The organism is Cyanobium sp. ATX 6E8 (assembly GCF_024346335.1).
In the GTDB taxonomy this organism is placed as follows: Bacteria; Cyanobacteriota; Cyanobacteriia; order PCC-6307; family Cyanobiaceae; genus Cyanobium_A.
The window spans coordinates 1-56,430 of the sequence record NZ_JAGQCT010000003.1; the positions used below are offsets into that span (position 1 = coordinate 1).

Here is a 56,430-nt window from a genome sequence, read left to right on the forward strand (position 1 = left end):
GCGTCGCGACAGCCCTGGTCACGATCACGATCCCAACAGGGTTCTCACCCATCAGGAGGCATTGAAAGAACCGCGTCAACCGGTCAACCAGATTGACGCCACCTTTCAACCTGATTGACATCTGACAGCCCTGCTCGGCGGCGAGCTGAAAAACGCTGGCGAGGTGTGCAAGGCATCTGCCTGGATCAGAACGCCGTCGAGCTCCAGGGTGCTGAGCAAGGTTTTGAGGGCCGCGCGCTCGTGGGATTCGCCGGTGTCAAACGAGGTCTGGGCAATCGCCACGCCCAGCTCGCGGGCGTACAGCGTGACCTGGGCGACAAACCGCGTTGCGCCATCGGCGCCATCGGGCTGCGCAGCGGACCCGCGCAGGGTTTTGCCGTCACAGATCAGCTGATCAAAATCCTTGTCCTGATCTGCGATCTGAGCGATCATCCACTCCCTGAGCAACCCGAAGAGCTGCTCGAGTTCCACCCGCTCAAACAGGTAGAGGAAGGTGGAGTCGCAGGGCGCCTTGGGCAGCTCTAGATCCAGGGCAGCGCCGAACGCCTGGTGATGGCGTCTGGCAAAACGTTCCAGATCCCTGGCGCTGCGGCAGCCACTCAGGATGCCGAGAATTGCCATCAACAGCAGCAACCACTGGGGATAACGCACTCCTCTGCGCTTGCGTCCTTCCGGCAGGGCCTGCAGGAAGGCGATCAGATCAGCACTGGCAACAGAATGGGCCAACGGACGGGAGCAGTCCCGACAAAACCGGCACCAGCATGGCCGCGCCAGCTGCCTTGTGCCTGACTTTCAGTCGGCCCTGGCCGTGCAGGTACGTCGCATCGAGGTAGACGTAGGGGAAATGGGCATGGTCCAGCGGCCGACCCAGAAAGGCTTTCACCTGCTCGTCGAGGCCCTGGCAGATGCGGCTTACCTCCGATTTGGAGACGCCGCTGGCGCCGCCCAGCGCCTCCACCAAGGCGTCGACCTTCCTGGTGGAGATACCACCGGTGTAGGCCTCCATCACCACGGCGTAGAGGGCCTTGTCGACCCGGCGGCGGGGTTCGAGCCAGTCGGGAAAGAAGCTGCCCTGCCTCAGCTTTGGGATGGCCAGGCTGATGTCGCCGACCTGGGTGGTGAGCAGCCGCTGGCGGTAGCCGTTGCGGTGGGTGGAGCGCTGATCCGGGCAGCGCTCATGGAGCTGGGCGCCAGTGAGGGCAGAAACCTCTGCTTCCAGCAGGTCCTGAAAGCCGCGGCGCACGATCTCAGGGATGAGGGCGCCAGCGGTGGTGCCCTCGATGAGCTGAGCCAGCTCGGAGGCGCCACTATGGGTATGGGTCATGGTCTGTGTTCGGTTTGGTGGTAGTGCTCCGAACAGGGTCACAGACCGGCCCACCCATTGCCACAGCTAAAGACTGAGGGAGTTGAGCCGTCAGCCCCGGCTACGCCGGGGCTGATCCCCCCGAGTTACACCACTCCATGGGACGCCGCTCTGCAGGGCCGCGTCCCTTTGCGTGGTGTAAAAGCTGAGGCCTGATTGCCCTGATCTGAGGGTGAACAGGTTGAATGACGGGCTGTCATTCCCGAGGTGCAGTTGCACCTCGTTTCTCCACCATGAATCCAGGCGATTGACTTGTCAAGTCTTTCGCCTGGATTGCTGATCAGTTTTTGGCTGTTCTTGCAATCTTGGGTGCTTCAGCACCGATCAGCTGGGGGCTTGGTTCAGGCTGCTTCCTCCTGTAGGGAAGGCTGAGCCGGCAGCTCAGCAAGCGATGGGATGGCGGTCATGCTCTCGGCGGAGAACATGCGCCGGCCCTCGAGCTGCCAGTGCTCATCCTGCTCCAGCAGCACCGCGCCCACCAAGCGGGTGATCGAGGCGTCGTTGGGGAAGATGCCGACCACACGGGTGCGGCGTTTGATCTCCTCGTTGACCCGCTCCAGCAGGTTGGTGCTCCAGATCTTTTTCCAGTGCTGGGGCGGGAAGTGGCGGAACGCCAGCACGTCTTCTCGGGCTTCTGCCATGAGTTCAGCGGCCTTGGGGAAGCGCTCCACCAGGGAGCTGGCCAGATCGTCCCAGCGAGCCTCGATCTCAGAGGCCTTCTCCTGGGCGAACACCGAGCGAAGTGCCGCTGTAACCATGCCCTGGTGGGCTCTCGGAACCCGCTGCAGGAGGTTGCGAGCGAAATGGACACGGCAACGTTGCCAGCAACTGCCCTGCAGCATCCGCCGGATTGCGTTGGTGAGGCCTACGTGGGCATCGCTGACCACCAGCTTGACGCCAGTGAGGCCGCGCTCTTTGAGCGAGCCAATGAATTCGCCCCAGAAGCTTGCTGTTTCGCTGTCGCCAACCTGGATCCCGAGCAGCTCACGCCGCCCGTCGGCATTGACGCCCATGGCGACGACAACCGCCCGCGAGCAGACTTGCATCGCCTTGCCGAGCCGGCCGTGCAGGTAGGTGGCATCGAGATACAGGTAGGCGTAACCGCTGGTCTCCAGGGGCCTATTGAGGAAGGCCTGCACCTGCACGTCGATGCCTGCGCAGATGCGGCTCACCTCGGACTTGGAGATGCCGCTCGCTGCGCCCAGGGCCGCTACCAGGGCGTCGACCTTGCGGGTGGAGATCCCGCCGACGTAGGCCTCCATCACCACGCCGTAGAGCGCCTGATCCACACGCCGACGTGGCTCGAGGATCGACGGGAGAAAGCTCCCAGACCGCAGTTTGGGGATGCGGAGGTCGATGTCGCCCGCCTGGGTGGTGAGCAGTCGGGGCCGGTAGCCATTGCGGTAGCCAAGGCGGTCGTCGCTGCGTTCATGGCGCTCAGCGCCGAGCACGGCGGCCACCTCCAGCTCGATCAGCTGCTGCAGGCCGTGGCGCACCAGCTCAGGGATCAGCTCCCCAGCACTGCTGCCATCCAGTAGCGGCGCCAGGGCAGAGGCGCCAGAATTCGTCGTGGGCATGGTTCGTCTGGTTGAGGTGGTTCTCAAACCAGGGAAGCGGGCCTGCCCACCCCCTGCAACGACTGGCGTCTGAGGAGCGGTCTGCCAGCCCCGGCTACGCCGGGGCTGGGCTCTCAGCTTTTACACCAATAGAGGGGACGCGGCTTTCTGCGTTCATCGCCCAGGTGACGCTTTACTCGGCAGCCTTGAGTGTGGCGATCGCTCAGGCCTGCTACACCACTGGAGAGGATCACGAGCGCGCCGTGCTCCAGAAGCTGCTCGGGGAGCTCGACCTTGAGGGCGTGCTGATCCAGGCGGATGCGCTCCACACGCAGCAAGCGTTTTTCGACAACTCAAGGAGCAGGGTGCCGACTTCCTGCTGACGGTCAAGGCCAACCAAAAGAAGCTCTACCGCCAGATCGCCGATCAACTGCTGGGAAAACGCCACATCCCTTTCATGGCAGCCGATCACGAGATCGGCCATGGCCGTGACATCCGCTGGACGTTGAGGGCGAAAGAAGCTCCGGAGCACATCAAGGCGAACTGGCATGGCACCAGCTGGATTGCGGAAGTGATCGCCTCGGGCACCCGCGATGGCAAGCAGTTCAAGGCCACGAACCGGTTCATCACCAGCCTGCGCACCACCCCAGATGCCCTGCTGCGACTGGTGAGAAAGCGTTGGAGTATCGAGAGCTGGCACTGGATCCGCGAGACCCAACTGCGGGAAGACGACCACCGCTACCGCGGCAACGGTGCCAGCGTGATGGCAGCGCTGCGCACCGCTGGACACAACCTGCTGCGCCTGGCCGGTTTAGACTCGATCCGAGAGGGCCTGCAGACAGTGATGCATGACATCAGGGCACTGCTGGCGATGGCGAGGCGCCAACCAGGCCCTAACCCGTGATCAGACTTTGAATCAGCCCTGCATTAAGCACCAGCAGAGGGGGGGCGATAATAAAGTGAGTATTCTCGTGCTCTTGTTTCGAAAGCAAGAGGCTCCCTATGATAAATCTGAATAAAGCCGGTACTACAAAGTAGATCAGAATGAACAGGCTCAACATAAACAATGAAGACATGTGATGAGCAACTAATTCTTTCAATAACACTTTCAAAGACCCTCCGTCCAAATGGATTGTACGCATACAGAATGAAATCGTTCGAAAGAGTATATTCACAAAATCTGGAAGCATCTGAATTAGCGAGAGTAAAATTTGAATCAGGTGTAAGCGAACGAATATTGGTATTAGCTTGATCAAGAAGGTCAGAAGATATATCAATACCCAAAGTAGGGTACTTTACATGCTTTTCAGCAAAGCACTTGGCAAGTAGCATAAGAGACTTACCCTTGCCAACCCCAAGATCTACGAACTGAAAATCTAAGGCTTGTAAGCCCAATAATCCAATGAAATCGTAACACCTCTCAACCGCATCAACAAATACATCAGTATTTACGGCAACATAGTAAACATCATCACGATTTAATGCCTCATATATTGAGTCAAACCTTTTCCGCAAACAGGTATTAGATCCATGAATGAGGTCAAACAAAAGTGATTGAGAAACATAAAAGTAAGTCTTGGCTGCAAATCTAAGAAATGAAGAATGCGAAAACAACAAAGCCAAAAGTTTTGCAACTTTACTTAAAAATACACGAAAGACTTTTTTATACAGACCTCGAACAAGGTAGAAAGTTGACAATACAATGGCTTCGCAGTAGTTAATTCCCGAAATAATTGAAGCATGAAAGTATGCCCATAAGAGTGTTAGGACAGAAGCCTTAGAAGTTCGGCCGTTCTTCCTTGAATACACCGCCAAAGGTATATTAAGAGATGAATATACGCATAGAGGATTTTTCAGAACAGTTGTCCATAGAGCAAGATCTTGACAGAACCACAAATCGGTAAAAGCGGGCGATGGCAGAAGTGTTCTAGAAACAATTACAGTAGAAGTACCGATAGGGCGTCTAGAATAAAAAATTGATTTACCTCCCAAAAGCCGTGGGGGGGGAGATACTATAATGGAATCTTCCAAGTAAGTATATGCTGATGCGATGAAATTTGCTCCACTTTTTAGTAAACGATACTGAAGAAGAGTTTTTGAACGTTCCCATTTATCATCTGCATCAAGAAATGCATAATAAGATCCAGATGATACATCAATTGCTGAATTACGATTGCCGCCAGGCCCACGCTTATATTTGTTCTTGACGACAATGACTGGAATGGTATCTGATTCACAGCATGCAAGCGCACTTTTTAATTCGGCTGAAGTAAGGTTGCTGTCATTTCCAATGATAATTTCAAAAGATATTGGGGTATCCGTAAGATCTTGATCAAGCACACTATAGACAGAGTCTTTAAGCTTTGAAATATCTTTGTGGAAAGGGATGATTACAGAGATCAACATTAGAAGATTAAAATAATTGAATTAACGGCAAGATAAAAGAAATTCCATGAAATAGACACTCAGATAGGTTTATTGGGTGCAACAGAATAAGGCAACCTGCATTAGAAAAGGGCTTACAACTCAAGAAGTATGGAGCAGCTATGCCTTTTAAGAATTGCGAGATAAATTAAACGAAATGTTTGAAGAAGAATTTAGAGTATAAGGAGTTAATCAGATGAAGTCAGAGAAATTTGAAACAATGATTCATCTACGGCGTGTAGAATTAAAGCATCTTATGCTCATAAGATGCCATGAAAACTCAAATACTTTCTTACATTATATTAAAGAGAAAAATAGAAGATACTATCTATGTGTTTTACAGGACAAACCTATACAAGTAAAAGGATGCAGCCTTGCCAGAAGGTATAGAAATATTTGACTATTAGTTAATAATGTAATAGTCAATATTGAAATAAGTCGGAGGAATGGATGAACTTTTTGAATATCAATGACGTCTCTCTATGATCATAATGATTTGCGTCAGAATAAGCAAAGGCACCACAAATATTTTCATTGCAATTAGATTGAAGTTTGCTCGCATGCCATAAAATTTTTGAGTTATTATCAGCCCAATAACTTAACCACGGAAAATCAGAATTGACTCTACTTATGTGTAAATGCTTACTTTGATAACAATAAATAGTGTCAGGGTGTGGGCGAAACCATTCCATCGCACATAAATGTCCTTGAATAATTCCTGGAAACCTCAAGCCATCAGTATAGAAAACAACTCTGGCACCTTTTTGTAAAATCTTATTTGAAAAATCAATAAACACAGCTGCGTATCTGCGCAAAGCCAAATCGCGGGTTATTAATTGTTTGTTGGGTAGATGGTAACCAGTAGGTTTAAGGAAATGGCCTGAAAGAGCGTTGGCAACTATTACAATGTCCCCACGTTTGACAGTAGAAAGTAGCCATTGTTCAACATTTTTTTGATTTTCGTAGCATACTAATCCTCCAAGATTTAGTATCGCAGCAGGGAATAAACAGGAATTTCCCCAAACTACAGAATACCCAAAACCAGATTTGGTTGTTTCGTAGGCAATTGGATCCTTATATTGGTAAGCATGACTATCTCCAACAACGAATAGAGTAGGTGCATCAGGTAATCCTTCAGTAACACAGTTTGACAAGTTACTGTAGGATGTAATAGTTGAAAAGATATTGCAACTTTGCCCATAGCCAAATATTGAAGAGGCAAACGCACTCCGATTACCAGAATATAAACGACCCGATAATGGAAAAATAAGAAGCAGCATGAGACCTGACAAAAATGCCAAGAAACTTCCACCCGACAGCAATGTTGCCCATCTCTTACCAAACCAATCGCCTTTACGAAGTGGGGTCTCAATCCAACTATGTGAAGCAAGCGCCAGGACTATCATTAATCCGACTTGGAAAGGCACGGTCCACCAATGAATACCAATAGTCCAACGGCTGATTGAGAGAACACCCCAGTGCCACAAATACAACGAGTAAGAGATCAATCCTATATAGACGATCTTTGGGTGGGTGAAAATCTTGAAAGCAGCTGTCTGGTTCTTCAATGAAGCGACTAGAATTGATGACAATACAACCACAGAGATAGTTGCTGAAGATGCCATCGACATCGGTAAATACATCACTACGATTATCAGTGCTAGAATAAGTAAGGGTGGCACTCGTTCTAGGAATTTTTCAATAGATGCCCGTTTCTGAAATCCAATAAAAATCAAGCAACCTGCTGCCATCTCCCAAAACCTTGATGGCATCAGGAAATATGCTGCTGGTTGATTTGTTGAGTAGAGATATTGAAACCCAATAAGCGAAGCAATTGACAGTATCCCGACAATTAGGAATAAATTGCGCGAACCATTTATAGTTTGACGTCCAAATCCTGAAAACCAAATTAGAAAAGGAAAGATAATATAGAACTGCTCTTCAACTCCCAAGGACCATGTATGGGTAAAGGCGTTAAAATCAGTAGATTGAGAAAAATAATCCGTTGACTGCTTCAGAAGATACATGTTTGACAAGCCAAACAAAGCAGTTAACCCAGTTTTCAGGGATTCCTCTGGTAGAGGATTAAAAAGTGATATCAATAGGCTCATTACAAGGACAAATACTACAAGCGCTGGTATCAAACGCTTTACTCGTCGTTCATAAAAACCAGTGATGAAGTCCTTGAAATCTAAGCTGTTCCGACCATTCAGAGATGAGGTGATTACATAGCCAGATATTACAAAGAAAATATCTACTCCGAGATAGCCGCCGGGTAAGACATTCTTATTAAAATGATTAATAATTACTGCAATCACTGCAAAAGCTCTTATGCCATCAATCTCTGGTCGGTAGTTTGATCTCATGATTAAGGTGGTTTGGGTAGACTCTAAATGGATAATGAGTATCAAGTAACTTTCAAAAGTAGAGGTCTTAAGGCAGCATTGCAACCAATGAGCTGAAGTTGCATGGCATATAGACTAATCTAAATTCAATAAATCAAGCTATAGAAGCCAGGAACTTCTGACTCTTGATTAAGTAATTAAATGTTTTTAAATCCAACAAAAGCAAGTGAAAGCATGCAAAAAGCAGTATAGATAAAAGGAACGATGATAAAATCTGCCTTAATCTTGAAAGAAATCAAGCAAGGTGTCGTTAAAATCATAGTTAATGCTAAGATCCAAGCAACTCTTTCTTGAAGAATTGAAGAACTGATCATAAGGGGGGACAGAGAAACTCCCAAAGAAAACCATGCAATCTCAAAAATAATAAAGATGACAGGTCTAGAAAATAAGAGATTTCGATATGAAGGATATGAAAAGATCAAAGCATTGAAGAGAAGAAAGAATATTATTAAAGCATAGGAAACGTTGAATGAATTCTCAAATCCAACATATCTATCATAGTTGGACGCATTGATGCTATTTCCAGCAAATAAACCTAGGATGGATAGCGCTAGTAGCCTGAGATATTGATTAATGAACTGCAATTTTCGCGAAACAAAGTTAACAACCAGTGCAATGCAATAAGCTCCAGCCAGCATTCGTCCAAATTGATGAGTAAAATACAAAATAAAAAGTAGCAGAGATGAGATGGAGATATGTTTATAGATTAGTTGTTTAGACTTAAGATTCAGGTCCATTAAAGATGACCTATAATTCAATAAAAGAACAAATACTGCCAAAGCCATGCCTTGCCTAAGAGTATTAGTTGCGCCGAGAAAGCAAGGCCAAGAAAGCAAGGCTAATGCCGAAAATAAAATGGGATATTTAGTAGCGTTTGAAAAATAGAATTGGGATATTGAAAACAAAAGCAAGAACGAAACAACATAAACTCCAACATAAATTCCGGAAATGGTCAACGTACTTGCCAAACCACCAATAAAATCTGCAGGTGTCCATATTGAGTTTGGAGCTTTTATATAAGACTGAGTGACATCAATTCCCTTTCCAATAATACCAGCTGAAAGTATATAGGGCAAGCCGAAACGAAGGAGATTTAATCTCAGTTTGAGCGAGCTGTATATCATCGAAATTTTTGCAGCAAATGTTGTAATACTACTTTTATGTATGGCACTAAGAACCATATCGGCCATAGAATACCGCCATGAGCAAAAGAATATCTCAATCGAGGGTACAAGGGCAAGTGCTTAATGGAAGCTGCCATCTTTAGCTTGGTGAAAAGCTTTTGTTGATACTCTATTCTCATGCTGGGTGGGTGTCGATCACAGATGCCAAAAGAGCCTGCGGGTTGGATTATAGATATTCTTTTTTTATAGCACTGCAGACCAAATTCCCAATCAGCGCCTCCATGCCGAAAATAAGGCTGCAAAAAAACAGTTTCATCAATTACACTTTTATGAATCAATGCTATGTTCATATTTAGAGACTTGACATATTGAGGGGAATTAGATATTGGCGCTTGCCTGAATCCAATTGGATAGAGTTTATAGGGGTAAGGCAATAATCCACCATATGTCACTAGCCCGCACTTGGAAGATCTTGTTGCACCTACTATCAAAGGTGGTTGCTGCAAACTCGAGGAATGAAAATAAAAACTTTCTAACAATCGATCAATTGAATTATCATCAAAGACAACATCATCATTATATACGAGTAAGAAATCGTAAAGTGGCATCTCAGTTTTAATAAATTTAAGCCCTAAAGTCATAGATTGTGCCCAATACAAATCACCATCCGTGGGTAAAATGGTTACACCAGGAAAGTTTTCAAGGATGTAAGACTTCGTTCCATCAGTGGAATTATCATCAACGACGAGAAACCTTAGATCAACATTTCTGGAGATAGATTGCAGAAATAAAGAAGAAATGGCACGGGCCGTAATGTTTTTTCTATTGTAAGAGGCGCACAAGGCTATTACTTTAATCATTGCCTTAGTTATCTATAGATTCCTGTAATTAGTCTGGCATAATTAGACTGATCATAGAGAGTTGAAGTCAGATTATTGCTTAAAGATGGGGTATTTTTAGAAAAGGCCTCATTCATCATGGTCGACAGGCTTTGCATATCTCTAGGCTCATAGATACAAAGTAATGGGGCGAATCTAGATAGATTTTGATCTTTCTTTACTTCTTCTTTTGATCCTGGCATAAGCACATAAATGTTATTGGCTAATGCTTCATAAACTGACCTGCCCGGGTTAAAAGATGACTCACCGCGTACTATTGCATTTACATAGCTGTAAGCACCAGAAAGTGATAGATTTTCAATTTCATCAATCCAAATCACCGAATTGGATAATTGAGGGTTATAAGTGAGCTTCTTGAAATTAGTTTTTCCAATCTTACCTATTAACACTAATGCTGCATTTTTTTTCCATAGGCCAGAATTTATGAAGGCGTTTACAACAAAAGAAGTGCCTTTATCATGATCACTCAACATTCCAGCCATGCAAAATAGAAATCTACCCTTCAAAGATTCAAAATACTCTTCAACTCTTCTTATAGATTTGACTGGAGGTGGATCCACCAAGTTTCCAACCACATGACTATTTGTTTGATTAGAATGTGGATAGAAAAAAACGAAAGGCTTTCTTACTGAACTGTCAATATATATAATCTCATCCACAAAAGTCAAGGCAAAGTTGCAACCTGGGATCGACCTAATAACTTTTTCGCGTACATGTAAAACCACCTTGACTGTTCTACCGAATGTCAACTTTAATAAGGGTGGTAAATAAAGAAGTACACTGCTATTTAAATGAATTATATCATATTTTTTATGCTTTAGCAGTGAGTTAATAAGGAAAAGGAAAAAGCTAATCCAACCCACGCTGTTAGAAAGTGCAGCCTTAAGCTTTTTGTAATGAGTATACTCATGAGAGTAGGTCCACGGCAAGAATACCTGGAAGTACTCGTCAATATTATAAGCTCTGAGAAGATTGGCAATATGTGTTTTTTTGGAAGTAGATATTAGAGAAAATTTATAATTACAGTCGTAATTGTTTAAAGCTTGCAAATGCAATTTTAAACTAGATGTAGCGCCATATGAGGAGCCGAAAGACGTGTGGTTGACAAGAAGTATATTCATGATTCTCTCATGCAATCCTGTATAATAGATTGAATGCCTAATCTGAGACATGTATGAAACCAATTGGTGCCCCATAGAGAAAATGCTCTAGCTACTGGGAAATAAGTTTCTAATACATACAGCCGAAGAAAATGAGTATTCACTGAAAACATCTGACTCATACTCGAAAGATTATTTTGACTGATTGAAATGAATGCTGAAAGCTTTTAAAGACAACATAGCATTGCGCACAACTAAGTCTGGCTATCCGACTCAGAAGTGGGGGCATATAAATTAGAATTTAGCTCGCAGAATTAGTCGCTTTAAGGTCAGTCGAAATTGAAAAGGTTTGTAATAGTTACCACGCTTTATCGCGAAAATTTGCGGAGACTGATGGTGGGGGAATATGCCTATTAAAAATCTTGGGTATCACAGAGCAGACTGAGGTTAGTTTCGCCATGCAATGATATAAATGGTTAAGGATTGTCCGTTAAGATTTTTTGGTAAAAATCTCTATCTTTCTGACCTGTTATGTTGCTGTTATGCCAAAGTAGTGTGAATTTTCCGCCCACAGTGCGGCAGCGTTGCTGGAGTTTCTGGATCAGAGCCAGCCCGGCGTGGCTGTAACCGAGGCCGAGGTAGCGCTCGGCGATAACACTGCACTCCATCACGACCAACGGCCGCTGGATCAGCTTCAACTGGCGCTGGGCCACGGGGTCGAACATCGGGTAGGCGTGGCAGCTCCCACAGCGGAAACCCGGACGATCGGCGTAGCTGAGGGTGCTGTCGTAGTGGAAGCCGGCCTGCTCCCAGCCGTGGGCGCTGGTGGGCCACTGCCAACGCAGGAAGTGCATGCGGCCGCCCCATTCCGGCTGCTGGATACCTTCTTCTGTGGCGATGCGCTGCAGGCGAGCAGCTTCTGAGGCGATGGCGCTGGGGTTGTGGCAGGTGTTGTAGCTGGGGTGCAGGCCGATCTCATGGCCGCGCTGGTGGATGCGACGCATCAGGGCGCGGATGGCGGGATGCTCAGGTTCGTACTGCGCATCAAGCTGCGAGTTGGTGCGGCCACAGATGAAATAAAAGGCGCTCTGGATGCCGGCGGCATCGCTCTGATCCATCAGCCAATCGAAGGTGTTGAAGGGATCGGCGGGATGGAGCTGGCGGCGGCTGGCTAGGCGGATACGCGGAGCTTGCAGAGCCACGGCCAGATCGCGGTGTTTGAGCAGCCGGGCCGCCATGCTGCGCACCAGCGCGCGCTTGCGCCCGAAGCCGTAGGCACTGGGTGCGTCCACGTCGTGACTCACCACGATGCGGAACTGGTGCTCCTGCAGCGGCAGGCGCGGCCAGATACGTTGCACCAGCTGACGCAAGACCCCCAGCCATTCATCCACGATCGGCCGCTCGAGGTAGCCGTGGCGCAGGGCGTGACTGCTGGTTGCCGGGAAGCGGCCGTGACTGTCGAGCAGCTCCGCCGGTGGGTTCACCTCCTCACAGCGGGCCAGCATCCAGTAGGTGAGGCCGAGGATGTCGTAGCCGAGCTGGTAGCCATTAGGGGTGGCCTGCACCAGAGGCTGGGGGATCTCCGCAACACCTGGCGCCGGCAGTTGGGACTCCAAGGCGCTGAACCCTTCAGACGCTGGAGCCCACTGGGCGCAGGGGAGGTCAGGCTGGGGGCCGAGGCGGTAAAGGGCGGGGATCAGGGGGAGCGCAATCAATGCGCTGTTGGCTGGGCAGGTCAGCTCCCAGAGCCCTTCGCTGGCATTGAGACGAAGACGCAGATCTCGCTGCAACCGTTCTTGAAGCAGAAGCTGCAGCCAACCAAAAGCAGTAAAAGAAGAACGCAAACCACCAAGGGATTTATCCATTAACTTCGAAGAGCTATAGCAATTGCAAGATTATTAGGGCAACATTGGCCGACAAAGGCATCAACCAAGATCACTCGAGAAGCCACTCATCTCAATCAATTTACTTGACAAAGAATTAAAGCAATAGCGCTCTAGTTCCTTAGAATCAAGAAGAGATTGCTGAACAGGCGTCAACGGCCTTGCAGAACGGCTGGCATTTACCCTCTTGCCAAACCACTTACAGGCATCCAGGTTGGAATGACTCAGATCAAGCCAGTTGAGAAGCCGGCGTAATTCAGTAGACTCGGAAAACATAGCACGAGTATTCAGCACATAAACCCTGTCCGGATATTCAGTCAGCATTGAGTCGGAAAGCAGAGCAATAGATCGCCAAAATGCGGCGATCTTATAAATCTGCCATTCCTCTTTTGGAAGAGATGCATTTACCTCACAAGATTCAAGATGCCCCCAAACGCACGGACTTTTTTCGGCAAAATAGCCGCGAACTATCCCGCTTCTGACAAAGGATACTGGATTTCTCAGTGCGATCAAGAACTTACATTTATCATAAGCCTTGGCAATCACTCTTGCCAGAGGCGAGACTTTGCAATCTAGATCAACATAAGAACAACGGGCTTTCTCAGCCAAGAGAAGGAAGTCAGCTCTTGAATTTCGATATGCACCAAGAGCTTCATCCTCAGATATTAGACATTGATCAAGGAGATATCCAGGCTCGGCAAGTGTTTTAGGCGTGGCATGGCAGACCAAAGAGTTTGTCGCTTCTAGCAAAACATTTGCGAGCCATCGTGTGCCAGATCTTCCAGGGCTGATCACTTGGCAATGCTGGCTAGGAGAAGCAACCCAAGACGAAGAATCAAGAAGGGACCGCGATAACGTAAAACCTTGATATTCCAAGCCAGTTTTCAGAAAGTAACGGGCTTGGCGAATAGCCGAAATCATGGACGGAATGCGTTGCATCATCAGGTTGCTACTGAATTGAGATTAAGATTCCAGGCAAGTCACTTGGCAGAACCTTGGTGAAATCAATTTCAAAAAACAGTTTATTCTTTCGTATTTTTTCTGGTGACCAATCCCACCATCGTGTTTCCAGAAGAAATTGAATACAGTGACTTGGGAACCTATACCTAATCACGCGCGCAGGACATCCGACTGCAACTGCAAAATCAGGCACTGGCTTTGTGACTACAGACCCCGCTCCGACGACAGCACCAAATCCAATCGATCCACCTGGTAGAATGATAACCGAGTCTCCTATCCAACTTGCACTTTTTATGTGCACACGCCCCTTGGACTTGCCGGCCACTTTAAGATCTGATCTGATTAATTTATTTTGAGTCCAGTCTTGCATATTTGCATAACAAGTGTAGTGATCTGAGGTTCTTACGATTAGCCTGCCGCCACATGCCACAAAGTTGCCAATTGTACAGCTGCCCAAGTGAGAAGCGTGATTTATTCGAGTAAACTTGTCGATAGTAGTATCAATAGCAACCCAGGAGCCAGGGGCGATATAAACACAATTTTTCTTCCAAGCAAATGCTCTACAAGTCTTTTTTATAGCAATGTATATGGGATATAGAACTGCCTTGACAAGGGCCAGCAAAGCACCTAGTCCCCGAAAGTCACTACCAGACTGCCGCCAAGAAAATAATAGCACAAGAATACTCTAAATGCAGAATGAAAATAGCCAAAGATACGAAATGATGTTCAGCAACAAATCATGAAACGTGGCCGAAATAAAATCGACAGCACTGCTTTTTAACTGGCTTAAATGACTTGATATTAAATCTCACTACTTTTCAACTCTCACCTGAAGCCATGGGTAAGAATCAGCAACTAGAGCGTCGGGGAATTCAGCGCGAAAACGAGGTAGCCATTTTGGCAGATGCTCATAGGTATACAATGTTGGAATACAACAGGTGATGCTAATAGGAGATCGCCTGAATAATTCCTCGAGGAGCAGGAACTCGCTTCCATTCGTAGTTATAGATGCCACGATCCTACGTCCTTCCAATTTGGACTTCGGGATCTGGGATAAAATATCGCTGATAGATATACATGCAACTTCCCGAGCTTTTGTTTTAACGCTTAGATGATGAGATACAATCGAATTGTTCGTAGATCCATCCCCTGCATCGAAGAACGAGACCGTCTTGTCATTGCAACACTCGGAGACACAGGCACGAGTCAAAGGGAGAATGTTATCCAAGCAATTAAGAGAAATTTGCTTTTCAAGAATAGCTATAGAGTCTTCAATAGGGTCGACAGAGACTACTAATCCGTTTGGGCCTACAATTTTTGATGCTTTAAGCGAAAGATAACCCCTGAAGCAGCCGATATCAATAAAAATATCGTTCACGCTTAGATCGCATGTACGCATTGAGATATTACCGAACGGCATAAACTCTCGGTAAGAGCGCAGGATGATATTATGAATTAGCGCATTGGCAGAAGGGATATCAGCATAGCTGACGCCATTCTTATTTGCTATTGAGCTCAGTCTGCGAATAGCAGAAACAGGGGCATTTAAAGCTATCTTAGACGAACTACTCGGGCCAACATATTGAAGGCAAGTGTCTTTAGCATAGACATATTTATCATCTTCACCAATAATCCTAAGATTTCTTTCTTGCAAAAGCTCTCCATAGCTTGTCGATGACAATAGATTCCAATGATCTAGCCAAGGAATTTTGCTAGCGATATATCGCAAAGGCCGAGATCTCTTGGTCTGCAATGCCATGCCTCGAAAAAAAGAAGACATTTGTTTTTCAGTAGTGACTTAAAAAGATTCGAGCTTTGACAGAAGACCAGCATCTAATTGTGACACTGTGAAGAATTAGCATCATAGTGTCAAAGAGTTGACTTTTGTGAGCCCATCAAGCATAGCAGCCAAAACAGTATATATCCAAATGCATTGAAAATACTCCAAGCCAATACTGCCATCCAGAAAGGAAGGGAATATGAGCCGAAGAAGGTAAATGGCAGCAGAGAAACGGTTATGAGTACGATTTGCGCAAAAAGTTGCAATCGTGTTTTCCCTAGCGCAAATAATATTTGCCCTACAGGGCTTACAACGGTTTTAGCGACAAGGAGTGGCGTCAAACTAAGCGAAATAATTCCAATTTCGGCCCAATTTCGCCCAAAAATGAAGCTGGAAAAGAAATAAACTAGTAATACGAGGAAAACAATACTTGGAGCTAGAAGCGATGCTAGTTTTTGGGTTGCCTTTTTGAAAGCTTTTTGCGCTACATATTGCCTATGAGCTTCGGAAACTTTTTGGAGAAAAACTTGTCCAACAGAAGTAGAGATAAGACTTGCTGGCGCAAGCAGGATTCTCTGGGCGACCAAAAGTTGACCGACATAAAAAGACCCAAATAACGAAGAAAATAATAGATAAGGAGCGGTATTTGCAAGAACATTAATAAGTCCAGCCTGTGAACTATAGGCGCCAAAGTGGCTATACTTGCGCAGTGTTTTCAACAGATAAATCGCTGAGCCCGGCGCACTGCGCAGAAGTTCTGCAGCCGAATGTCTAAAGATCGCAGCAGCCCCCGCACTCTGGCTCACGATTTGGCCCATCAACAGGCCAATTGTGCCCAGTGAAGCTGATGCAAGGTTAGTCGCTACTCCGAAAATGCTCTGGCGAAACTTGGTCTGTGCCAGCAGGCCGAACTGCTTGCGCCGGATCGCCCAGTAGCTCAGGGGCTGATACACCCCGCTCAGCAACACCCCCACCGGGAGCAGCCAAAGCAATGGCTTGAGCGCTGGCTCATTCAGCCAGATCACCAGCTGATCGCCGAGCAGCAACACCCCTAGGGCTGTAAGTCCGGTGCTGATCGCCACCAGCACAAAGCACAGCCACACCAGCGCCACCGCCTCGTCGTCGTCTTCCGGCACGGCGATCGCCAGCTCATAGCGCAAGCTGCTCACCACATTCAGCAGCGCCAGGATCGACGCAAACGTGGCCAGCACCCCAAAACTCTCCGGTCCATACAGCCGCGTGAGAATCGGTGCCGCCGCCACGGAAATCACCTGGCTGCCGGCCGTGCCTCCAGCCAGCTTCAGCACATTGCGGCTGGAGGCCGACTGGGGCTTCAGCCGCTGGACTAGCGCCCGGCCTCGCGCGGTGAAGCGTTGCAGGGTGGGGATCGTGTTCACAACCATTCAGTCCACCAGACCCCAGCCCTGATCCTCGAGAATCTGGAACACAGCAGGATCACCACTGCTATCGGGATACGAGAACAGGTTGTCCTGAGGCTCCTCCTGCCAAGCAGCGCTGCTCCGATCAAACACAGCGGCATTGAGGCAGCGTGGAAACAGTCTGGAGGGGTAGAGCAGGCCGTCGGGTTGCTCCGGCGCATCATGCAACCAGGCTGACCAGCGTTGACATACCTCCAGCTCCTCACAGGTGTGCAACAGCCGTGCATCCAGATTCAGCGCCTGAAGCGCAGGCCCGCCGAAGTCCACCATCTGCAAATCACGCTCTGCCCAGAGCCGCGCCACACAGCGCTCCCGTAGCTCCTGCCGGCTGAGAAATTTCACCGCAGCAGGTGCCTTGGTAGCCATTAACTCCCGGCCGAACGTTTCAGCAAACGCAGCCTCCACACTTTCGGAGGCATAGAGCACGCCAAATCGGCCCTCAGGATCGTTCCATCGGCCAGCTTCCCGCTCGCCCCAGAACAAAGCTATGGCGTGGTCACAACGCTGAATCCGCAGCCAGCTGGTGCCTGCCGGCACGCGCGTGAGTTTCAGCGGGCAGGGATAGCCCTCAGGCGGCAGGGGCAGGCCCACCCTCAGCGCGCCATGTGGCGGCCAAATTGTTGGGCTTTGTGGGTGATCACCTCCACGGATGTGGGCTCCTGCCGGCAAAGCAGCTCAGCCGGATAGTTGCCGCCTAGTTCTGCATCTGGGCTGAGCAGAAAGCGCAACTGTGCCGCGCCGCTGTCAGTATCGAGCAACGGCAGCAACGTCTCCAACGCAGGCCAAACACGACGATTCTCTAAATCAAACTGAAACACGGGATAGAGCGTGTGCTTTCCACGAGGCACCGCCAGCAGACGCTTCCGCTCACGCCGCCGGCGGATAGAATCGTCTTTCGACGACAACAGGTTTGCCACATCCAGCGGCCGCAAACACCCGCCATGTTGCTCCAACAGCTGCGCAAGGGCCTGCTCACCACGCAGGCGCAGCAGGTGTTCCCGCTGGAGCGGCTGCTTCTCACGCTGTAGCGCCTGAATCACCAGCTCGCTCAACAGGCTCAGATCATCGAGCGCCAGGGTGGCGGGATCATGGCTGGCCTGCTGCAAGGGGCCACCCGGCAATGCCAACTTCTGGGCCACCAGCTGACTCACCCGCTGCAACAGCGCCATAGCGGCAGGATCACCTCCCAAGGCTTGCTCGGCACGGGCCAGGGCTCGCCTGGTTGCCGGAACAGCCTCGGCCAGGGGCTCTGCGGCAAGCAAAGGTTTGTTCATGAAGCAACCCTAGCCCAACAAACCTTGGTTCGGTGCTCCGGCCTCAGGTGTCAGAGACGGGATGCCAAAGGGCACCACGCCCCTTGCCCCGCAACTCCATTCGCCCGTCCTGGGCCAGCTGGTGCAGCACCTGGCGGATCAGCTCACGGCTGATGCCAGGGCATTCATGCTCAATCTGGCTCACGGCAAAGGGCAGCAGTTGCCGCAGGCACACCTGGCGCACCAGCTCACGCTTCTCAGCCCTTGGAATGCTCTGCCCGTCAGGCTGTCGCAGAGCTGCCAGCGCATCGATGTGCTGCTCGAATTCGCGATACCCCCGCAGCAACACACCCCAGAAATAACGGCACCACGGCAAGGGATCATGCTGCTGGATGTGCCATCCCTGAGATGCAGCCTCGAGACTGTCGTAATAGCCCTCTCGGGCTTCTTCCACCAACCGCTCCAGGCTGATGTAGCGCCCAAGCACCCAGTCCGTGCGGTAGAGCAGCAACAGCGTGACCAGGCGTCCCACCCGCCCGTTGCCATCTCGAAACGGATGGATGCACAGGAAATCCAACAGAGCCAGGGGAATCCACAGCAATTCATCGCTGCCCTGTCGATCCAGGGCAGACCGGATGTCCGCCATCAGCACGCCCATCGCTTCTGGCACCGCGACCGCATCCAGGCAGCGAAAGCGCACGCGCAACACTCGGCCGCTCGCGTCGCGTTCCTGAATTTCATTGTTGGCGCTCTTCCAGACGCCGCCGCGACCCGTCGAGAAACTGAAGACGCGCTGATGCAGCTGCAACAGCAGGCGCGGCTCCATCGGCATGGCCGCCGCACTCTCATGGATCAGAGCCAGCGCATCGCGGTAGCCAGCCACCTCCTGCTCGGAGCGATTGTGCATCGCCGCCCCCTTGAGCACCAGCCCCTCCACCCGAGCACGGGGTACATCGATACCCTCCAGGCGATTTGAACTTTCACTGCTCTCCACCAGGGCTGCCGTGCGCAGCGCGTCCAGAGCTTCTGGACGGCGGCGCAGAAACAGATCCTGCCGCCCCTTGTGATTTGCAAGGGCTGCCAGCATCGCCCCATCGGCGGCGGTAAGCCGCAGACGATCCAATGTGGCCTCAAATCCTGGGTAGATCCCCGGGTGATCCTGCGCTTGCTCATCCTCAGGGATCGCCAATGCCAAGCCAATCGCCAACGAAGCCAAGAATGCCAACGAAACAGCTCGTTGGCAATTAAGCGGTAGGCCCCGATCAGCAGCTCCAGGCTGCGCAAGCTAATTACGACGCGGCAAACAGCCGCTTCAGCCGCTGTTGATGAGCCATCGAAGGCATCACGCGCCCCCGGCGCCAGCGCCTGACAGAGGCGGGGCTCACCTCCAGGCGAGCGGCCAGAGCCGTCAGGCTTCCCGCTTCCAGCTCGAGAGCGTCCTCCACCAGATCAGCGATCTCTTGGCGCTCGATCTCGGCATCGGTGGTGCGGTCGATTCGCTCCCAATCGGCCTGCGGCGTTACGGCTTGCCAATTTCCATCAGTCATCAGACGCATCAGCTCGCCGCTGTCTGTGCGCCTGTATCTCGCGAGAGTTTGCTCGTCGTGCCGAAATGATCCTGATGCGCCCTTGCCGCTCGGTGTAGACGACAACAAAGAGCGTCTTCTGGATCTGCCCGTAGAGACGAACGCGATCTTCACCGTAGGGGAACCGGTGATCTGGCTCCCTGAAGGCCTCGGGGTCAGCGAAGGCCTCCGACGCGAACCCGAAGTCGAAACCGCGCTCTTGGAGGGTTCGTTGGCTTTTGTTGTCATCCCACTCAAACTCCAAGGGTGGTCAAGGGAGCGGCCCGCGAGGGCGGCTCAGTATTCCAGCGGCAAATGCACCGTACGACCATCCCGCGCTGAGCGGTAGGCACCGATCAGCAGCTCCAGGCTGCGCAGGCCTTCGCGGCCATCGCACAGGGCCTCGGCCTTGCCCTGCAGGGCGTCGAGCACGTTGGCGTAATACGGCGGATGGCCAAAGCCATACACGCTGGTGGTCTCATAGCTGGCCTGCTCCACCAGGGCATCGTCGGGGATCTGGTCGGCGAAGGCCCAGTGCTCGATCTGGTTCACCGCCGGCCCGCCGATCTTCACGGTGCCGGTTTCGCCCAGCAGGGTGATCGAACCTTCCAGGTTCTTCGGGTAGGTGAGCATCGTCACCGCCATCGTGCCCAGAGCGCCATTGCGCCAGCGCAGCTGCAGGGCCGCCGTGTCTTCCACCTCAATGGCGCGGCCCATCGTGGCAATCGAAGCACTCACGCTCTCCACAGGTCCCACTAGCCAATCCAGCAGGTCCACATAGTGGCTGGCCTGGTTCATCAGCGCCCCACCATCAAACTCCCAGGTTCCGCGCCAGCTGTCCTGGTCGTAGTAGCTCTGCGGCCGCTGCCAGAACACATTCACCGCCACCATCGCCAGTTGCCCGAAGCGCCCGGACTGCAGCTGACGCTTCACCAGCTGCAACGTGCTGTTGAAGCGGTTCTGCTTCACCACAAACAGCCGCACCCCCGCTTCATCACAGGCCTTCACCATCGCCACGCCATCGGCCCAGCGGGTGGCCATCGGCTTTTCGGTGCACACGTGCAGGCCCGCCTCAGCTGCCGCAATCACCTGGCCCGGATGGAGGCCGCTGGGGGTAGCCAGCACCACCAGATCCACGGGGGTGGTGCCTGCCTGAGCCGCTGCCAGAAGTTCGCTGTAGGAGGAGTACTGGGCCGGACTGGTGGAAGCGCCAGGGTGCTCCTGGGCGGCGTCAGCCACGAGCTGTTGTGCGTGCTCCAGCCGCTCGGGTTGGGTGTCGCAGAGGGCGGTGAGCTCTGCCCGCTCGCGATGGCGAGCGACCGCGTTGATGTGATTGCGGCTGATCCGTCCGCAGCCAACAAGGGCGATACGGATGCGGCGGTCGGTAATTGGGGGGATGGGGTGGAGCATCAATGAGACTCAGTTCAGGGAAAGATGGGCAGCGAATGAGCCCACAGTCTTGGCCAAGGCATTAGCGATCAACTCCTGTTCCGCCTCATTCAGGTAAGGGTGCATCGGCAGGCTCAGCACCCGCTCGCTCGCCGCCTGGCCCACCGGGCAGCTGCAGCACTGCTCGCAGCGCTTGGCGCAGCTGCCGCAGCCGGCTAGGGCCGGCTGTTGGCAGAGAAGGGTGGGGTAGTGCACCGCGGTGGGGATGCCCTGCTCTTTGAGGGCGGCCTGCACAGCCGGCCGGTTGTCCACTTGAATCGTGAACTGGGCGTAAACGCTGGTGTTGCCAGGGGAGAGCTGGGGTGTGCTCCCGATGCCGGCCACCTGAAGCCTCTGGCTCAGGGCGGCGCCAATGCGGCTTCGGGCTTCCACCTCGGCCTCAAAAAGCTCCAGCTTGGCCAGCATGATCGCCGCGTGCAGCGTGTCGATCCGGCCATTGATCCCAACCTCGGTATGGAAGTAGCGCCGGCTCTGGCCATGGCGTGAGATCCGCCGCATCCGCTCCGCCAGCTCCCCATCACCCGTGAAGCAGGCGCCGCCATCGCCATAGCCGCCCAGCGGCTTGGAGGGGAAAAAGCTGGTGGTGCCGATCGTGCTGAGGCCGCCGCTTCGCTGCCCATGCTGGCTGGCGCCGAAGCTCTGGGCGCCGTCTTCAATCACAGGCAGGTTGTGGCGGCCGGCGATGGCATTAATCGCATCGAAATCTGCCGGCTGGCCGTAGAGGCTCACCGGCAGAATTGCCCGGGTGAGCGGCGTGATGGCCGCCTCGAGCAGGTTGGGATCCAGGTTGTAAGTGGCTGGATCGATGTCCACATACACCGGCACCGCCCCCAGCAAAACGATGGTTTCAGCTGTGGCGATGAACGAAAATGGCGTTGTGATCACCTCGTCGCCCGCTTGCACTCCCAGGGCCATCAGGGCGATCAGCAGCGCATCAGTGCCGCTCGCCACCGCCACACAGTGCTCCACACCCACGTAGGCCGCCAGGCGTTGCTCCAGCTCAACCACCTCTGGGCCAAGGATGTACTGGCCGTGGTCAAGCACTGCTGCGATTCGCGCGTCGATCGCCTGGCGCAACGTGCGGCCATCGGCGAGCCGCTGCTGCTGCTGGGCGGCGAGATCAATGAACTGCATCAGGCTGGCTGCGCCGGGGTGTAAACGACTTGATCTCCAGCAAGGGCGTAGTGATCGCCGCTATGGGGGCAAGTCCACTGGCCAGACCCCTCCAGGGGCAGCTCAACCCGGTCGCCATGAGCACTCATCCAGCCCACCTGCCGGGCCGGTACGCCCACCATCAGGGCAAACGGCTTCACGTTGCGATTCACCACCGCACCCGCACCGATGAAGGCAAAGCGGCCAACGCGAGTGCCGCACACAATCGTGCAGTTGGCCCCCAGCGTGGCGCCCTGCTCCACCAACGTGTCGCGGTATTCATCCTTGCGGCTCACGGCCGAGCGCGGGTTGTACACATTGGTAAACACCATGCTCGGTCCGCAGAACACGTCGTCTTCCAGGGTCACGTTGTCGTACACCGACACGTTGTTCTGGATCTTCACGTTGTTGCCGATTCGCACCCGGTTGCCCAAAAACACGTTCTGCCCAAAGGAGCAGCGCTCACCGATCACAGCGCCGGAGCAGATGTGCACCCAGTGCCACACGCGGCTGCCGGCACCAATCGTGCCGCCTTCATCCACGATTGCCGTGGGGTGAATGGTGGCGGAGGGGTGAATCATGATTGGGCAACGGATGGAGCAGATCGTTCCGTGAGCTGATGCTGGAGGTGGGATTGTGACCTCACAGCCGCAAAGCCCCCAGCTCCCGAGGCACGATGCCTTTGAGGTCGAGCAGCACGCCGCTGGGCTCCAGCAGCTGCCGCCATTGCGCCGCACTTTGGGCGGCAAACTCCCGGTGGGCCACCGCCGCCACCACGGCGCTCCAGCGGCGGCCCGTGGGGATCTCGCCCAGCACCGTGAGGCCATACTCCCGTTCGGCCTCAGCCGGATCCACCCACGGATCCACCAGCACCGGCTCCATGCCGTAGCGCCGCAGCGCCTCGAGCACATCCACCACCCGCGTGTTGCGCAGGTCCGGGCAGTTCTCCTTGAAGCTCAGCCCGAGCACCAGCACCTTCGCGCCGGCGATCACCTGGCCGCGCCGCGCCATCTCCAGCACTAGCTGCTCCACCAGCCAGCGGCCCATGCCGTCGTTGATGCGCCGCCCGGCCAGCACCACCTGCGGGTGATAGCCCAGCTGCTCAGCCTTGTGGGTGAGGTAATAGGGGTCCACGCCGATGCAGTGGCCGCCCACCAACCCAGGCCGGAAGGGCAGGAAGTTCCACTTCGTGCCCGCCGCCTCCAGCACATCGAGCGTGTCGATGCCCATCTCGCGGAAGATGATCGCCAGTTCATTCACCAGGGCGATGTTCAGATCGCGCTGGGTGTTTTCGATCACCTTGGCCGCCTCCGCCACCCGGATGCTCGCCGCTTGGTGGGTGCCGGCGCTGATGATCGAGCCGTAGAAGCCATCCACCCAGACCGCCGCCTCTGGCGTGCTGCCGCTGGTCACCTTGGTGATCGTGGTGAGCTTGTGCTCCGTGTCGCCCGGATTGATGCGCTCGGGGCTGTAGCCGCACACAAAGCCCTCGCCCGGCTTCGCTGCGTTGAAGCGCAGGCCTGATGTGCGCTCCAGGATCGGCACGCATACCTCTTCTGTAGCGCCCGGATACACCGTGCTCTCGTAAATCACCAGGGGTGTGCTGGGAGGCTGGCCGTTGCCCCGCTGGCGCTCGGCGCGCAGCTTCAGGGCCTGGCCCACGCTGGCGCTGGCCTTCTCCAGCGGCGTGAGATCCGGCCGCTTGGCGCTGTCGATCGGCGTGGGCACCGTCACCACAAACACATCCGCCGCCGCCAGCGCAGCCGGATCCGCCGTGAACTCCAGCAGCGCCGCCGCCTGCAGCTCCGGCGGGCTGGTTTCTTGGGTGCGGTCGTGGCCGCCGCGCAGCTCCACCAGCCGCTGGCCGTTGATGTCGAAGCCGATCACCCGCCGCTTCAAGGGGGTGCCCGTGCGTGCGCACGGCGCCGGCGTGGCGAAGGCCACCGCCAGCGGCAGGCCCACGTAGCCCAGGCCGATCACCGCCACCGTGCAGGTGGCTAGGGATGGCAGGGGAGCGCTGGCCTGGGCTGGGCTGGGCTGGGTGGTATTGGTCATAAAAAAAGCCCCCGGCGCGGGCCGGGGGCTGGGGGTGGGTGCGGGAGGAGCGTGTGTCAGAGGGCTGATGAGCCTCCATCGGCGTCCGTCAGCCGGGTCACTGCTCCAGAGGAGCGGTTGAGGGCCAGTTCCAGCACAGTCTCCAGGCGAATCACGCGGCCATTGAGGTCATCGAGGCGGCGTTGCTGCTCCTTCATCAACCCAGCAATCTCCTCCACCTTGTCGTTCATGCGGATCACGGTGGTGAGCGCCGTGAGAATCCGATCGGTGACACTCATGATCCGGCGTTCAAGGCAGCGCGAACCTCGGCAATGGCTTGATCGAGCGTCTGTTCGGCGCGACGCGTACTCCACTCCAATTGCTTCAGGGCCACCTCCAGAGCCTCCTCCTCATCACGCTGGGTGCTCCGCTTCACATAGGACGCGCCGGCTTCGCGGAAAAACTGCCCGAGAGACAGGCCAAGGCTGCTGGCACGGTCGGCGTAAGCAGCTTTCTCCGTGGGCGTCATCAACACGGCGACCCGTTCTGTCGCTCGTTCAACGTCCTGTCGTGTCATCACCATGTCCTGTGCATGATCAGCACATACTAAGACCGTTACCACGGGGCCAAGCGAGGCTGCTCACACCCCATAAAACTGCCGGTACCAGGCCACAAACCGCGCGACACCCTCCTGCACGGGGGTGTTGGGCTTGAAGCCGGTCCAAGCCTCAAGGGCTGAGGTGTCGGCCGCCGTGGCGGGCACATCGCCGGGCTGCATCGGCAGCAGCTGCTTGGTGGCGGTGACGCCCAGCGCCTGCTCCACCGCCTCGATGTAGGCCATCAGCGGCGTGGGGTTGGAATTGCCGATGTTGAACACCCGATGCGGCGCCCAGCTGGTGGCCGGATCCGGGGCGGCGGGATCAAAGCCTGTATCGGGCGCGGCGGGTTTATCGAGCAGCCGCACCAAGCTCTCGATGATGTCGTCGATGTAAGTGAAATCGCGCACCATCTGGCCGTTGTTAAACACCTGGATCGGCTTCCCGGCCAGCAGCGCCTTGGTGAACAGAAACAGCGCCATATCAGGCCGCCCCCACGGCCCGTACACCGTGAAAAAGCGCAGGCCGGTAGACGGCAGGCCGTAGAGGTGGCTGTAGGTGTGGGCCATCAACTCGTTGGCCTTCTTGCTGGCCGCATAGAGGCTCACCGGGTGATCCACTCCCTGGTGCTCTGAGAAGGGCAGGTTGGTGTTGCCGCCATACACCGAGCTGCTGCTGGCATACACCAAATGCTCCACACCGTGGTGGCGGCAGCCCTCCAGGATGTGGCCAAAGCCCACCAGGTTGCTCTGGATGTAAGCCGCTGGATTCTCGATCGAATAGCGCACACCCGCCTGGGCGGCCAGGTTCACCACCTTCTGGGGCTTGTGCTGCTGGAAGGCGGCCTCCACGGCATCACGATCTTCCAGATCGGCTTCGATCAACTGGAAAGGGGTGCCGGCTGCTGAGGCTGCGGCCTCCAACTGGGCGATGCGCGCTCGCTTCAGGGAGGGGTCGTAGTAGGGGTTGACATTGTCAAAGCCCACTACATGCGTTCCCTGCTCCAGTAGCCGGCAGCTTAAGTGAAACCCGATGAAGCCGGCGGCGCCAGTTACGAGAACGGTCATGTGCAGCAGGGGGAGAAAAACGTCAAATCAAGACTGATCAAAGGCGCACCAGATGCTGCGCCAGCTCCCAGCGAAACAGCGCCACCGTGCTCGCCAAGCCTTCTGCTAGCGGAATGCGGGCGCGCCATCCGAGGCTTGCCAGGCGGCTCACGTCCAACTGCTTCTTGGGGGTGCCGTCGGGTTTGCTTGGATCCCAGAGGATCGTGCCTTGGTAGCCCGTAGCGGTAGCCACCGCTTCCGCCAACTCGCGGATGCTCAGATGTACGCCGGTGCCCACATTCAGATAGGTGAGCTCGCCGGCCGTGGGGCTCCACTGCTCCAGGGCAAACACGCAGGCCTCGCCCAGATCATCCAAATGCAGAAACTCCCGCAGGGGGGTGCCGCTGCCCCAGCAGGTCACGCTGGCGTCGCCACGCTCAGCCGCTTCGTGGAAACGGCGGATCAGGGCCGGCAGCACGTGGCTGTTGGTGGGGTGGTAGTTGTCTCCCGGCCCATAGAGATTGGTGGGCAACTGCTGCGCAGAAGGCTTCGCCTACAGGCTGATCGCATCAAAGCCGTGCTGCCGGTGATCTTGGCGATCGCGTACCACTCATTCGTGTGCTCCAGGGGCCCGGTGAGCAGCGCTTCCTCGCGGATCGGCTGCTCGGCAAACTTGGGGTAAATGCAGCTGCTGCCCAGAAACAGCAGGCGCCGCACGCCTGAGCGCCAGGCCGTTTCGATCACGTTGGTCTGGATCTTGAGGTTACAGAGCAGGAAATCAGCGGGGTAGGTGGTGTTGGCCTGGATGCCGCCCACCTTGGCCGCCGCCAGCACCACCACCGTGGGCTGGTGCTCGGCAAACCAGCGCTGCACTGCCGGGCCGTCTTCCAGATCCAGCTCGGCGCGGCTGGCCGTGAGCAGGTTGCTGTAACCCGAGCGCTGCAGCGCAAGGCAAATAGCGCTGCCCGCCATGCCGCGGTGGCCCGCCACGAAGATGCGGTCGGCGGGGGTGATCAGGCAATCCATCAGCCGATGCCTCCTGCTTGGTCCACAAGTGGACTAAGTTGGTTGCCGATGGATCCGCACCCCATGGCTGAACGTGTTGTGAATGTGCATGAGGCCAAAACCCACTTTTCACGCCTAATCGATGCCGCCCACGCCGGCGAAACGATCCTTGTGGCCAAAGGAGGCAAGCCCTGGGCGCGCTTGGTGCCTCTCGAGCAGCCTCGCCCGCGCCGCCAGGCCGGAGACCTGGCTGGCAGCATCACGCTGCCAGCACCGGAGCTGCTGCTGGAATCTCTCCCGGAGGAGGAGCTTGCTGCCTTGGAGCAGCCTCTGTTCTGACCATGCCCGTGATGACGCAGCTGTTGCTCGACACCCATGCTCTCCTGTGGTGGCTGGCTGAGCCGGATCGTCTCTCGCCTGCCGCATACGCCGCCATCAGCGATCCCGCCAATGCGGTCGATGTGAGCGCCGTCTCCGGTTGGGAGATCGCCACCAAGGTGCGCCTGGGCAAGCTGCCAGCGGCCAGGGAATTGCTCGATGAACTGCCCGGGTTGCTTGCAGCCCAAGGGGTTCAGCTGTTGCCGATCACCCCGCAACAGGGCCTCCATTCTGACAGCTACCCGATGCCCCACCGCGACCTTTTTGATCGTCTGCTGGCCGCCCAAGCTGAGCTGGCCAGGCTCACCCTGATGACCGTGAATCCAGCGCTTCAGGCGTTCCCCTGCAGGCTTCTCTGGTAGCGGCATCAGCCCTTGTCTCCAGCGGCGGCCACGGCCGATGGATTGGTGGTGGCATTGGCGTCGCTAGAGCGCTCAAAAACAGCCTTAGAGGTTCTGCTTCAGCCGTTGGCGGCCAGCCAGGCGGATAGGTCGGTCGGGCCCTGGAAGTCGAGCAGGGCGTCAGCCAGGGCCTCGAGTTGCTCCAGGGGCAGGGCCTGGATCTGGGCGGTGGTGGTTTCGCTCAAGGGTCCGCAGCGGCGGTTTAGTTGACGAAGGGTCATCTTGGCGGCTTCCTGGGCTTTACCCTCCTGAAGGCCTTCCTGCAGGCCTTCCTGGCGGCCCTCGGCAAGCCAGTCCTGCGCCGCCCTGGTGTGGCGGATTTCTTCGCGGGGAATGCCGGCAATCACCATGATTTCTGCCCTCTGGATGAGACAGCCGTGGTGAGCTGGGGGAACCTTTGCACCAGCATAGGCAGCACAACCGTGTCTAGATCAGGCCGACTGGCCAGGATCTGCTGACTGGTGGCTGCCAGCTCGCTTTCAGGCCGCACCGGCAGGGTGAGCAGATTCAGAAGCGGATCGAGCTGGGGCCGGCAGCTGAGCTCCTCCAGGTTGAGCCACATCACCTGTTGCTCCAGGAACAATCGCAGCGCCTGGCTTGGGCCGAGGTTAAGGCGGCTATGGGGCGTGATCACCAGCACGGCCCAGTGCTCCACTTGGGGCTGCTGCTGCAGAAAGCGGTAGGTCTGCGCCGCCAGGCGGTGGTGGAAGCCCGGATCGGGGTGCATCTGCACCTCCAAGAGCACTACCGGGAACTCCGGACTGCCAGTTTCGGCGCAGCCCGTGCTTGGGCGCGGCCACAAAACCCCATCGAGGCGGTGGCTCAGCTCTTTGATTTCAAGAGCTTCAAAACGGTAGAGCCGATCGCCAGGAGCACCTGGGTCGAGGCCCAGCGCGGTGACCGTGGCATCCGAACCAGGCAGGAGGGCACGGATCAGGTCGGGGGCGCTCTGGAAGACCCGGTAGTACCAGCGGTCGGTATTCACTGTCTGCGGGCGCTTGTTGGCGAAAGGTAGCCGCAGGTTGGAGGAGGGGCTGCAGCCCGTGAGAGGGCTGGTGGGTTTGGGGCCTCGTTAGCGGCAGGCGGCTGAGTGGTTTGTTCGGGCTGGGGTGCCTAGTGGCTCAGGGGGAAGCCTCGTCTGATCAGCCAGCCGCCCGTTCAGCAAAAGGTTCTGCAGCCGGATCGGCGCCGCCAGCGCCGCCGCCCCGCAGGTTGCAAAAACCGTGGCGTGAGCGATTCGGTACAGGCTGTACAGAATCCTGAACAGCTGATCAAGGCACCCTTCAGCGGTTGGCGGCCAGCCAGGCCGATAGGTCGGCTGGCCCCTGGAAGTCGAGCAGGGCGTCGGCCAATGATTCCAGCTGCTCCAGCGGCAGCGCCTGGATCTGGGCGGTGGTGGCTTCCGAGAGGGGGCCGCAGCGGCGCTTGAGGAGGCGGAGGGTCATTTTGGCGGCTTCACTGGCCTTTCCCTCCTGCAGGCCCTCCTGCAGGCCCTCCTGGCGGCCCTCGGCCAGCCAGTCCTGCGCCGCCCTGGTGTGGCGCAGCTCTTCCATGGGAATGCCCGCGATCACCATGATCTCCTCGTTACTGAGTTGGGGAAGCCGTTGCATCAGCATAGCCAGCACAACCTTGTCAAGATCAGGCCGGCTGGCAAGGATCTCCCTGCTGCTGCTCGGAAGCTCGCTTTCTGGGCGGATTGGCAGCGTGAGCAGGTTCAGGAAAACCTGAAGGGCCTGGGTGGGGCCGAGCTTGAGACGGTTGTGCGGCGTGATCACCAGCACGGCCCAGTGCTCCACCCGGGGGGGGTGCTGCAGAAAGCGGTAGGTCTGCGCCGCCAGGCGGTGGTTAAAGCCTGGATCGGGGTGCATTTGCACCTCCAGCAGCACTACTGGGCCAAAGCACGCCGTCGAGGCGGTGGCTCAGCTCCTTGAGCTCAAGGGCCTTAAATCGGTAGAGGCTGTCGCCGGGAGCTGAGGGATCGAGGCTCAGCGTGTTGGCGGCGCCGGCCGAGCCCGGCAGCAGCGCGCGGATCAGGTCGGGGGCGCTCTGGAAGACGCGGTAATACCAGCGGTCGGTATTCAAGGTTGCGAGCGCTGGCTGGCGAAAAGTTAGCCGCGGCTTGGGGGTGGGGCTGCAGCCCGTGAGGGGGCTTGTTGCGTGTGGAGCCTCGTTGGCGGGTGGCGACTGAGCAGTTCGTTCGGGCGAGGGATCCTGGCGGCTCAAGGGGAAGCCCCTCCAAGAGGCTTACGGATTGAGGAGCTGGGGCCTCAGGCGTTGGCGGCTAGCCAGGTGGCCAGGTCGGCTCTGCCCTGGACGGTCAGTGGCCAAGGCCCACAGGAAGTTGCTGCTTGATCGGTTCTGCCAGCAGGCGGCCCAGGGCTCCTGGATCGATGATGTCGAGGCAGAGCAAGGTAGGACCGATGAATTCCATAGTGTATCCGTCTCCCTCCACCACCAGATCGGGGATGCCCTGGAGGGTTGGATGGCGAAACAGGATCGCGCCGGTGTCTGCATCCACCGACTGGCGCATGCTCCGCAGCTGATCCGGCAGGGTCAACGGTTCAGAAACAGCCATCGGCCTCCGGCCCGGCGGGCCTCCACGGTGCGTTGGTCGGTTGGATACACCGTAATCACCCTGGCGTCATCCGGAGTGAGCACGGCCACCCAGGGACGATCCAGAAATTCGAACACCCGTGCCCGGCTGCCGCCCCGGTTGAGATCGAGAAAGGTCTCACCGCTTGCAAGGGCGTCTTGCACAAGCTCGGGGTTGACGCCATACAGCGCGCATTTATCGAGGGCGTGTTGGCTGAACTGCATGGGAGATCAGCCAGTCGGCATCCTTCCAAGAATTTGGTTGCAGGCTGTCTTCCCTGTTGCCTCCAGGGTTAACTCGATCGCCTCACGCACACGCTCCATCAGCTCGTCGAGGGATCGTGCCTGGGTGTGGCAGCCCGGCAGGCTCGGCAGCGTGGCCACGAAAAAACCTTCCGCGTCGCGCTCCACCACCACATCGAACTGACCCGTCATGACCAGTGCTGGCGATGCATTCAGGTTAGGGCTGCAGCTCATGCGGAGCTTGTTCGGGCTGGGGCGCCGGGTGCTCCGGGGGAAGCCTCCTTTGATCCGCTTACGGATTTCAGGGATGGAGCCACCCGATAGGGCGTGATGGGTGCGGCGTGAGGCCGTGGGCTGGGCCAGTAAGTACGCAAGCAGCACGTTGGTATCGAGCACAGCCCGAACTGGAAACAGGCTCATGGGCGGCGCGCCCAGGCCACAGCTTCGGCCCTTGGGCTGGAAATTGAACTGGATTCTGTACAGCCTGTACGGAATCGAAGAGGGGCTTCAGATGCGTAGCGCCCCCAGCTCCCGCGGCACAATGCCCTTGAGGTCGAGCAGCACGCCACCGGGGGCCAGCAGCTGGCGCCACTGCTCACTGGAGATGGTGGCGAACTGCTGATGCGCCACCGCCAGCACCACGGCGTTGAAGGTTGCGTTGGCGGGGATTGCGGCGCTCACGGTCAGGCCATGGTCCCGCTGGGCCTCTTCGGGGTCCACGCAGGGATCCACCACCTCAGGCTCCATGGCGTAGCGCTGCAGGGCCTGCAGCACATCCACCACCCGGGTGTTGCGCAGATCCGGGCAGTTTTCTTTGAAGCTCAGCCCCAGCACCAACACCCGGGCGCCGGCAATCACCGCCCCGCGGCGGGCCAGCTCCAGCACCAGTTGCTCCACCACCCAGCGGCCCATGCCGTCGTTGATGCGCCGGCCCGCCAGCACCACCTGGGGGTGGTAGCCCAGCTGCTCGGCCTTGTGGGTGAGGTAGTAAGGATCCACACCAATGCAATGCCCGCCCACCAGCCCCGGCCGGAAGGGCAGGAAGTTCCACTTGGTGCCGGCCGCCTCCAGCACATCCAGCGTGTCGATCTCCATCTGGCGGAAGATGATCGCCAGCTCGTTCACCAGGGCGATGTTCAGATCGCGCTGGGTGTTTTCGATCACCTTGGCCGCTTCCGCCACCTGGATGCTGGCTGCCAGGTGGGTGCCGGCAGCAATGATCGAGCCATACAAGCCATCCACCCACGCCGCAGCCGCCGGGGTGCTGCCGCTGGTCACCTTGGTAATCGTGGTGAGCTTGTGCTCCGTGTCGCCTGGGTTGATGCGCTCCGGGCTGTAGCCGCAAGCAAAGTGCTGGTTGAACACCAGGCCCGATTCGCGCTCCAGAATCGGGACGCACACTTCCTCAGTGACGCCGGGATACACCGTGCTCTCGTAGATCACCACCGGCGTGCTGGCCGAGCGGCGCTGCTTCAGGGCACGGCCCACGGTGGCGCTGGCCTTCTCCAAGAGCGTGAGATCGGGGCGCTTGGCCGAATCAATCGGCGTCGGCACCGTTACCACAAACACATCGGCAGCAGCGAGGTGAGTTGGATCGCTTGTGAATTCCAACAGCTGCGCCGCCCCCAACTCCTCAGGGCTGGCTTCGTTGGTGCGGTCGTGGCCTAAGCGCAGCTCCTCGAGACGCTGGCCATTGATGTCGAAACCGATCACCCGCCGCTTCAAAGGGGCGCCCGTGCGTGCGCAGCTCCCAGGGGTGGCGAAAGCGGCCGCCAGCGGCAAGCCCACATAGCCAAGACCGATTAAAGCTACGGTGCAGGTATGAAGGGGAGGTAATTGATTACTCATTTTATCTGTCTCAAACTCCATAAAACTCCCGATACCAGGTCACAAATTGGGCTACACCCTGGCGCACAGGGGTATTGGGCTTGAAGCCCACCCAGGCTTCCAGGGCAGAGGTGTCGGCCGCGGTGGCGGGCACATCGCCGGGTTGCATCGGCAAAAACTCCTTCTCAGCCGTCACCCCTAGGGCCTGCTCCACCGCTTCGATGTAATCCATCAATGGAGTGGGATTGGAATTGCCGATATTGAACACCCGATGGGGCGCCCAGCTGGTGACTGGATCGGGCTGGGCCGAGTTGAAAGCCGGATCAGGCGCCGCCGGCTTATCGAGCAGGCGCACCAGGCTCTCGATGATGTCGTCTACGTAGGTGAAATCGCGCACCATCTGGCCGTTGTTGAAAACCTGGATCGGCTCGCCAGCCAGCATCGCTCGCGTGAACAGGAACAGCGCCATATCAGGCCGGCCCCAAGGGCCATACACCGTGAAGAAGCGCAAGCCCGTGGCCGGCAGCCCGTAGAGGTGGCTGTAGGTGTGGGCCATCAGCTCGTTGGCCTTCTTGCTGGCCGCATATAGGCTCACTGGGTGATCTACGCCCTGATGCTCTGAAAACGGCAGGTTGGTGTTGCCGCCATAAACGCTGCTGCTGGAGGCATACACCAGGTGCTCGATGCCGTGGTGGCGGCAGCCCTCGAGGATGTGGCCAAAGCCCACCAGGTTGCTCTGGATGTAAGCCGCCGGATTTTCGATCGAATAGCGCACCCCCGCCTGGGCCGCCAGGTTCACCACCTTGCTGGGCTTGTGGGTTTGGAAGGCCGCCTCCACCGCGGCGCGATCTTCCAGGTCGGCCTCAATCAACTGGAAGCTGGTGCCAGTGCGGGCGGCGGTGGCCTGCAACTGGGCTATTCGCGCCCGCTTAAGGGAGGGGTCGTAGTAAGGATTGACGTTGTCGAACCCCAGCACCGGCGTGCCCCGCTCCAGCAGCCGGCTGCTGAGGTGAAAGCCGATGAAGCCGGCGGCGCCGGTCACTAAAACGGTCATAAGCGAAGCCGCGACGGGCGGAACCAAGCGATGGGGAGCTAACTAACTGGAGGCTGTACAGCTGTACAGATTTCTGCACAGTTGCAAATTAGAGGTGGGGAATTAGGCGCAGGTTGGCCATCAGGGCGCACGGCAAGCAGCGGCCAGCCTTTAGGAATCTGATGTCAGAACCTGTACAGAACCTGGGCGCTGGGTTGAAGCGATCCGCCGCGGCTGAGGGAGGTGTTCGGGCTTAGATCCCCGCGGCTCAGGGGGAAGCTCCCCCTGGAGACACTGATGAATTTTGGGGGTGGAGACACCCGATGTGGAGTGGCTTAAGCCGTGATTTCACGGATGCCAGAGGTGTGGCTGCCGTGGTGGTCTGAAGCCATGGGGATCGCAAACCCCAGGCAGGGTTTCGGTGGCTGGAAAGCCAAGCGACGAACTGGCGCCAGGCACCCTGGAACAGCATCGAGAAGCAGTCGGGAGTGGAGCTGCCATGAACATCACTTACGCCGTTGTGATCAAACAGGCTGGGGCCCCTGGGGTGCGGCGTTGGCGGCCAGCCAAGAGGCCAGGTTGGCCTGGCCCTGGAAGTCGAGCGGGGCCTCTAGCTGCTCCAGCGGCAGGGCCTGAATCTGGGCGGTGGTGGCTTCTGAGAGGGGGCCGCAGCGGCGGTTGAGGAGGCGGAGGGTCATGGCAGCAGCCTCATCGCGCCGGCGTGAGCATGGGATCCAAAGAGGGCTGCTGGCTCAGCTCCTGCAGATTGATCCAGTCCACTTGCTGGTTCAGGAAAACCTGAAGGGCCTGGGTGGGGCTGAGGTTGAGGCGGTTATGCGGCGTGATCACCAGCACGGCCCAGTGCTCCACCTGCGGGTGCTGTGCAGAAAGCGGTAGGTCTGCGCAGCCAGCCGGTGGTGGAAGCCGGGATCGGGGTGCATCTGCACCTCAAGCAGCACCACCGGGCCAAAGCACGCCGTCGAGCCGGGCTCAGCTCTTTTATTTCAAGAGCTCAGAGCCGCAAGGCTTCTGCGTAGGCGAAGCCTTCTCGAAGAGATGCAGTAGCGGTAGAGACGATCGCCGAGTGCTGTCGGGTCAAGTCCCAGTGCGGTGGCGGTGGCGGTGGCGGATGAGCCGGGCAGCAGTGAGCGGATCAGGTCGGGGGAGCTCTGGAAGACCCGGTAGTACCAGCGGTCGGTGTTCACGCGGGGTAGGGCTGCAGTCCGTGCGGGAGCTGGTGGCTCACGGGGAAGCCATGACAACTTGGGCACCTCCCTGAATCTGTACATCTTGAATTTGTACAGCTGTACAGACTCCTGCACAGTTGCAAATCAGGTATGGCGGGCCGGGTGTAGCGAATAGATAGTCGGGAGATGGAATGGTCGTTGCCCTCAAATTTTTTCCAGTACCCGCATGCGGCCCTTGGGGGTGGGGGTCAGGAAAGAAACGTTCAGGGGAGCACCCGTGCAGCCAGCTGCTGCAGGCGCTGATCGGCGGTGACCAGCACGGCTGCTTCGCGGCGGGCCAGGGCCAGATAGAGGCAGTCGTAGAAGGGGTGATCCAGATGGAAGGCCAACGCCTGCGCCACTCCAGGCGCCTCCTCTAAGCCGAGGCATCGAGCACAACGCTGGCCATCTCAGCGGGATCGGTCCTGACGGATCAGCTCATCAGGCGCCGGATCGAAGCCCTGCCGGCGTCGCTCGCGGGGATCGCCATCGGATCATTGCCCCGACTGGCTACATTTCACATGCATTCCGCAACCAGGATCGCAGGAGGCTCAGCGATAGACCTCACGGCGATGGCCGACACGCACCACCAGGATCACCAGTGCACTGCGCTGCCATTCGTACACCACGCGGTAGTGACCCACTCGCAGACGCCGCAATCCCTCGAATTCACCCTTGAGGGCTGAGCCAGCGGCTGGGGTGTCGCAGAGGAGGTCGATCGCCTCAACCACCCGCACCCGATCGACCTTTAGGAGCGCGGCGAGTGCCTTGGCGGCTGAGGGGCTGTTACTCAGCGACAAGCATCCGCAGCGAGCAGCGCATCGCGCACCTCAGCCCAGTTGAGCACAGGGTCGGCAGGATCCTTCAGGGCTGCGACCCCGCAGCGCAGATCCTCAATGTCGTCGAGGTAATACTCGATCGCTTGGCGAATGATGTCGGCACGGCAGCGGTTGAGCTGCTGGGCGGCAGCATCGAGCTCAACGCCAAGAGTGTCGGGGAGGCGTGCCGTGACTTAGATCATGGGAAACCCCGCAAAATCACGGTGATGTCAGTGACATTATTTTAGGGCTGCGGCAGAACCGCTTGCTCACGTTGTCGACTTTGACCAGTACGTCGCTCATCTCAGGCACTCATCCGTTCGATCAGGATCGGCATCGCTAGCTGGCCGGCGAGCCAGGCGGGGGTGCCCGTCCGGGAGGAGCTTGGCGGCTCAAGGGGAAGCCAACCGCCATGAGAATTTGGGGACCTCCTCGAATTTGTACATCTAGAATCTGTACAGACTCCTGCACAATTGCGAATTAGGCCTTCAGGAAAGCGGCGAGCGCTAGCTGGCGAAAAGGTAGCCGGAGGGCCGCAAAGCGCTCAGGGGATTGAGATTGACGATACCGAGCTTCTGCTACACCAGCTCAGCATCCGCGAGACAACCAAGGGAAGCAGCTGCCTTGGCCAATTGTTTATCTGCGGTGATTAAAAGTGCGTCATGTTTAAGCGCCAGGGCAAGGAAACTAGCGTCATACACACTTAGCGAGAGGGCCATAGCCTGCTCAAGCGCTGCTACAGCCAGTTCGCTGGCGCTGGTGGGCCGAAGCGGCAGCAGCAGCAGATCCGCAAGGAGAGCACGGCATTCATCCAAGCTGAGCAGTTGTCGCTGCACCTGTTTCAACAGCACAGAAGCGCACTCAAGCAGGCAGAGATCGGGAATCAACAGCAAGGCATCGCCACTGCACCCCCGTTGCATGGCGAGCTCCAATGAGGGGGGCAATGGACCATCGGCCAGATAAAACCTCAGCAGGGCAGAGGTATCCAGCACAAAAGCGTCGGGTTGGATCTGTGCTGAGGCTGTCCGTGCTGATGCGGTCCGTGCTGATGCCGTCATCGCTTCAGCGGCTGCGGTCGGCCTGAATGTCGGCAGCTAGATCTGGGAAATGGCGCCCGGCCAGCAGCGAACGCCATCGCCGGGCCCGCTCCACCCCACCCACCTGGGCGTAGCGCACCTCCCGTTCAATGAGGAGCCGCACCTGCTCCTGCATGCTGCGGTGGTTGCTGGTGGCGAGCTGCCGCAGGCCCTCATAGGTCTGATCCGACAACCCTCGCAAGCTGAGTGATGGCATTTTACTTCGCTCCAGCTGATCTCATTATGCCATCGCCCACGGTCCACGCCTGCAGCCCACCGCCCAGTCGGTCTGGGCAAACGCCTGCCATTCGGTGAGCAGCAGCAGTGGTTCGGCAGCAGGGGATCGGGCGTTTGCCGGCGGTTGGCGGCTCAGGGGGAAGCGCCTACGACGTGCTTAGGAATTTTGGGGTTGGAGACAGCTGATGTGGTGTGAGGGCTGGTCAGCGATAGACCTCGCGGCGATGGCCGATGCGCACCACCAGGATCACCAGGTCGTTGCGCTGCCATTCGTAGACCACGCGGTAGTGACCCACACGCAAGCGCCGCAATCCTTCGAATTCACCCTTGAGGGCAGAGCCTGCGGCTGGGGTGTCGCAGAGCAGGTCGATGGCTGCGACGAGTCGCGTTCGATCAGCCTTTGGTAGAGCGGCCAGCGCCTTGGCCGCGGAGCGCTTAATCCGCAGCGAGCAGCGCATCTCGCACCTCAGCCCAGTCGAGTACAGGGTCGGCAGGGTCCTTCAGGGCTGCCACCCCGCAGCGCAGATCCTCAATGTCGTCGAGGTAATACTCAATCGCCTGGCGAATGATGTCGGCCCGGCAGCGCTTGAGCTGTTGGGCCGCTGCATCGAGCTCGGCGCCGAGGGCATCGGGGAGCCTGGCCGTGACTTGGACCATGGAAGTCACCGCGAGATCGCGCAAATGTCAATGACATTATCGTAGGGCTGAAGCCCATGAGGAACTGGTTGGCTTCGAGGCGTCGCCTGCGCCAGGCGGCTGCGTGGCTCGTTCGGGCTGGGGCGCCTGGCGGCTTAGGGGGCTGTTGAAAAGGTCACCCTTCGCCCAGATCGGCCATGCTTGGTCTCTATCCCCATCCCGGCGTAGCGTCAGCGGCTCTCTTGACTGAAATCGGCCTTGGGTGGGACCGTCGAAATCGAGATCGAGCCCGGAGCGCTCAACCGAACCAGGCTGAAGACAGCGGCTGAGTTGCTGCGGCGCAGCCTGGAAGGCTGCCCTGAGGGTGTCATCAATGTTTAGCTGCGTCTTGATCCTGTACAGCCTGTACGGAATCGAAGAGGGCCAACCGATGGGAATCGGTTCAGCGAATCAGCCGCAGCTGCAAAGCGCTGATCTTTTCAAAGTCGGCGTCTCCAGTGAGCATCACGGTGCCGGTTCCAAGCTGCATGCAGCAGGCCGCCTGCAAGGCATCCGGTGTGCGCAGCCGATGGCTTGCTCTCAGTTGGGTCGCCAGCTTCACCACCGGGGCCGTGAGCTCAACCCACACCAGATCGGGCTGCGCGAAAAAGGCATCGAAGCGATCCAGGCTGGCCTGATCGCCTCTCCGTAAGGGGCCCACGCGACACTCCAAAACGCTGAGCCGACTGATGGAGATTTCCAGTGCTGGGACCAGTTCCGCAAGCCGCTGGAGCTCTTGCCGGGCCGCCTGGGCCCAGGCGGCGTCGCCATCCACCAGATAGATGAGCGCGCTGGCATCAAGAAAGGCGATCACCAGTCGCGCTCAGCAGCCAGCTCGGCATCGATGGCGGCTTTGCCGCGTGGGCTCTCGCTCGGCGGCACGCTAAGCAGCCATTGCAAGGCCGACGGATCGGGTGCTGGTGCCCGCGAGGCCCGCAGTTGCAACTGCCGGTAGTGCTGCTCGCTGAGCACCACAGCCGCGGCTTGGTTGCGCTTGATCAGATGCACGGGCCCGTGTTGCAGGGCTTGCTCGATCGCCACAATGCCTCGCCGCTTGAGTTCAGCAGAGGTGAGCACATTGCGTTCTTCCATCTCACCCATCCAATGGGACGCTCATCTTAGTACTAAAAACAGTACGGCGAGGGGGCGGTGTGCGCTTGGTGGCTCAGGTGGACAAGATGCTCAACCTCGTCTTGATTCTGTACAGCCTGTACGGAATCGAAGAGGGGCATTCAGGCCGAAGTCGCGGGAGTCATTGGAGACCAAGGTTTGCGGGCTCAGGCTTGGTGAAGTGACACGTCGTAACTACGCCACTGCAAATCAGACGACACCGCCATCAACCCCTCCACGCGGGCCTGGGCCATTAAAAGACGATCAAAGGGATCGGCATGGACCAGCGGCAACCGGGCGGTTTCGATCACGTGCTCATCCAGCACGGGAAGGATCGAAGCACCCGCGGCGCAGCTCTGATCGCGAAAAATCAGCTGACGCCACCGGCAGCTTGCCGAGCCGATGCTTAATGGCCACCTCCCAGATGCTGGCGACCGATACCAAGCAAGCGGTGGAAGCCATCAATTTACGGGTTTCGGGACCCAGGCGAGGATCATCAACGAGCCACCAGATCATGATCTGGGTATCGAGAAGCAGTCGCATCAATCGGCAACGGTGCTGCCGAAGAGCCGCGCTGCTTCCTGATCCACAGCATCGCTGAACGCTGCGTCCAGCAAGTGTGGAGTGAGGGCCGGCGAGGCAGCTGCCATGGCACCAGGCTGCTTCAGCCCAGGAGCAGCAACGCAGGCAACCAACTTCACCTGGGCTTTGCCATGGCTGGCAATGATCACCTCTTCACCAGCCAGGGCTGCCTTTACCAATCGCGAGAGCTGGCTCTTGGCCTCCAGCATGTTGACCTGCATGGCCGCCGTTGCGGTGATCCTTAGCCAACTTAGCCAGGATTGCAGGTGCTTGGTGGAGCGGCGGCGCTGAGCATCGTTCGGAAGGTCCCGGGTCAGAGCCGCACCAGCTGCTGCGTCAGCTACTGGCGGAACAGGGCCACCGTGCTGGCGAGGCCATCGGCCAGGGGGATCCGGGCCCGCCAGCCGAGGGCAGCCAGGCGGCTCACGTTGAGCTGTTTTTTGGGGGTGCCGTCGGGCTTGCTGCTGTCCCAGAGGATCTCGCCCTGAAAGCCCGTGGCGGCGGCCACCGCCTCCGCCAGCTCGCGGATGCTCAGGTCTAGGCCGGTGCCCACATTGAGAAACTGCAGCTCCTCCGGTGCCGGTTGCCAACGCTCCAGGGCAAACACGCAGGCCTCGCCCAGATCATCCACGTGCAGGAATTCCCGCAGCGGCGTGCCCGTGCCCCAGCAGGTGACGCTGGGGGCCTGAGCTTCGGCGGCCTCATGGAAGCGGCGGATCAACGCCGGCAGCACGTGGCTGTTGGTGGGGTGGTAGTTGTCGCCTGGGCCATACAGGTTGGTGGGCATCAGGCTGATCGCATCAAAGCCGTGCTGACGGCGCAGCGCCTCGCACAGCTTGATGCCGGTGATTTTGGCGATCGCATACCACGCATTGGTGGACTCCATCTCGCCCGTGAGCAGGGCCTCCTCCCGGATCGGCTGCTCCGCAAACTTCGGGTAGACGCAGCTGCTACCCAGAAACAGCAGCCGCCGCACCCCGGCGCGCCAGACCGTTTCGATCACGTGGGTCTGGATCTTGAGGTTGTCCAGCAGAAAGTCGGCCGGGTAGGTGGAATTCGCCTGGATGCCACCCACCTTCGCCGCCGCCAGCACCACCACCGTGGGGTTGTTGGCCGCAAACCAGCGCTCCACCGCCGCGCCATCCAGCAGATCAAGCTCGGTGCGGCTGGCGGTGAGGATCTGATCGGCAGGGGTGATCAGCGGGGGGGCATCAGCGGTCATGGGCGGCTCCAGATGCACTGGCCCACCCGTTGCACATGGTGTTGAACATCTGCATCCAGCTGATGCTGCAGAACCAGATCCACCCGCCAGGGCGGCGAGCAGCTGCACACGGTGCGCGTGGGTGAGCCCGGGAGCCTCCAGGCAGAGATCGATATCCGAGCCCGGCTGATACCTCCCCATGGCGCGCGAGCCAAACAGCCAAACGGCTTGCACCTCAGGCTGGGCTGTAAACAGACCGACAAGTTGCTCAACCCGCTGGCCTGGAATCCCGGGATTGGCTGTTGCTCCGCAATCTGCTGTTCCTCCACGATCCGCTGCTCTAAGCGTTGGCGCAGTTGGAGGAAGCAAGGCAGGTAGCTGTGGCTGGTGAGATTGCGATGCCAGCAGTGAGGTATCGCCCTGGCTGCGCAGCAAATCGCGAAGTGTGTTCCAGGCCAGCTCAAAGGTGTACTCAAAGGCCTTGATCAAGCCCTGCTGCTCCCGTTCGTTCAGGGCCGGGGGTTCGACAAAGGTTTCCAGCTGCGCCAGCGCCTTGGTGTAGTTGCTGAAGCGCTGCTGCCAGCGAATATCTTCCGCCATCAGCCCACGCCAGCTGAGTTGGTGGGTGGGTTTTCCATGGAGCCCACCACGGTGAAGCCCTTGCGGCGCAAAAGGGCCTCCTTGGCAGCCTCTTCTTTATCGGTGGCAACCATCTCGGCCACCAGTTCCTCCAGGGTGGTGGTGGGCGTCCAGCCCAGTTTTTCGTGGGCCTTCGTGGGATCACCCAGCACCGCGGGTGATCTTGCGGGTCACAAACGTTTCGCCGCGCCGCGGTGATTCGTGGCTGAACAAGATGCCGTTGCAGGCATACATGCCGTAGGCCTCGCGGTAGTTCACTGTGATCCAGTAGGCGTAGAGCTTTGCCACGCCGTAGGGGCTGCGCGGGTAGAAGGGCGTGGTTTCCTTCTGGGGGATCTCCTGCACCAGGCCGTAGAGCTCGGAGGTGCTGGCCTGATAAATCCGGGTTTTGGCGCTAAGGCCGAGCATCCTCACTGCCTCGAGGATGCGCAGGGTGCCAAGCGCATCGCTATTGGCGGTGTATTCGGGCGCCTCATAGCCGCAGGCACGCGTAGCGGTAGCTCACCGCCACGTGGCTCTGGGCGCCCAGGTTGTAGATCTCATCTGCTTCGCAGAAGCCTTGCGGCTACGGGCTGCACCTGCTGGATGATCCGGATCAGATTGGTGCTGTCGGTCAGATCCCCGTAGTGCAGCACCAGGCGCGGGTCGCTCTCGTGGGGGTCATGGTAGAGGTGATCGATGCGGGCTGTGTTGTTCGCGAAGCGGGCCGGAGGCCGTAGCTGCTGGCCCGCCGCTTGATGCCGTGCACCTTGTAGCCCTTCTCCAGGAGGAGCTCCGCCAGGTAGCTGCCGTCTTGCCCGGTGATGCCGGTGATCAGGGCCACGCGGCCCGTGCAGTTCTCAAGCGTGGGACTGGGGGTCATCGGCTGGGGATTAGGAGAGCGGGGGTTCCCTACGGATAGTGCGGAAGGGTGAACACTGTCAGGTGCCGGATGGAGTGCCATCCGTTTCCAGGCGGATCACGGTGGTGAGAGCCGAGAGAATCCGGTCCGCAACGCTCATGGCTTGATGATCTGCACATGCTAAATCGATCAGCTCTGACGCAGCTGCTGTCGGTACTGAGTTGGGGCAAGGGGCCCTCCAGCACGAGAACTCCATTGCTCCGTGCTCCTGCTGTGATGGGTGTTGCGATGTTTCGGGGCTGCAGCGAAGGCAGCGATACAGCCAAGCGTTATAACCAATAGGCCTACTCAGCCCGCCAATTCTTCCCTAAAAACCCTCAAATTAAATGACTGCGTACTTTATCGAATCAACTCAGACATAACAATTCAATAAAACATCAAAACGGGAGGGAGCACCATGCTCAACCGCCTCAATTTTAATGCCACCGCATTCTTGCACGTTGGGGGGGGGGGGGGGGGTTCATTGTGCAGAAATTGCAATTTCTGCACGCGCAGAAAGATCTAGGGAGATTCTGGAAAACCCAGCCCGCATGCGCGAAAATGAACCTGTAATCACAGTCCAGTACTGGGTTGATGGGCGGCAAGCAGCTTGGTTTCACGGACTATGAGCTGACCACGGCCAAAAAACGCACCAAACGCGAGAAGTTCTTGGCGGAGATGGAGGCAGTAGTGCCCTGGCAGGCACTCATCGATCTGATCGAGCCCTACTACCCCAAGGCGAGCAAGAAAGGCGGCCGCCCTCCCTATCCGCTGGGCACCATGCTCCGGATCCACCTGTTGCAGCAGTGGTATTCGCTGAGCGATCCGGCGATGGAAGAGGCCCTGATCGAGGTGCCCACCATGCGCCGCTTTGCCGGCATCGAGCTGATCAGCGACCGGATCCCCGATGAGACCACGATTCTCACCTTCCGCCATCTGCTGGAGAAGCATGGGCTGGGCGAGCAGATTTTTGACACGGTCAAGGCGCTCCTGGGTAGCGCCCCTCCGAGTGGTGTAACTCAGGAGGTCCTGTGACCCTTTCCGGAGGGTGAACAGGAGCAGTCAAGAGATGACTGCTTGGAAGCTGATTGCGCAGCTCCATTCATCCACTATGAACCCTGATCGCTGAATTGGCAACTCAGCGATCGATGTGTTCTGTGTAGATCGAGGGAGGAGCTGGTGCGGTTCAGCTGATGGGTGCGTCTGGCTGGGCAGACGGATCAGCATCGATGAGCTCCAGGGCCTCTTCTGGCTCCGGGATTTTGGCCATGGTGGCCTCGGAGAAGAAGCGGCGGCGCTCCAGCTGCCATTCCTCCTGCTGCTCCAGCAGCTGGCTGCCCACCAACCGCACGATCGCTGGGTCGTTGGGGAAGATGCCGACCACGTTGGTGCGGCGTTTGATCTCCTTGTTGAGGCGCTCGAGCGGGTTGGTGCTCCAGATCTTGCGCCAGTGCTCCTGGGGGAAGTGCAGGAAGGCCAGCACGTCGTCGCGAGCGGCGTCCATTACCGGCACAGCCGTTGGGAACTGCTTGCGCAGCATCTCGGTGACCCGCTGCCAGTGGGAGCGCACTTGCTCAGGTGCCTGGATCACGAATACTGCTTTCATGGCGGCGGCCACCATGTCTTGGCCGGCCTTGGGGACGTGAGACAGCAGGTTGCGTAAGAAGTGCACCCGGCAGCGCTGCCAGCTACTGCCCTGGAACATCCGCCTGATCGCTGCCGTCAGCCCCAGGTGGGCGTCTGAGATCACCAGCCGGGTTCCAGTGAGGCCACGCTCCTTGAGGGAGCCGAGGAACTGGCGCCAGAAGCCCTCCGCCTCGCTGTCACCCACGGCAATGCCGAGCACTTCTCGGTAGCCGAGGGCATTGATGCCGATCGCCACCACGACGGCCCGCGAAACCACCTGCATGTTCTGCCCCAGACGGCCGTGGAGGTAGGTGGCATCGAGGTAGACGTACGGGTAGCGGGCATGGTCCAACGGCCGGCCCAGAAAGGCTTTCACCTGTTCATCGAGGCCCTGGCAGATGCGGCTCACCTCTGATTTGGAGATGCCACTGGCCCCGCCCAGCACCTCCACCAAGGCGTCGACCTTGCGGGTAGAGATGCCACCGGTGTAGGCCTTGCCCGGTGTCAACTACGTAGGCGGGCCGCGTCAATTACGTAGGCGGGTGGGAGACCCCAACCCCCTGCCAGGCAGGGGGTTGGGCCGAGCTGCTGTTGGCGGGTAATTGACGCCTGGTCAGGACGCCAAACGCCGGGCCCGTTTGCGGCGGTAGCTCTCGCCATTGATCTGGATGATCGTGCTGTGATCCACCAGCCGGTCCACCGCTGCCACGGTCATGGCACTGGTGGAGAAGACGTTCTCCCACTCGCTGAACGGTTGGTTGCTCGTCACCAGCAGGGAGCGGCGTTCGTAGCGGTGCATCACCAGTTCAAACAGCACCGAGGTCTCGGCCTCGTCCTTGCGGACGTAGCCGATGTCGTCAATCACCAGCAGGGCATAGCGATCCAACCGGTTGAGGGCCTTGGCCAGGGCGTAGTCGGCCTTGGCGCGCTGCAGCTCCTGCACCAGCGTGGTGGCCGAGAAGAAGCGTGCCGGGCGGTCCAGGGCAATCAGGCTGCGGCAGATCCCGGCGGCCAGGTGGGTTTTGCCCACCCCACTGGGACCAAACAGCAGCAGGTTTTCGGCCCGATCCAGCCAGCCGGTGTCATGGGCGAGCTGCTCAATCTGGTGACGATCCAGATCAAGGAAGGTACCCCAGTCGACATCGGCCAGGGTCTTGGGCACCGGCAACTGCGCCTCATGCAACAGCCGCCGCAGCCGCGCCTGGTGGCGCTGCTGGTGCTCCTGCTCCGCCAGCACATAGAGGTAGCTGGCCGGGCTCCAGCCGTCGGTTTGGGCCTGCTCTTCTGCCGCCTGCCACTGGTTGCGGAACTGGGCCAGTTTCAACTGTTTCAACAGGGCCGGCAGGGCTGTGTCCAGTGCCGGCCGGCTGGGGGGCTCCACCCAGGAGTTCGTCATAGCTAGTGAGGGTGTGTTCAGGGATCTGGAGTTGGGGCATGGCCGCAAGCCCCCGTGGAGGGCGCAGGCCGTAGTGATCACGCAAGGTCTGGAGGCTGAGGGTGCCGTTACGCAGGGCTCGCCGCAGATACCGCTCCACGGCAGCAAGGTCGCCCGCTTTGGCGGCGACATGGAGGCCATCGACCATCACCTTGGCCGCCTCATCCGGCGGCAGCGCCGCCAGCAGCGCTCGCCACAGCTGTCGCCAGCTCTCGCCTGGCAGCAGGTCGTCTTGCAACTGCGCGCGCAGCAGCGCCCTGGGTTTACGGCGCAGGCTCTCGATCACATGGCGGAAGTCGATCCGTCGCAGCGCTCCGCTCTCGCCCTTGCGGGCATGCAGTCGCGGCAGGGTTTCCACGAACTGGCTGCGCAGGAACAGATCCAGCCGGTCATGGCGCAGGTGCACGGTGAGCTGCTGGCCGATCAGCCGTGAGGGGACGCTGTAGGTGACCGAACGCACCTCGATCGTGCTGGTGCTGCGTACCCGCACTGTGAGCGGGTCGTAGTCAGCAAAGCGCTCCACCGGCAGCGGCTGCAGGTGCAGCCGCTCGATCTCCAGCCTGCCGGCAACCTCGTAGCGGTTGTTGAGCGTGGCGCTGACCTGGGCTACCAGCTGGCGGTACTCGGCCTCAGTGGCGAAATCCCTGCTGCCGCGCTGGATCAGCTGCTGCTCCAGCCGCCTCTTCCAGTGGCGGTGTGGGCCCTCGATGGCGCCGTTCTCATGGGCGACGCCACGGTTGTTGCGGGTAGCGATCACGCCAAGATGCGCGCAGAGCTCGCGGTAGCGGCTGGTGAAGTCGGCGGCGTAACTGCCGTTGCGGTTGCGGTAGCAGGCACTGAGGCTGTCGGTGCGGTGCTCTGCCGGCACTCCGCCGCAGAGCATCAGAGCGTTCTGCAGCGCTTCTGCAAGCGCCACAAAGCTCTCGCCGCCATGGATCACCTCCACATGGCACCAGCCCGAATACGGCAGGCGGAAGTGGAACAGCCGATGCTCAAACGCCACACCAGCGATGGTGATGGGCTGGCCCTTGAGCACCGTGAAATCGGAGATCCCCAGCACCCCTGGTTGGTGCGTCTGCAGGAACATCACCTCTTGAGCAGGCCCGTGTAGGGCGCGCCACTGCTCCACGCGGCGTTGCAGGGTGCGTTTGCGCCGATACCACTCCTGGCCGGGGAAGGTCTGCTCCAGGTGCAGCAGCAGCGTCTGGGGTTCAAGCTGCGGCGCCTTCTCCAGCATGGGCACCAGCACGCTCTGCCAGACCTCCGCCAGCGGATCGGCGCGTGTTCGCCAGTGGCGACCCCGCTGCTGCTGTTGTTGACCCTGGGCTTGCAGCTCACCCCGATCAATGCGCTGGGCGCTGCGCACCGAGATCCCGACTGCATCAGCAGCAATCTGCTGGCTCAGGCCACTGGCCCGTTTGGCCATGTACTGCTCCTTGATCCGCAACGACAGAGGGGCGGGCATCGCGGAGCTCCAGACCGTGATCGGAGCCCTGTTGTCGCGTCCTGAGACCCGCCTATGTAGTTGCGCAGTCCCGCCTATCTAATTGTCGCCATGCAAGGCCTCCATCACCACGGCGTAGAGCGCCTTGTCCACCCGGCGGCGAGGCTCGAGCCAGTCGGGAAAGAAGCTGCCCTGCCTCAGTTTGGGGATGGCCAGGCTGAGGTCACCCACCTGGGTGGTGAGCAGCCGCTGGCGGTAGCCATTGCGGTGGGTGGATCGCTCATCAGGGCAGCGTTCATGGCGCGTGGCTCCAATGGCAGCGGAGACCTCGGCCTCCAGCAGATCCTGGAAGCCCCGGCGCACGATCTCAGGGATCAGGGCGCCAGCGGTGGTGCCCTCGATGAGCTGAGCCAGCTCGGAGGCGCCACTATGGGTAAGGGTCATGGTCTGTGTTCGGTTTGGTGGTAGTTCTCCGAACAGGGTCACAGACCGGCCCACCCATTGCCACAGCTGATGTCTGAGGGAGGCGAGCCGTCAGCCCCGGCTACGCCGGGGCTGATCCCCCCGAGTTACACCACTCCATGGGACGCCGCGCGCTCCTGGCTGCTCGTGGCGTGACGATGCGCCAGGGCACCATCGTCGATGCCACCTTGATCGCAGCGCCCAGCTCCACCAAAAACAAAGATGGGAAGCGGGATCCGGAGATGCATCAGACCAAAAAGGGCAACCAGTGGTACTTCGGCATGAAGGTCCATGCCGGCGTTGACAAGGACTCAGGCCTGATCCATTCGGTTGTGGTTACCGCCGCTAACGTGCACGACCTCACCGCGGCAGCTGAGCTGTTGCATGGTGATGAGGAGGTGGTTTACGGCGACGCCGGATACCAGGGCATCGCCAAGAGACCGGAGATGGCCGGCAAAAGAGCGGAATTCAGGGTGGCGATGCGACCTGGCAAACGCCGAGCCCTACCGGATTCAGCAGAGGGAAAACTACTGGATCTGGTTGAGACGGCCAAGGCCCACATCCGCTCCAAGGTCGAGCATCCCTTCCGTGTGATCAAGCAGCAGTTCGGTTTTCAGAAGACCCGGCTGCGTGGCCTGGCCAAGAAACGCTGCAAAATCCAGGTGCTGGCGGCACTGTCAAATCTGTACCAGGCCCGACGGCTATTACTGGCGACAGTGTGACCAGGGGATTGGTGTGTCTGCACACCTCGATTTAGCCTCAAAACCAGCCAAAAATGGCTGGCTATGTGAGCCTAAAGTCATCAAAAATGGTCTTAAAGGCAATTTGCGGCTAAAACCGCTCGTTCTGCTCGCTGCCGCCGGTCAAACCCCCTTTGTCCAGAGATTCCCTAGGGCTATAGAACACGCGTACCAAGTGAGCCAGTATTGAAAATAAGCCCCCAACTTTTATGCCGAATATGCATAAGTTAGAGGCGTTAGGAGTCGGATCCGCCTCAGAGCTGGGCCAGCAGCGCAAGTTGGCCGGGCAGCGGATTGGTGCCTGGGTGCACCTGCATCAGGTAATCGAGGGCCCGCTGGGGCGTAAGCCCATGGCGGCGCACCAGCCAGGCAAGACACACCAACGGCGAGCGCTCCATAGCCGCCACGCAATGCACGTACACCGGCCCCTTGGCCCGCAGCTCAGCCAGAGCCTCTAGGGCCTGCTCCAGCTGGGCCAGCTCTGGCAAACGCTCCACCCGATGGTCCGGCAGCACAAGGCGCCGGCATTCGAAGCGGCTCTCCAGCCCCGCTGGCGGCGGCGCCTCCTGCTCGCTGCAGAGGCTGAGCACCGCGGTCACGCCCGCTTCTGTGAGGCGCTCGAGATGACGCTCAGCACGGGGCGCCGGGCCCACCGCCAGCTCCTGCACCAGCACCCAATCCAAACGAAAGCGACTTAGCCCAGCTGCTGGCATCAGTTCCTGTTGATCAGGTCCACCAGGGCCAGGATGTTCACCAAGCCGGTGAGCGGGGTGCTCGCCGCCCCGATCGCGTCGCTGGCCACCGCCATGCCGCTGCGATTCACCACCACCGTGTCGCCATCACGCAGGGGGGGATTCATGGTGTTGGAAGCCCCCTGGCTCAGATTCAGGGCAAAGCGCTGGCGGGTTGCAGTGCCATTGCGGTTGATCCTCACCAGCTCCACATTGGCGTTGCTGGCCCGCCAGGTTTGGGGTCCGCCGGCCGCCAGCACCGCTTGCACCAGGGGCGTGTTGGCCTGCAGCGGCAGGGTGCCAGGCCGCACCACCTCGCCGATCACATTCACCCGGATCTCCTGGGGCGACAGGTTGGCCGCCGCCAACTCCACCGCCTCCGCCGGCGGCTCGCTGGCCTTGGTGATGCGGATCGTATCGCCATCAAAAAGGAACGGATTCTGTTGCTGGTCGCCCTCCAGCAGCAGGGCCAGTAAATCCAGCCGCGCCTGCTTGTGGGACGGAGGATCGCCGGGCATGCGGCGCTGCAACACCACCTGGCGCAGGTCGGCCAGCTGGGTGATGCCCCCAGCCTTCTGAATCGCATCCACCACCGTGGGCAGCCCGCTCACCGTGAGGCTGGGTCCCCCTTCGGTCTGGGTGGTTTCACTGGTAGTAAGCGAATAGAGGCCAGGCCGCTCCACTTCCCCCACTAGGGCCACCCGGATCGGCCGGGGCTTCACCACCCGCAGCTGCAACTCCGGGCGCAACAGCTGCTTGCGGTAGAGGCTGGTGAACCACTGGCTAGCCTGAAACAAACTGAGCCCAGTGAGTCTCACACTGCCGATCAGCGGCAGCGACGCCGTGCCGTCGTTGAGCACATCCAGGTTTCCCGAGAGTTCAGGGGCATCAAAGAGCTTCAGCTCCAACAGATCCCCGGGGCCCAGCAGGTAGCTGTCCTCTTGAAGCGTGACTGGGGCGGCCAGAGGACGAACGACCGGTTGGCCCGCCGCAACCGGGGCAGCTAACGGCCCCAGATTGGCGCCCCAGGTGAAGGCACCGAATGCAACCAGACCCAGCAGGCCTGAACGGTGCCGAAGAGCCCGCGCCAAATGCACAAAAACGGATCAATTTCCGCAAGTGTCCCATAGCTGAGTCACGCTTCAACGTCGGGCATTAGCATTAGCGTTTAAAAATCAAAAAGCTCGGCTCGTTTGTCCAATCTGATCGCCCGCCCTGGCACCAGCCCCTCCCCCCTTGCCGATCCCGGCGTGCAGCTGGTGCAGGTGAGTGAAGTGGGCAGCCGCAGCTTGGCTGCAGACGACGACAGCATCGATCTCTCCGAGCTGTGGCGAGCCCTCAAACGGCGCCGCAAGCTCGTGGCCCTTACAGCTGGCTCGGTGGTCGTACTGGCCGCCCTGATCACCGGCTACCAGCGCCTGTTCCGCCCCGTGTATGAAGGGGGCTTCCAGCTCCTGATTAGCGATCCGATCAGCGACGACAACAAGGGCAGTGCCAGCGGCGCCGCAGCCCTCAACAACACCATGTTTGCCGAGCTGGCCCGCAACACCACCAGCTCCGACATCCCAACCCTGATCGAGGTGCTCAAGAGCCCGGTCATGCTGGGGCCAATCGCCCGCCGCTTCGGCCTCACCAGCTCGGCCCTCGGCGACCGGATCAGCATCGCCACTGGCGGTAGCCGCCAAGAGAAAGCCGAAGGGGTGCTCACGGTGACAGTCACCGGCCGCGATCCCCAGCAGGACAAGCGCCTGCTGGATCAGCTCAGCCAGACCTACCTGCAATCTGCTCTCAACCAGCGCCAGCAACGCTTGGCCGATGGCATCCGCTTCCTCAACCAGCAGGCCCCGGCCCTTGAAGCACGCACCGCCGAGCTGCAGAGTGAATTGGCCAGCTTCCGCCAGCGCCACAGCCTGATCGAGCCCACCGCCGAGGGCGGGGTGCTCAAAACCCAGATCGGCACCCTCGAAGAACAGCTCGCCGGCCTCCAGGCCGAGCGGGGCCGCCTCCAGAGCGTGCGCCAGGGCATTGTGGCCGGCAGCCTCACCGCCCGCAGCTTCGAGGAGGCCATCGGCACCGGCCCCAGCAGTGGCGGCAGCGTTAACCAGGGCCTCTCGGTGACCGGCACAAACCAGATCCTGCTGCAGGAGCTCACCAAGGTGGAGCAGCAGCTGGCCGAAACCCGCTCCCGCTTCAGCCCCAGCTCCTCAATGGTGCGCGGCCTCACCGCCCGGCGCAACGCCCTGCTGCCCCTATTGCGCAGCAACCAGCTCGAGGCCGTTGATGCGGCCCTCTCCCTCAACGCCAACCGTCTCGCCACGGCCCAGCGCCAAATCGCCCAACTGGGCGGTCGCTTCCAGCAACAGCCAGCCTTGATCAAGCAATACGAATCCCTCCAGCAGAAACTGCAGATCGCCCAGGAAAATCTTGCCGGCTTCATCAAGACCCGCGAAAACTTCCAGCTCGAAATCGCCCAGCGCACCGTGCCCTGGAAGGTGATCTCCCCCCCGGAGATCGACCCCAACCCCGTGAAGCCCTCGGTGCCCCGCAACCTCGCCCTCGGGGTAGTGCTCGGCCTGGTGGCCGGTGCCGGTGCCGGCCTGCTTCGCGACCGCCTCGACCACGTGTTCCACAGCCCAATGGAGGTGAAGGACGACCTCCGGGAGCCCCTGCTGGGCCACATTCCTCACGTGGCCTTCTTCAAAAATGTGCGCGAAGACCGGCGCTTCCTGCTGCAGGAGCTGGATGCCTCCGTGCTGCCAACAGCTGGTGCTGGGGAAGACGCCAGCGCCGATGGTGCTGCCCGCCTCTCCGGCTACCAGCGTTTCTTCTATCAAGAAGCCCTGCGCAACCTCTTCACCTCCCTGCGCTTCCTCAACTCCGACCGGCCCATGCGTTCGGTAGCCCTCACCAGCTCCCTGCCGGCCGAAGGCAAGAGCCTCACCAACGTGCTCCTGGCCAAAACGATTGTCGAGATGGGCCAGAGGGTGCTGCTGGTGGATGCCGACATGCGCAAACCCAAGATACACCATCGCCTCGGGTTGAACAACCTCATCGGCCTCTCCAACCTGCTCACCGAAGACGACCTCGACTGGCGGCAGGCGATCCAGAAGGTGGAGGGCTACGAGGGTTGGACCGTGCTCACCGCCGGCCGCCGGCCCCCCGATCCCATCCGTCTGCTCAGTTCGGCCCGCATGGGCCAGCTCGTCAACGACCTAGCCACCAGTGGCGACTTTGATCTAATTCTCTACGACACTCCACCGGTGCTCGGGCTGGCCGACGCCGTCCTAGTTGCGGAGCACAGCGATGGCCTGATGCTGCTGGTGAGCCTGGGTCGGGTGGATCGCGGCCTGCCCAACGAAGCCATCGCCCGCATCCGCAGCAGCGGCGCCCAGCTACTCGGGGTCGTCACCAACTCCATCACGGAAGACAGCAACACCAACACCTCCTACGGCTACGGCAACCGATACAAGTATGGGTATGGGTATGGGTATGGGTATGGGTATGGGTATGGGTATGGCGGCTACGACACCCGCAGTGCCTACTCCTATTACGGCGAAGCCGACGCCGCCCCAGAAACCAAGGCCGACGCCAGTCCCCGCTCCTGGGGTGGAAAGGCCAGCCAGCTGCGGCGGCGTTTCCTGCGCTGGATTGATTCTTGAGGCGCAGCGTGCCCCTCTCCCGCCATTGGCTGATCGCCCTGATGGGCTTGTCTCCACCAGCCCTCGCCCTGGAGTGGCAGCCCGCCCAGCCTTCACCGGCCTCGCCGGTGCCCGAACCGGTTTGGGTGGCGCCAGCGCCTCAAACTGCGCCCCTAGCCCCTGGCTGGGAGCCCATTAATCCAACCGATTCCCAGCCCCCTGCCGCACCCCTTTCCTGGCAACCGGTGCCGGCAGCAGAATTGATACTGCCGCCCAGCGCCGCTGAGCCCCTCGCGCCTCCCCGGAGCCTCGCCGAGGTGCAGGAGCTGCTCGACAGCCAGCTGCCCAGCTGGGACGACTACCTGCCCCTGCTGCGCCTGGGCCAGCTGCCCACCACGGCCCTGGTGCCCGAGGCCCTAGGCCAGCTCAGCTTTCAGCAGGTGAGCCCCGGCAACGGCGGAGCCGCTGGCGGAACAGGCAACCAAAACTACGGCTTTCGCGCCGACTACGGCCTCACCCCGGCCCTGATGGCCTCCGCCTATTACACCTACGCCGACAACCCGCTCTTCGCGCCGATCCCCAGCCGGCCCAGCCAGCCCGCCAACCTTTGGACCATCTACGGCGGCAGCCTCCGCGCCCGCCTCGCCGGTAGCGACAAGTGGCAGCTGGCCGCGGAAGGAGCCCTCGAGCTCTTCACCGTGGGCAGCGGCTGCGGCGGTCCGGTGAGCTGCGATGACGCCGGCACGCCCAACATCTTCAACAACTCCGGCCAGTCCGTCTTCACCCGCAACTGGATCGGCGCCCTCTCCCTGCCCCTCTCCTGGCAGGCCAACCGCAACCTGCAGCTCTCCTTTGTGCCAGCGGTGAGCTTTTTGCCGGGCAGCCAGGGGGCCGACCAAGGCGGCGCCGGTGAGTTTTACGGCACCAACATCAGCCTCGGCCTGGGCGCCAGCTACCGCCTCGGCAACCAGGTGCAGCTGTTTGGCTCGGCCATGGTGCCCCTCGGCCCGGGCAACAACGCCTTCAATGGCGATCTGGTGTATTCGCGCGTGCCGATCCTCTCGGCCGGCGCCAACATCGCCGTCAACCCCCGCATCGGCCTCGAGGCCAGCGTCACCAACGGCTTTGGCCTCAGCCCGGCCACCGCCATCCTGGCCCTGCCCAGCGCGCCCTCGGAGCCCATGCTCAGCGCTCGCTTCTCCTGGAATCCCGGTGCGCTCGATTCCCCCAGCCCCCGCTACACACCCCGCCAGGCCTCCCTCGCCCTCGGTGGACTGTTCGTCAACACCGCCCTCACCCCCGCCAACGGCACCACCCAGATCTGGCTGAACGGCGACAGCCGCGCCAACCTCTTCGCCGGCAGCGGCTACTCCGTGTCCAACGACTTCCAGTTCCAGCTGGCCGCCGGCGTGTTCAACGGCATCGAGCCCCGCAACAGCTTCGTGAACACCTTCGCCGGTGATGGCGGCCTCAACCTGCGTTTCGGCGGCAAGGCCATGGTGTTTCGGCCCTCCAAAGGCCTGCCGATCTGGGCCGCCGGCCGGATCAGCGTGGGCCGCAACGAAGACGAGAGCAGCAAGCAGGGCTACCTCTTCTTTGAAACCATGAACACCTGGGAAGCCACCCCCACCCTGGCCTTCCACCTCAACCCCAAGCTGGCCTGGAGCGGCAGCGGCACCAGCTGGGGTGTGGGCCTGGCCGCCAACCTGCAGCTCGGACCACGCTTCCAGCTGATCCCGGAAGTGAATGTGGTGGCCACCGACCTCGGCGGCGGCAACGGCAGCAACGGCAGCCTCGCCCTGCGCTGGCTGGCCTCGCGCAGCACCACCGTGGATGTCTACGTGTCCAATGCCGCCGGCCTTTATGACATCGGCCAGCTGCTCGGCAACGACCAGGTGCGCGTCGGCGCTCGGCTGGGCTTCAGCTTCTAAGGCTGGGCTAGGGGAGGCGCCGCAAGCGCACCCGGATGCCATTGCGGGAGCGCAGCGTGAGCCGCGCCACCAGCTCGGGCTCGTGCTCTGGATCGGGCAGCACCGCAAAGCGCCGCACCAGCTCGGCCAGCACCAGCAGCGCCTCCTGCTGGGCAAATGCCGCCCCCGGACACTTGCGCGGCCCCAGGCCGTAGGGCAAAAACGCATCGCGGGCCCAGCGGCGGTCTTCAGCACTGGCGGCCTCATCAGCCGTAGCGGTGTCCGTCAGGAAGCGCTCAGGCCGGAAGCCGTTGGGATCGCGCCAGTGCTGCTCATGGCGCTGGATCACCCAGGGGGAGAGGGTCACCAGGGAGCGCATAGGGCAGCGGCTGCCCGCCAGCTCCGTGTCGGTCTGGGCCTCCCGGATGAAGAAGCTCACCGGCGGGTAAAGGCGCAGCGTTTCGTTGAAGATGGCGGCCCCATAGCTGAGCTGGCGCAGATCCTCAAAGCCCAGCGGCCGATCCGGCGCGCCGGCCCGGGAGCCCAGCACCTGCAGCACCTCAGCGCGCAGGCGCTGCTGCACCTCGGGGAAACAGCTCAGCAGATACACAGCCATCCCCAGGGCACTGGCGGAGGTTTCATGGCCCGCCAGAAACAGGAAGCACACCTGATCCACCAGCCCATCGCGGCTGAAGCGGGCGCAGCTCTGGGGATCGCGGGCCTCGATCAGGGCCTGCAGCAAATCCTGGGGGCTGGAGCGCTCTGAGCTGTGGTCACCGGTGTCGAGTCGGGCCTCGATGGCGGCGGCGATCCAGGCGCGGATCGGGGCGGCGTGGGTGGCCAGGTAGCCCTGTAGCCGGCGGCGCGGCAACCGCAAAAAGCGCAGCATCAGGGCCCGGCCCGCCCGTTTCTGGTAGCGGGCAAACGCCGCGAAGATCGCCTCGGCCTCCGCCCCCTCCAGCGGCCGCGAGAGGATCGTGCGCACGATCACATCGGCCGTCACCAGCGTCATCTCGGCGTCGGCATCAATGGAGCCGCCATCACCAGTGCCGCCATCCACCTGAGCCTCCAGCCGCGCCATCAGGGCCTCCACCGCCCCCTCCATCTGGGGCAACACCCGCTGCAGCTGGGCCACCTGGAAGGCCTGGTCCACCAGGCGCCGCTGCTGGGCCCACTCCTCACCGTTCACCGAGAAGATCGCCCGGCCGATCAGCGGCTCCAGGATCCACAGGGTGTAGGGGTGCTTGGGGAAGGCCTCCACCGCGCTCACCATCACCTGGCGCACCGCCGCCGGGTCGTTCACCAGCAGCAGGTTCAACCCCATAAACCGCAGCGCCCCCACAGGGATGCGGAAGTCCCATTCGTTCAGCAGGCCAAACCAGGAATAGAGGCCGCGACGGATGCGGCGCAGAAAATTCGGGGTGTAGGGCTCCGGCGGCGGATAAACGGGCTCGCGGGTCATGGGGCCAGCAGCAGCTCCTCGATCAGGTCGAAGCCGCCGCTGCGCTCCGGCGCCGCCGTGCGCAGGTATTCGAAGTGCAGATCAAATTGGTGGCTGAGCAGCGCCCCCAGGCTGGTGAGCCCCTGACGCTGGGCCAGGGGAATCAGCCGCAGCTCCGGGTAGGCCCCTGTCCCCGGACGGGGCACGCCACAGCTCTGGTAAGGGTCCACCGCCGCAAAGCAGAGGTAGTCGTCGCGGGAGGTGACATCCAGCCACGGCAGCCGCGGCTCCTGGGCCAGCAGGGCCAGGTCGGCATGGAAGCCGCGGGCCTTGCCGTGCACCGCCAGGTTGGCCAGGTTCTGGCCCAGGCTGAGCAACCGCAGCCGCCCCGCCAGCTGCTGGTCGGCACCCTGGCGCCGCAGCTCGGCCGCCAGCATCGCCATCACAAACGAGCCGCTGCTGTGGCCCGCCAGCCACACCTGGTCCGCCGGGTCCTGCTGCTCGAGGCTGAGGATCCGCTCGGCCAGCTCGGCCACCCGCCCCCGCAGATCGCCATCGCGGGCCTGGCCGAGCCGGTGGGTGAAGCGGATCGAGCGGAACAGCCACACCACACCCACCTGGTTGGCCAGGCGCCAAGCCAGCACCAGCTGACCCAGCGCCAGCAGGGCTCCGATCGCTCCCAGCAGCCAGCCACCGATGCCCAGCAGCTGCAGGGGCCAGAGCAGCGCGGCTGTGACCGCGGCGGTGGCGATCAGCGAACCGGCGGTGAACAGCACCGGGTAAAGGCCGCACAACGCCACCCGCCCCGACATCCGAGCTATGCGCAGCAAGCCGCCCTGGCCCACATACCAGCCGGCAAAGGCCAGCACCGCCGCCAGCATCCGCAGCGGGCTCTTGGGCCAATGGGCCCGGGCGATGTCATCCCAGTGGAGGAAGCAGAAATCGAGGCCCAGGGCTCCCTGCTCGCGCACCTGCCAGCGGCTCAGCAACCGATCAACCTCCTGGCCGCGACGGTGGCCCACCTGCAGCCGCCGGCCGCTGCGCCGCTTGAG

58 protein-coding genes and 9 pseudogenes (1 of these 67 only partly in view) are annotated in these 56,430 nt (G+C 59.2%); 7 read left to right on the plus strand and 60 right to left on the minus strand.

What is annotated here, in order from left to right; all coding sequences use genetic code 11:
- Positions 1-105: 105 nt before the first annotated feature.
- The 4 genes from KBY70_RS03540 to KBY70_RS03555 form a co-directional block, all read right to left on the minus strand.
- Positions 106-726 carry an ISAs1 family transposase gene (locus tag KBY70_RS03540; protein WP_254987413.1) on the minus strand — a complete coding sequence of 207 codons (621 nt, stop codon included), beginning with the start codon at positions 724-726 and terminating at the stop codon, positions 106-108.
- Positions 701-1,324, minus strand: a complete 624-nt coding sequence (locus tag KBY70_RS03545) for a transposase (RefSeq protein WP_254987414.1) — start codon at positions 1,322-1,324, stop codon at positions 701-703. The genes KBY70_RS03540 and KBY70_RS03545 overlap by 26 nt, the downstream gene beginning before the upstream one ends.
- A 380-nt stretch (positions 1,325-1,704) precedes the next feature.
- Positions 1,705-2,940, minus strand: coding sequence for an IS256 family transposase (locus KBY70_RS03550; RefSeq protein WP_254987415.1), 1,236 nt, complete (start codon positions 2,938-2,940; stop codon positions 1,705-1,707).
- Between the two features lie 229 nt (positions 2,941-3,169).
- Positions 3,170-3,403: a hypothetical protein gene (locus KBY70_RS03555; RefSeq protein WP_254987416.1), complete on the minus strand. Its 234-nt coding sequence runs from the start codon at positions 3,401-3,403 to the stop codon at positions 3,170-3,172.
- Here KBY70_RS03555 and KBY70_RS03560 point away from each other — a divergent pair.
- Positions 3,299-3,823, plus strand: coding sequence for a transposase (locus KBY70_RS03560; RefSeq protein ID WP_254987602.1), 525 nt, complete (start codon positions 3,299-3,301; stop codon positions 3,821-3,823). The two genes, KBY70_RS03555 and KBY70_RS03560, sit on opposite strands and share 105 nt — an antisense overlap.
- Before the next feature lie 23 nt (positions 3,824-3,846).
- Here the strand turns inward: KBY70_RS03560 and KBY70_RS03565 are convergent, their stop codons facing one another.
- From KBY70_RS03565 to KBY70_RS03675, 22 genes and pseudogenes are all read right to left on the minus strand, one after another.
- The gene (locus tag KBY70_RS03565) at positions 3,847-5,322 is read right to left on the minus strand and encodes a glycosyltransferase (protein WP_254987417.1); all 1,476 of its coding nucleotides are present in this window, start codon (positions 5,320-5,322) and stop codon (positions 3,847-3,849) included.
- Positions 5,323-5,765: 443 nt separating this feature from the next.
- A complete protein-coding gene (locus KBY70_RS03570) occupies positions 5,766-7,709 on the minus strand; it encodes an acyltransferase family protein (RefSeq protein ID WP_254987418.1) in 1,944 nt (647 codons plus the stop codon).
- Between the two features lie 176 nt (positions 7,710-7,885).
- Positions 7,886-8,938 carry a hypothetical protein gene (locus tag KBY70_RS03575; RefSeq protein ID WP_254987419.1) on the minus strand — a complete coding sequence of 351 codons (1,053 nt, stop codon included), beginning with the start codon at positions 8,936-8,938 and terminating at the stop codon, positions 7,886-7,888.
- A complete protein-coding gene (locus KBY70_RS03580) occupies positions 8,869-9,714 on the minus strand; it encodes a glycosyltransferase (RefSeq protein ID WP_254987420.1) in 846 nt (281 codons plus the stop codon). The genes KBY70_RS03575 and KBY70_RS03580 overlap by 70 nt, the downstream gene beginning before the upstream one ends.
- Positions 9,715-9,740: 26 nt before the next feature.
- Positions 9,741-10,439: a hypothetical protein gene (locus KBY70_RS03585; RefSeq protein ID WP_254987421.1), complete on the minus strand. Its 699-nt coding sequence runs from the start codon at positions 10,437-10,439 to the stop codon at positions 9,741-9,743.
- Positions 10,440-11,347: 908 nt separating this feature from the next.
- Positions 11,348-12,436 carry a polysaccharide deacetylase family protein gene (locus KBY70_RS03590; protein ID WP_254987422.1) on the minus strand — a complete coding sequence of 363 codons (1,089 nt, stop codon included), beginning with the start codon at positions 12,434-12,436 and terminating at the stop codon, positions 11,348-11,350.
- A 360-nt stretch (positions 12,437-12,796) separates the two neighbouring features.
- Complete coding sequence (locus tag KBY70_RS03595) at positions 12,797-13,693, minus strand: hypothetical protein (RefSeq protein ID WP_254987423.1); 897 nt, start codon at positions 13,691-13,693, stop codon at positions 12,797-12,799.
- A gap of 832 nt (positions 13,694-14,525) precedes the next feature.
- Positions 14,526-15,473, minus strand: coding sequence for an FkbM family methyltransferase (locus tag KBY70_RS03605; RefSeq protein WP_254987424.1), 948 nt, complete (start codon positions 15,471-15,473; stop codon positions 14,526-14,528).
- Between the two features lie 110 nt (positions 15,474-15,583).
- The gene (locus KBY70_RS03610) at positions 15,584-16,897 is read right to left on the minus strand and encodes an oligosaccharide flippase family protein (protein ID WP_254987425.1); all 1,314 of its coding nucleotides are present in this window, start codon (positions 16,895-16,897) and stop codon (positions 15,584-15,586) included.
- Positions 16,898-17,524 carry an RES family NAD+ phosphorylase gene (locus KBY70_RS03615; RefSeq protein ID WP_254987426.1) on the minus strand — a complete coding sequence of 209 codons (627 nt, stop codon included), beginning with the start codon at positions 17,522-17,524 and terminating at the stop codon, positions 16,898-16,900. It abuts the gene before it with no gap.
- Between the two features lie 2 nt (positions 17,525-17,526).
- On the minus strand, positions 17,527-18,039 hold the full coding sequence (locus KBY70_RS03620) for a hypothetical protein (protein ID WP_254987427.1): 513 nt from the start codon (positions 18,037-18,039) through the stop codon (positions 17,527-17,529).
- Between the two features lie 211 nt (positions 18,040-18,250).
- The gene (locus KBY70_RS03625) at positions 18,251-19,393 is read right to left on the minus strand and encodes a Fic family protein (RefSeq protein WP_254987428.1); all 1,143 of its coding nucleotides are present in this window, start codon (positions 19,391-19,393) and stop codon (positions 18,251-18,253) included.
- An 82-nt stretch (positions 19,394-19,475) separates the two neighbouring features.
- Complete coding sequence (locus KBY70_RS03630; protein ID WP_254987429.1) at positions 19,476-19,733, minus strand: helix-turn-helix domain-containing protein; 258 nt, start codon at positions 19,731-19,733, stop codon at positions 19,476-19,478.
- Positions 19,726-20,016 carry a BrnT family toxin gene (locus KBY70_RS03635; protein ID WP_254987430.1) on the minus strand — a complete coding sequence of 97 codons (291 nt, stop codon included), beginning with the start codon at positions 20,014-20,016 and terminating at the stop codon, positions 19,726-19,728. Before KBY70_RS03635 ends, KBY70_RS03630 begins: the two co-directional genes overlap by 8 nt.
- A gap of 32 nt (positions 20,017-20,048) precedes the next feature.
- On the minus strand, positions 20,049-21,161 hold the full coding sequence (locus tag KBY70_RS03640) for a Gfo/Idh/MocA family protein (RefSeq protein ID WP_254987431.1): 1,113 nt from the start codon (positions 21,159-21,161) through the stop codon (positions 20,049-20,051).
- A gap of 9 nt (positions 21,162-21,170) precedes the next feature.
- The gene (locus tag KBY70_RS03645; RefSeq protein ID WP_254987432.1) at positions 21,171-22,334 is read right to left on the minus strand and encodes a DegT/DnrJ/EryC1/StrS family aminotransferase; all 1,164 of its coding nucleotides are present in this window, start codon (positions 22,332-22,334) and stop codon (positions 21,171-21,173) included.
- On the minus strand, positions 22,334-22,933 hold the full coding sequence (locus tag KBY70_RS03650; RefSeq protein ID WP_254987433.1) for an acyltransferase: 600 nt from the start codon (positions 22,931-22,933) through the stop codon (positions 22,334-22,336). Before KBY70_RS03650 ends, KBY70_RS03645 begins: the two co-directional genes overlap by 1 nt.
- Positions 22,934-22,994: 61 nt before the next feature.
- Entirely contained in the window at positions 22,995-24,407 is a 1,413-nt protein-coding gene (locus tag KBY70_RS03655) for a nucleotide sugar dehydrogenase (RefSeq protein ID WP_254987434.1), read from the minus strand.
- 56 nt (positions 24,408-24,463) lie between these two features.
- A complete protein-coding gene (locus tag KBY70_RS03660) occupies positions 24,464-24,685 on the minus strand; it encodes a hypothetical protein (RefSeq protein ID WP_254987435.1) in 222 nt (73 codons plus the stop codon).
- A complete protein-coding gene (locus KBY70_RS03665; RefSeq protein ID WP_254987436.1) occupies positions 24,682-24,915 on the minus strand; it encodes a hypothetical protein in 234 nt (77 codons plus the stop codon). Before KBY70_RS03665 ends, KBY70_RS03660 begins: the two co-directional genes overlap by 4 nt.
- Before the next feature lie 111 nt (positions 24,916-25,026).
- On the minus strand, positions 25,027-26,049 hold the full coding sequence (locus KBY70_RS03670; RefSeq protein WP_409996015.1) for an NAD-dependent epimerase: 1,023 nt from the start codon (positions 26,047-26,049) through the stop codon (positions 25,027-25,029).
- 37 nt (positions 26,050-26,086) lie between these two features.
- Positions 26,087-27,054, minus strand: a pseudogene (locus tag KBY70_RS03675) (GDP-L-fucose synthase family protein).
- 63 nt (positions 27,055-27,117) lie between these two features.
- Here KBY70_RS03675 and KBY70_RS03680 point away from each other — a divergent pair.
- Together KBY70_RS03680 and KBY70_RS03685 are read left to right on the plus strand one after the other, a co-directional pair.
- A complete protein-coding gene (locus KBY70_RS03680) occupies positions 27,118-27,372 on the plus strand; it encodes a type II toxin-antitoxin system Phd/YefM family antitoxin (RefSeq protein ID WP_254987437.1) in 255 nt (84 codons plus the stop codon).
- An 11-nt stretch (positions 27,373-27,383) separates the two neighbouring features.
- Positions 27,384-27,773, plus strand: a complete 390-nt coding sequence (locus KBY70_RS03685; RefSeq protein ID WP_254987438.1) for a type II toxin-antitoxin system VapC family toxin — start codon at positions 27,384-27,386, stop codon at positions 27,771-27,773.
- Between the two features lie 98 nt (positions 27,774-27,871).
- On the opposite strand, the gene KBY70_RS03690 is transcribed toward KBY70_RS03685, so the two are convergent.
- The 26 genes and pseudogenes from KBY70_RS03690 to KBY70_RS03810 form a co-directional block, all read right to left on the minus strand.
- Complete coding sequence (locus KBY70_RS03690) at positions 27,872-28,162, minus strand: DUF4351 domain-containing protein (protein ID WP_254987439.1); 291 nt, start codon at positions 28,160-28,162, stop codon at positions 27,872-27,874.
- Entirely contained in the window at positions 28,156-28,797 is a 642-nt protein-coding gene (locus tag KBY70_RS03695; protein ID WP_254987440.1) for an Rpn family recombination-promoting nuclease/putative transposase, read from the minus strand. Before KBY70_RS03695 ends, KBY70_RS03690 begins: the two co-directional genes overlap by 7 nt.
- 298 nt (positions 28,798-29,095) lie before the next feature.
- Positions 29,096-29,428, minus strand: a complete 333-nt coding sequence (locus KBY70_RS03700; RefSeq protein WP_315859689.1) for a DUF4351 domain-containing protein — start codon at positions 29,426-29,428, stop codon at positions 29,096-29,098.
- A gap of 156 nt (positions 29,429-29,584) precedes the next feature.
- A pseudogene (locus tag KBY70_RS03705) lies at positions 29,585-30,035 on the minus strand (DUF2887 domain-containing protein); the annotation flags it as partial.
- Between the two features lie 94 nt (positions 30,036-30,129).
- A complete protein-coding gene (locus KBY70_RS03710; RefSeq protein ID WP_094559799.1) occupies positions 30,130-30,369 on the minus strand; it encodes a hypothetical protein in 240 nt (79 codons plus the stop codon).
- Positions 30,366-30,629 carry a DUF4258 domain-containing protein gene (locus KBY70_RS03715; protein WP_094559798.1) on the minus strand — a complete coding sequence of 88 codons (264 nt, stop codon included), beginning with the start codon at positions 30,627-30,629 and terminating at the stop codon, positions 30,366-30,368. Before KBY70_RS03715 ends, KBY70_RS03710 begins: the two co-directional genes overlap by 4 nt.
- A gap of 6 nt (positions 30,630-30,635) precedes the next feature.
- A complete protein-coding gene (locus tag KBY70_RS03720; protein ID WP_254987441.1) occupies positions 30,636-30,881 on the minus strand; it encodes a type II toxin-antitoxin system HicB family antitoxin in 246 nt (81 codons plus the stop codon).
- Positions 30,882-31,154: 273 nt separating this feature from the next.
- Positions 31,155-32,516 carry a nucleotide sugar dehydrogenase gene (locus KBY70_RS03725; RefSeq protein WP_315859683.1) on the minus strand — a complete coding sequence of 454 codons (1,362 nt, stop codon included), beginning with the start codon at positions 32,514-32,516 and terminating at the stop codon, positions 31,155-31,157.
- Positions 32,506-33,528: an NAD-dependent epimerase gene (locus KBY70_RS03730; protein WP_254987443.1), complete on the minus strand. Its 1,023-nt coding sequence runs from the start codon at positions 33,526-33,528 to the stop codon at positions 32,506-32,508. The genes KBY70_RS03725 and KBY70_RS03730 overlap by 11 nt, the downstream gene beginning before the upstream one ends.
- A gap of 503 nt (positions 33,529-34,031) precedes the next feature.
- Entirely contained in the window at positions 34,032-34,205 is a 174-nt protein-coding gene (locus KBY70_RS03735) for a DUF4351 domain-containing protein (protein ID WP_254987444.1), read from the minus strand.
- A gap of 10 nt (positions 34,206-34,215) precedes the next feature.
- Positions 34,216-34,377, minus strand: a complete 162-nt coding sequence (locus tag KBY70_RS03740) for a hypothetical protein (RefSeq protein WP_254987445.1) — start codon at positions 34,375-34,377, stop codon at positions 34,216-34,218.
- 580 nt (positions 34,378-34,957) lie between these two features.
- Positions 34,958-35,095 carry a hypothetical protein gene (locus tag KBY70_RS03745; protein WP_254987446.1) on the minus strand — a complete coding sequence of 46 codons (138 nt, stop codon included), beginning with the start codon at positions 35,093-35,095 and terminating at the stop codon, positions 34,958-34,960.
- A 189-nt stretch (positions 35,096-35,284) separates the two neighbouring features.
- Positions 35,285-35,533 (minus strand): type II toxin-antitoxin system RelE family toxin, encoded by a 249-nt coding sequence (locus tag KBY70_RS03750; RefSeq protein ID WP_254987447.1) that lies wholly within the window; start codon positions 35,531-35,533, stop codon positions 35,285-35,287.
- A pseudogene (locus KBY70_RS14520) lies at positions 35,524-35,733 on the minus strand (CopG family transcriptional regulator); the annotation flags it as partial. The pseudogene KBY70_RS14520 and the gene KBY70_RS03750, both read right to left, overlap by 10 nt.
- 396 nt (positions 35,734-36,129) lie before the next feature.
- The gene (locus tag KBY70_RS03755; protein ID WP_254987448.1) at positions 36,130-36,609 is read right to left on the minus strand and encodes a type II toxin-antitoxin system VapC family toxin; all 480 of its coding nucleotides are present in this window, start codon (positions 36,607-36,609) and stop codon (positions 36,130-36,132) included.
- A 4-nt stretch (positions 36,610-36,613) separates the two neighbouring features.
- Positions 36,614-36,844 (minus strand): FitA-like ribbon-helix-helix domain-containing protein, encoded by a 231-nt coding sequence (locus KBY70_RS03760; RefSeq protein ID WP_254993383.1) that lies wholly within the window; start codon positions 36,842-36,844, stop codon positions 36,614-36,616.
- Positions 36,845-37,067: 223 nt separating this feature from the next.
- Positions 37,068-37,322 (minus strand): type II toxin-antitoxin system RelE family toxin, encoded by a 255-nt coding sequence (locus KBY70_RS03765; RefSeq protein ID WP_254987449.1) that lies wholly within the window; start codon positions 37,320-37,322, stop codon positions 37,068-37,070.
- Positions 37,300-37,521, minus strand: a complete 222-nt coding sequence (locus KBY70_RS03770) for a ribbon-helix-helix protein, CopG family (protein ID WP_254987450.1) — start codon at positions 37,519-37,521, stop codon at positions 37,300-37,302. Before KBY70_RS03770 ends, KBY70_RS03765 begins: the two co-directional genes overlap by 23 nt.
- 421 nt (positions 37,522-37,942) lie before the next feature.
- Positions 37,943-38,353: a type II toxin-antitoxin system VapC family toxin gene (locus KBY70_RS03775; protein ID WP_254987451.1), complete on the minus strand. Its 411-nt coding sequence runs from the start codon at positions 38,351-38,353 to the stop codon at positions 37,943-37,945.
- A complete protein-coding gene (locus KBY70_RS03780; RefSeq protein WP_254987452.1) occupies positions 38,350-38,631 on the minus strand; it encodes a hypothetical protein in 282 nt (93 codons plus the stop codon). The genes KBY70_RS03775 and KBY70_RS03780 overlap by 4 nt, the downstream gene beginning before the upstream one ends.
- Before the next feature lie 185 nt (positions 38,632-38,816).
- Complete coding sequence (locus KBY70_RS03785; RefSeq protein WP_254987453.1) at positions 38,817-38,975, minus strand: hypothetical protein; 159 nt, start codon at positions 38,973-38,975, stop codon at positions 38,817-38,819.
- Positions 38,965-39,192, minus strand: coding sequence for a type II toxin-antitoxin system VapC family toxin (locus KBY70_RS03790; protein WP_254987454.1), 228 nt, complete (start codon positions 39,190-39,192; stop codon positions 38,965-38,967). Before KBY70_RS03790 ends, KBY70_RS03785 begins: the two co-directional genes overlap by 11 nt.
- On the minus strand, positions 39,192-39,452 hold the full coding sequence (locus KBY70_RS03795) for a type II toxin-antitoxin system Phd/YefM family antitoxin (protein WP_254987455.1): 261 nt from the start codon (positions 39,450-39,452) through the stop codon (positions 39,192-39,194). The genes KBY70_RS03790 and KBY70_RS03795 overlap by 1 nt, the downstream gene beginning before the upstream one ends.
- 119 nt (positions 39,453-39,571) lie before the next feature.
- Positions 39,572-40,453, minus strand: a complete 882-nt coding sequence (locus KBY70_RS03800) for a GDP-L-fucose synthase family protein (protein ID WP_254987605.1) — start codon at positions 40,451-40,453, stop codon at positions 39,572-39,574.
- 165 nt (positions 40,454-40,618) lie between these two features.
- Positions 40,619-41,032: pseudogene (locus KBY70_RS14525) on the minus strand (nucleotidyltransferase substrate binding protein); the annotation flags it as partial.
- Positions 41,032-41,933 (minus strand): annotated as a pseudogene (locus KBY70_RS03810) (GDP-mannose 4,6-dehydratase). The pseudogenes KBY70_RS03810 and KBY70_RS14525, both read right to left, overlap by 1 nt.
- Before the next feature lie 612 nt (positions 41,934-42,545).
- On the opposite strand from KBY70_RS03810, the pseudogene KBY70_RS03815 reads away from it, so the two are divergent.
- Positions 42,546-42,944 (plus strand): annotated as a pseudogene (locus KBY70_RS03815) (transposase); the annotation flags it as partial.
- A gap of 193 nt (positions 42,945-43,137) precedes the next feature.
- On the opposite strand, the pseudogene KBY70_RS03820 reads toward KBY70_RS03815, so the two are convergent.
- From KBY70_RS03820 to KBY70_RS03835, 4 genes and pseudogenes are all read right to left on the minus strand, one after another.
- Positions 43,138-44,073, minus strand: a pseudogene (locus KBY70_RS03820) (IS256 family transposase); the annotation flags it as partial.
- 117 nt (positions 44,074-44,190) lie between these two features.
- Complete coding sequence (istB, locus tag KBY70_RS03825; RefSeq protein WP_315859684.1) at positions 44,191-44,910, minus strand: IS21-like element helper ATPase IstB; 720 nt, start codon at positions 44,908-44,910, stop codon at positions 44,191-44,193.
- A gap of 436 nt (positions 44,911-45,346) precedes the next feature.
- A pseudogene (gene istA, locus KBY70_RS03830) lies at positions 45,347-46,477 on the minus strand (IS21 family transposase); the annotation flags it as partial.
- A 78-nt stretch (positions 46,478-46,555) separates the two neighbouring features.
- Entirely contained in the window at positions 46,556-46,900 is a 345-nt protein-coding gene (locus tag KBY70_RS03835) for a transposase (protein WP_254987458.1), read from the minus strand.
- Positions 46,901-47,055: 155 nt separating this feature from the next.
- Here KBY70_RS03835 and KBY70_RS03840 point away from each other — a divergent pair.
- Positions 47,056-47,640, plus strand: a pseudogene (locus tag KBY70_RS03840) (IS5 family transposase); the annotation flags it as partial.
- Between the two features lie 272 nt (positions 47,641-47,912).
- Here KBY70_RS03840 and KBY70_RS03845 read toward each other — a convergent pair.
- Both KBY70_RS03845 and KBY70_RS03850 read right to left on the minus strand, forming a co-directional pair.
- Entirely contained in the window at positions 47,913-48,332 is a 420-nt protein-coding gene (locus KBY70_RS03845) for a dual specificity protein phosphatase family protein (RefSeq protein ID WP_254987606.1), read from the minus strand.
- A gap of 38 nt (positions 48,333-48,370) precedes the next feature.
- A complete protein-coding gene (locus KBY70_RS03850) occupies positions 48,371-49,354 on the minus strand; it encodes an SLBB domain-containing protein (protein WP_254987607.1) in 984 nt (327 codons plus the stop codon).
- Positions 49,355-49,582: 228 nt separating this feature from the next.
- Between KBY70_RS03850 and KBY70_RS03855 the strand changes: the two genes are divergently transcribed.
- Both KBY70_RS03855 and KBY70_RS03860 read left to right on the plus strand, forming a co-directional pair.
- On the plus strand, positions 49,583-52,048 hold the full coding sequence (locus tag KBY70_RS03855) for a GumC family protein (RefSeq protein ID WP_254987459.1): 2,466 nt from the start codon (positions 49,583-49,585) through the stop codon (positions 52,046-52,048).
- Between the two features lie 8 nt (positions 52,049-52,056).
- Positions 52,057-53,958, plus strand: a complete 1,902-nt coding sequence (locus KBY70_RS03860; protein ID WP_254987460.1) for a hypothetical protein — start codon at positions 52,057-52,059, stop codon at positions 53,956-53,958.
- A 7-nt stretch (positions 53,959-53,965) separates the two neighbouring features.
- Here the strand turns inward: KBY70_RS03860 and KBY70_RS03865 are convergent, their stop codons facing one another.
- Complete coding sequence (locus KBY70_RS03865; RefSeq protein WP_254987461.1) at positions 53,966-55,399, minus strand: cytochrome P450; 1,434 nt, start codon at positions 55,397-55,399, stop codon at positions 53,966-53,968.
- Positions 55,396-56,430: the 3' portion of a hypothetical protein gene (locus tag KBY70_RS03870; RefSeq protein ID WP_254987462.1), read on the minus strand. Its footprint extends 150 nt past the window's final position; only the last 1,035 of its 1,185 coding nucleotides appear in the window; its start codon lies off the right edge, out of view; its stop codon occupies positions 55,396-55,398. Before KBY70_RS03870 ends, KBY70_RS03865 begins: the two co-directional genes overlap by 4 nt.

Coding starts and splice junctions, on each gene's coding strand:
- KBY70_RS03545 (WP_254987414.1), bottom strand. CDS start 1,324: ATGACCCATACCCATAGTGGCGCCTCCGAGCTGGCTCAGCTCATCGAG.
- KBY70_RS03550 (WP_254987415.1), bottom strand. CDS start 2,940: ATGCCCACGACGAATTCTGGCGCCTCTGCCCTGGCGCCGCTACTGGAT.
- KBY70_RS03555 (WP_254987416.1), bottom strand. CDS start 3,403: ATGGCCGATCTCGTGATCGGCTGCCATGAAAGGGATGTGGCGTTTTCC.
- KBY70_RS03570 (WP_254987418.1), bottom strand. CDS start 7,709: ATGAGATCAAACTACCGACCAGAGATTGATGGCATAAGAGCTTTTGCA.
- KBY70_RS03575 (WP_254987419.1), bottom strand. CDS start 8,938: ATGGCCGATATGGTTCTTAGTGCCATACATAAAAGTAGTATTACAACA.
- KBY70_RS03595 (WP_254987423.1), bottom strand. CDS start 13,693: ATGCAACGCATTCCGTCCATGATTTCGGCTATTCGCCAAGCCCGTTAC.
- KBY70_RS03605 (WP_254987424.1), bottom strand. CDS start 15,473: ATGGCATTGCAGACCAAGAGATCTCGGCCTTTGCGATATATCGCTAGC.
- KBY70_RS03610 (WP_254987425.1), bottom strand. CDS start 16,897: ATGGTTGTGAACACGATCCCCACCCTGCAACGCTTCACCGCGCGAGGC.
- KBY70_RS03630 (WP_254987429.1), bottom strand. CDS start 19,733: ATGACTGATGGAAATTGGCAAGCCGTAACGCCGCAGGCCGATTGGGAG.
- KBY70_RS03640 (WP_254987431.1), bottom strand. CDS start 21,161: ATGCTCCACCCCATCCCCCCAATTACCGACCGCCGCATCCGTATCGCC.
- KBY70_RS03645 (WP_254987432.1), bottom strand. CDS start 22,334: ATGCAGTTCATTGATCTCGCCGCCCAGCAGCAGCAGCGGCTCGCCGAT.
- KBY70_RS03650 (WP_254987433.1), bottom strand. CDS start 22,933: ATGATTCACCCCTCCGCCACCATTCACCCCACGGCAATCGTGGATGAA.
- KBY70_RS03655 (WP_254987434.1), bottom strand. CDS start 24,407: ATGACCAATACCACCCAGCCCAGCCCAGCCCAGGCCAGCGCTCCCCTG.
- KBY70_RS03660 (WP_254987435.1), bottom strand. CDS start 24,685: ATGAGTGTCACCGATCGGATTCTCACGGCGCTCACCACCGTGATCCGC.
- KBY70_RS03665 (WP_254987436.1), bottom strand. CDS start 24,915: ATGACGCCCACGGAGAAAGCTGCTTACGCCGACCGTGCCAGCAGCCTT.
- KBY70_RS03670 (WP_409996015.1), bottom strand. CDS start 26,049: ATGACCGTTCTCGTAACTGGCGCCGCCGGCTTCATCGGGTTTCACTTA.
- KBY70_RS03680 (WP_254987437.1), top strand. CDS start 27,118: ATGGCTGAACGTGTTGTGAATGTGCATGAGGCCAAAACCCACTTTTCA.
- KBY70_RS03685 (WP_254987438.1), top strand. CDS start 27,384: ATGACGCAGCTGTTGCTCGACACCCATGCTCTCCTGTGGTGGCTGGCT.
- KBY70_RS03690 (WP_254987439.1), bottom strand. CDS start 28,162: ATGGTGATTGCCGGCATTCCCCGCGAAGAAATCCGCCACACCAGGGCG.
- KBY70_RS03700 (WP_315859689.1), bottom strand. CDS start 29,428: ATGCTGATGCAACGGCTTCCCCAACTCAGTAACGAGGAGATCATGGTG.
- KBY70_RS03715 (WP_094559798.1), bottom strand. CDS start 30,629: ATGCAGTTCAGCCAACACGCCCTCGATAAATGCGCGCTGTATGGCGTC.
- KBY70_RS03720 (WP_254987441.1), bottom strand. CDS start 30,881: ATGAGCTGCAGCCCTAACCTGAATGCATCGCCAGCACTGGTCATGACG.
- KBY70_RS03725 (WP_315859683.1), bottom strand. CDS start 32,516: ATGGAGTTTGAGACAGATAAAATGAGTAATCAATTACCTCCCCTTCAT.
- KBY70_RS03730 (WP_254987443.1), bottom strand. CDS start 33,528: ATGACCGTTTTAGTGACCGGCGCCGCCGGCTTCATCGGCTTTCACCTC.
- KBY70_RS03735 (WP_254987444.1), bottom strand. CDS start 34,205: ATGACCCTCCGCCTCCTCAACCGCCGCTGCGGCCCCCTCTCAGAAGCC.
- KBY70_RS03755 (WP_254987448.1), bottom strand. CDS start 36,609: ATGACGGCATCAGCACGGACCGCATCAGCACGGACAGCCTCAGCACAG.
- KBY70_RS03760 (WP_254993383.1), bottom strand. CDS start 36,844: ATGCCATCACTCAGCTTGCGAGGGTTGTCGGATCAGACCTATGAGGGC.
- KBY70_RS03765 (WP_254987449.1), bottom strand. CDS start 37,322: ATGCGCTGCTCGCTGCGGATTAAGCGCTCCGCGGCCAAGGCGCTGGCC.
- KBY70_RS03770 (WP_254987450.1), bottom strand. CDS start 37,521: ATGGTCCAAGTCACGGCCAGGCTCCCCGATGCCCTCGGCGCCGAGCTC.
- KBY70_RS03780 (WP_254987452.1), bottom strand. CDS start 38,631: ATGGAAGAACGCAATGTGCTCACCTCTGCTGAACTCAAGCGGCGAGGC.
- KBY70_RS03790 (WP_254987454.1), bottom strand. CDS start 39,192: ATGCGACTGCTTCTCGATACCCAGATCATGATCTGGTGGCTCGTTGAT.
- KBY70_RS03795 (WP_254987455.1), bottom strand. CDS start 39,452: ATGCAGGTCAACATGCTGGAGGCCAAGAGCCAGCTCTCGCGATTGGTA.
- KBY70_RS03800 (WP_254987605.1), bottom strand. CDS start 40,453: ATGACCGCTGATGCCCCCCCGCTGATCACCCCTGCCGATCAGATCCTC.
- KBY70_RS03835 (WP_254987458.1), bottom strand. CDS start 46,900: ATGACCCTTACCCATAGTGGCGCCTCCGAGCTGGCTCAGCTCATCGAG.
- KBY70_RS03865 (WP_254987461.1), bottom strand. CDS start 55,399: ATGACCCGCGAGCCCGTTTATCCGCCGCCGGAGCCCTACACCCCGAAT.